We start from the raw sequence: 57406 nt of genomic DNA on the forward strand, positions 1-57406 counted from the left end.
TCAGGTGCCAAAAACTGGGGCCTGCACGCTAGGGACACTAACTTGCTGATTGTTGGAAAGCGTTTTCTTTGCTTTTGTTTCTTTTTCGCCGTTGTGTTGGAAAAAATGAAGTGCCGCCACGCACAGTGGCTAATAGTGATAAAGAGAAAATCCGACTCACGCAGACCGCGAAGGCCGAAAGCAGCAACCCGGCATCAACCCCGACCGAGTGCGAACGAAACCACCGTAAGATAAAGTCAGCGGCCCTTTTAATCAATTTCGCAACAAATTCTAAGTCATGAAACCAATGTTTTGCGGGCAAACAACTACCTCCCGACGACGCTGCATCGCGGCCGGCGTGATCAGGTCAAGCAGATAGGTATCGTCCGAACGCACTGATCGCGCGAGCTCCGGGTAACCGAAGAACTCAAGGTAAAGCGGCGTTTGCTGGATGAGCATGTCGAAACCGGGTTCCGCTACCAAGCCCCGCGCGCGGGCCGCACGCAACAGCGGCGTGGGCTGGTTCTTCATCAGGATGTCGCACACGACCGCATGCTCGCGAATCGCGCCGACATCGACAGGAATCGGATCGCTCTCCTTCAAACCGAGCGGCGATGCATTGACGATCACGTCGTAACCCTGCGGGTCGTTGGTTGGCACATCGCTCGCGGCGATGCCGAAATCGCGCCTCAGCACGCGAGCGAGATGCTGCGCCTTGGAGAAGTCCGGGTCGAAGAGCGCGAGCTCGGCAACACCCGCCCCCGCCAGCGCAGTCGCCACCGCCGACGCAGCGCCGCCTGCGCCCAGCATGAGGATCCTCTTGCCCGCGTAAGCCAGTCCTGCGCGATCCAGCGAGCGGATAAAACCCGCGCCGTCGAACAAATCTCCTTCGAGCTCGCCGCCCGCATTACGCCTGACGGCATTGATCGCATTCGCGGCCAGCGCAGCCGCTGAACAGCGGTCCACGGTTGCCGCAGCAGCCGCTTTGTGCGGGATGGACAGCGACACGCCACCTACGGTCGGCGAGGCGAGAAGACTACGCAGCGTTGCCGTGAGATGTGCCGCCGTGACTCGCAAAGGCACCATCACGGCATCGACTTCATGCCGCGAAAACACCTCGTTGAAGACCTCCGGCGCACGCACCTGATCCACTGGATCAGCGATGCAATAAAACACCCGGGTCGTACCGGTGATTCTCATGATGTCTCCATTCGCTCACTAAGCCAGTGGAATAAAGGATAAGGATTGGCCCGGTTGATACGAAGGAATGTTTCCGGCAAGTGAGCGATAATCGCTCACACATCATCATTGATCGCACGAAATGAGGGTTATTGCTTATGACCAAACGACCGCCTTTGGACAAGCGCGACTGGATCGCGGGGCTTGAGAAAGGGCTCGCGGTGCTTGAGGCCTTCGACAGCGAACATGCCCGGATGACACCGACGCAAGCCGCTGCCCGCACGGGCATGACGCGGACGGCGGCGCGTCGGCATCTGCTGACGCTTGAGAGTCTTGGTTATGTCGAGAGCGATGGCAAGTTGTTCGGACTGACACCGCGCGTGCTGCGGGTGGGCTGGTCGTATTTCGATTCCGCGCGGTTGCCGAAACTGGTTCAGCCGTATTTGCAGCAACTGAGCGCGACGCTCAACGAGTCGGTTTATATCAGCGTGCTTGATGAATGGGAGCTGGTTTTTATCGCGCGCAATGGGACTTCGCGAGTCATGACGACGGGGTTCGTGCTGGGCGCCCGGGTGCCAGCGCCGCTTACGTCGCCCGGGGTCGTCTTGCTCGCGTACAAGCCCGACGAAGAAGCGGTTCATGAGTGGTTGAACACGACTGTATTGACACCGTTCACCCCTCATACGTTGACGAACAAAGTACGTCTGCAAGAGAAGATCCGACAAGCCCGGGCCGATGGTTTCGCGGTCATCGAACAGCAGTTGCAAGTGGGCGTGCGGGGTATTGCGGTGCCGATGAAGGACCGGCATGGCGAGGTCGTCGCGGCGCTCAGCACGAACATGCCGATGGGCAAGGAAACGACGGAAGCGGCTATTAATCGGGTCGTGCATCACTTGCAGGAAACTGCATTGGCCATGCTGAATGTGCTTTAGGACTGGCGTTTTCGGCATGCGCCGCGGTAGCCTCCCAAGGGTTCCTCCAGCGGCCAGGCGACGTTAATCCCGGATGGTTTTCACGCGCGTCGATGCCAGCACCATCGAAAGCCTGACACACGCGACAAAGCGCCAAACTACGTATCGTCTGCGCGTCTTTTCATAACCTCTGCAGGTTTCGTGACACCGCTCTTGCCTTTAGACGCATTCTTGGTTTGTACGTTGCCTCGCCTGTCATTCACGCCACCATGAACCTCCGACACTTGCACGCGTTTGTCGTCCTCGCGGAAGAACTCAACTTCAGCCGCGCAGCGGAGCGGCTGCATGTTGCGCAGCCCGCCTTGAGCCAGCAGATCCGCGCATTGGAGGAACGGCTTGGCACGCAACTCGTGGACCGTGGGAGCCGCCCTCTGCGACTCACCGAGGCCGGCAGCTATCTTTGCATCGAGGCCCGCCAGATTCTCGCCTCTTTCGATCAGGCCGCGCTTGGCACCCGCGAGATCGGTCTTGGCATGCGTGGCTGGCTCGGTATCGGTTTCACCCGCTCAGCGATGTATAGCGTGCTGCCCCCCGCGCTCAAGTCGTTTCATCGGGCTTACCCCAAGGTCGAACTGAAGCTCTTCGAAATGCTCACCGAAGAGCAAGCCGATGCGCTGCACGAGACGCGCATTCACATCGGCATCGGGCGGCAGGTTCCGGCCATAGTAGGCTGTACCACGCTGCCGCTGCTGCGCGAACGCGTGATGGCCGTTCTCCCGCCTGACCACCCGCTCGCAGGCGAGAAGAAGATACGCATCACGCAGCTTGCCGACACGCCCCTCGTGCTTTACCCGAAGCATCCGAATGCGCAATTCTCGCGCTTCGTCGAATCGTTGTATCGCAATGCAGGCATTACGCCGCACATCGCGCACCAGGCTTATGAGATCCAGACGGCCATCGCGTTGGTTGCTGCGGGATTGGGCGTGACGTTCGTTGGCGAATCAGTGGCGCGGCACGGGCGCTCGGACGTGGTGTACCGCCGCCTGAGCGGACCGTTGGCGTCGCAGACCACGACGCTTGCGGCAAGCTTTCGCAGCGACGACAGTTCGCCCCATCTGCAAGCCTTCCTTACGTGTTTGTCACCCATCGCGAAAGACTTGCCGCCAGATACCCTGGAACTATAAGAAAATTATTATAAAAAGATAAAAAGACGGTCTTGGACGTACGACATGCCGGTTCGTAACATGACTCATCCAGAACGAGTCGCGTGCAGGTGCAAGTCATGCCAGATGGGTTCTGGCTTTTTTACCGCGTTCATCCTCCGCGCTGACATTCAACGGTAAGTCCCGGCCATCCGGCACCGGGATTAGGGTTTTCTACTACTGCCGACTTTCGGTTCGCTGCCGGGGCATCGCTTATCCGGCCCTTGGTTCGCCATATTCCCGTCGCTCTCTGGATGCAACTGGCAGCAACCCTTAGCGATGCTTACAAATTCCTGAATAACGCAGCATGCCCGCCCGCATATCCCATTGAAAACCGGCCATGCCGATGGCAGCCTGCGAGCGGGCGATGAGCGGGCATTCGATTCATCCTGCAAAGCAAGACAAGCCGGAACGACGTCCGACCTACGGACGCTTTACAAGAGGAGACATTGATGATCGATCCAATCGAAACCGCGACCATGCGCCGAGTCTACGGCCGCCTCATGCCGTTGCTCTTCGCCATGATGTTCTTCAACTATCTTGATCGAATAAACATCGGGTTTGCCGCGCTCGACATGAACAAGCAGCTTGGCTTCAGCCCAGCCGTGTTCGGCTTCGCCGGAAGCATTTTCTTCTTCGGCTACATGTTGCTCGAAGTGCCCAGCAACCTGCTCCTTCATCGCGTTGGCGCGCGGCGCTGGATCGCGCGCATCCTGCTGACCTGGGGAGCCGTTGCCGCCGCGACAGCCTTCGTGTTCAACGAGTCGAGCTTCTATGTGTTGCGCTTCCTGCTGGGTGTCATGGAGGCGGGTTTTCTTCCAGGCGTGGCGGTGTATCTGACGAAGTGGTTCCCGGTGCGCTACCGGGCGCGGGCGGTGGGTGGCTACATCATTGCCGGATCGTTCTCCGCGGTACTCGGCGGTCCCATTTCGACCGCGCTCATGACCTACGCGAATGGACCGCTCGGCCTGCAGGGTTGGCAGTGGATGTTCATCCTGGAGGGCGTCCCGGCGATGCTCCTGGGCGTGCTCACGCTGCGCCTGATGACAGAGCGTCCCGCCGACGCCGCGTGGCTGACCGATGCACAAAAGGCATGGCTCGAGACTACCCTGACGAAGGAACGCGAGGCCCTTGGCGCCGACAAGCATTTTTCGATGTTGCGCGTGGCCAGCGACATCCGCGTATGGAGCCTCGCGTGTTTGTTCGGCTGCGCGCTCGTGGGCATCTACGGCCTGTTCTTGTGGTTGCCGCAGATCGTCAAGAGCCTGGGCAACCTGAGCAACCTCGAAGTGGGTTTCCTGTCCGCCGCCCCGCCGCTCCTGGGTGTTCTCGGCACGCTGCTGATCAGCCGCAGTTCCGACCGGACCGGCGACCGGAAGAAACATCTCGCATTCGTGTACGGGATGAGCGCACTCGCTATCGCGGGCAGCGCTTATGCGCCGAACCCGGTGATCGCGTATGCGCTCCTGTGCGTGACCGGGCTTTTCATCTACGCGGGCAATCCGCTTTTCTGGAGCCTCGCTTCCTCGTTCAGAACCGGCGCTGCCGGTGCCGCGACGATCGCTCTCATCAACACCGTCGCCCAGTTCGGTGGCCTGGTCGGTCCCTGGAGCATCGGGCTCGTCCGCAATGCCACGGGCAACTTCAAGCTCGCGCTCCTGACTATCGCCGCCTTCCTGGTGGTGGCAACCATCATTGCGCTGGTCATGCGCGTCACCCCCTCGGAAGAGGAGATCGACGCGCTGCCGGCCGGTGACTCCCACGCCGGAAACTTTCACTGAGCCCTGATCTGGAACCCTGCAATGATTATCGATTGCCACGGTCACTACACGACCTCCCCGCGCGAGCATGAAGCCTGGCGCGCCGCCCAGATAGCGGCGCTGAAAGACGGCACATCCCCTCCGCCGCGTCCCGTCATCACGGACGAGCAGATCCGCGACAGCGTCGAATCGGGGCAGTTGCGCATTCAACGCGAGCGCGGCACCGATCTCACGATCTTCTCGCCACGCGCCGCCGGCATGGGCCATCACCTGGCCACCGCCAACGCAAACGCGCATTGGTCACAGGAGAGCAATGACCTGATCCATCGCGTATGCCAGATGTTTCCGCGCAACTTCGCGGGTGTCTGCCAGTTGCCGCAAGCGCCCGGCGTGGCGCCCGCCAACTGCATTCCCGAGTTGCGCCGTTGTGTCGAAGAGCTCGGTTTCATCGGCTGCAATCTCAATCCGGACCCATCGGGTGGCTACTGGACCGGACCGCCGCTGACCGATCGCTCCTGGTACCCCTTGTATGAAACGATGGTGGAACTCGACGTACCGGCCATGATTCACGTGTCCTCGTCGTGCAACCCCAATTTCCACGCGACCGGCGCGCATTACATCAATGGCGATACCTCGGCGTTCATGCAATTGCTGACCGCGGACTTGTTCGCCGACTTCCCGGACTTGCGTTTCATCATTCCCCACGGCGGCGGTGCCGTTCCTTATCACTGGGGGCGGTATCGCGGGCTCGCTCAGGACATGAAGCGACCCCTGCTGAAAGATCACCTGCTCAAGAACGTGTTCTTCGATACCTGCGTATACCACCAGCCCGGCGCCGACTTGCTGGCGAAAGTGATCCCTGTGGAGAACATCCTGTTTGCATCGGAGACCATCGGCGCGGTCCAGGGAATCGATCCCGAAAGCGGTCACTACTACGACGATACCCGCCGCTATATCGACGCCATTTCCTGGCTCACGCCGGCCGATCGCCAGCGCATCTACGAAGACAATGCGCGCGCCGTGTACGGGCGTTTGTCGAACCAGCTTAATCGTCAGTTTTCCTGAAGGAGATCATTGTCATGAATCAACCTGGATGGCGCCGTCATGCGTCCGCTCGCCAAGCAAGCCCCGAGATTCTGGAAACACTGCGTGGCCTCGCCGTCTCGCTGCTCAGCGACAACATGGCGCGTGTCAGCGGCACGGTGGGGCTCCTGCCTTATCACAAGCCCAAGCCCATGGCCGGGACGGCGGTGACCGTGCGTACCCGTCCCGGTGACAACCTCGCCATTCATCGCGCATTCGATTTTTGCCGGCCCGGCGACGTGCTGGTGATCGACGGCGGTGGTGATGTCACGCAAGCGCTGATGGGTGAAATCATGGCGACCTTTGCCGAAAGCCTTGGCGTGCAGGGCCTGGTAATCGACGGTGCCATTCGCGACGTGGGCGCGATTCGCGCACACGATTTCCCGGTCTATGCGCGCGCTGCGACACATCGCGGTCCTTACAAGAACGGTCCGGGCGAGGTCAATGTGCCGGTCACGGTCGGCGGCATGGTGGTGCATCCCGGCGACATCGTCGTAGGCGACGAAGACGGTGTCCTGGCGATAGCGCCCGAGGATGTGGCGGGGGTAATAGAAGGCGCGAAGCTGCAGGCGAACAAGGAAGCGGCGGCGTTGCGGTCCATTGCAGAAGGTCGCTTCGATCGTGAATGGATCGGTCCGCAGGAAAAGAAAATGATGGACGGCTAACCGATCTTGCCCTTTTCCCCGCCGCACGCTCAATGCGCTTCCGGCGGCAAGGTCTGGAGAAAATCGGCGAGATAACTTTTCCACACCTCGGGATGCTCGATCGTCTGGTTGCCGTAAGAACTCTCGCTCTCCGGCATCTCGACAAAGCGCCCCCGCGGCACTCGCGGAACCAGGCGTTGCATGATGCCTAGATCGATCGGGTTCAGCAAGTCGTCGGAGAAATTGAGGGCGAAAAGCGGTGCCTTGATCTGTCCGAGCGCGGCTTCAGGGTTGTAGTCCCACGACGATTCGAACCAGTACATCACGTCGTTCGCATCGTATTGGCGACCACTGTAGACGGCCACGTCATAGGACCATCGGGCCGTGCCGGGCGTAGGCGACAACGCTTGCATGCGTGCCGGGTTCCTCGTGATCAGCGTAAAGACCGGCATGGTGCGCAACCATTGAATGGGCTCACGTGTATAGTTGCCGTCGTTCCACTCAGGGTCGCGCCGGATAGCGTCGATGATCATTTGCCGCCAGAAGCCGTTGCGCCCGCTGAGCGCAACCGGCTGGCTTGCGATCGGCATAAGGCCGTCCATCATGTCCGGATACCGCTCGCCCCACACCCACGTCTGCATGCCGCCCATCGACGTCCCGAGCACAAGGCGCAGATGGTCGATGCCCAATCCTTGCGTGACTAGCAGGTACTGCGCTTGAACGATATCGTTGTAGCCGTACTGGGGAAACTTCGCGCGCAGTCCGTCGCTGGGTTTGCTCGATCCCCCGCGTCCGAGCCCGTCCGGAATGATGATGAAATATCGGCTGGCATCGAGCGGCTGACCGGGGCCAAACAGCTCGCGGCGCATGGCGGCCGTGAGGAATGCACGGCCGGTGTCGGTGGCGGCGTGCAGCAGCAAGACGACGTTGGTGAAGTGTCCTTTACCGTCACAATGGGGAATACCGAGCGTGAGGTAATGGAGCGTAACCTGGGGCAGCGAGGAACCGTCTTCGAAGTGGAAGCCGGTTGCAACGAAGTCGCCGGATTGTTCGTATAACGGCGGCTGTTGTGCGCCGGCGGAAGGAACGAACCACGCCAATACGAACGCAAGCAGGAGGGAGCGCATTGTCTCCTCGCAAGTTGAGGTCTGATCTTTTAGTTTAGGCCGTTCCTCAGCGGCTATTTCATATTTCGGTACGAACGCGCCCTCAAGCGCGCCCTACCCCGCTGCGCAACCGCCGCAACGTCTCCGATGGCAATTCGCCAAACTGCTCCCGATAATCGTTGGAGAAATGACCGAAGTGCCAGAAACCCCAGCGGGTTGCCGCGTCGGTGACCGAGCCGGCGTGAAGCAGGTCCTTGCGAACGCGATCGAGCCGCACCGCACGCAGATACGACGCCGGATTCGTGCCAAGGATTTCGTCGAATGCGTACTGGACCGTGCGCCGGCTGACACCCAGCCGCAAACACAGTTCAGCGACCGACAGCGGACAATCCGCCGACGCCTCCACCAGTTCGCGAACAGTGCCCACCAGCTTCCAGTTGCGTGACGGTCCGGACCGTGTATCCGCTTCGCCGACATCGAGCAGCAACTCGGATAGCCCCATGATCACAGACCGCTCAAAACTTGCGCACACGCCTGCGTCGGCGAGCATCGAGGGTGTGGACGTGACCGTGTCCAGCACCCTCGCCAGCGTATTCCTGAACGCCTGCAACCGGCCGGGATCTGCATTGAGCACACCGGGTTCGTTACCGAGTGCCTGCTGGACCCGGTCCATTGCAAGGCGAAGCAGAGGGTCGGTCAGCTCGAGCGGCGCGATCTCGAGATTCACGACCACGTGTTTATCGGGCGACAGAAACTCGAATCCGCCTGGCCCGGAGAAGACATGCAGGCCGTCGAGATGACTCACCTGCCCGCATAACAGCGCGTGCCCTTCGAGTTGAAACGGAATGCCGACGGCGATCCTCGACGGGTCGACGCAACCGCGCTGATACACCATCCGGTTCATGCGTTCGACGAGTATGCGCACCGCGCCCGCACGCACGGAACTGACCGATCCGTCGAAAACGCCCCGCGAGATCTGGCAGTAGGTCTGGTTCCAGCTTTCGAGCAGCCGGGCCTGCTCGTCAATGCTCCGGCAGCAATGAATATCGACGGCCGGACGCACCGGAAGGACCGCTTGCATAAAAACTCCTTGGCGGACGGTAGCGTCAAAAAAGTGTAAACGACCAAAATTCCCCGACGGTCATTCTGACCATTCCAGCCGCTGTCCGAGCGCCACGGTAAGCGCTGCGCGTGTGGACGCCCATCGCTGAAAACCCTGCCCGGCCGGCTCCTTGGTCTTGGCACGACGCGATTTGCGGTTTTTTCGGGCGCTATTCCAGTCCATTGCCAATTTCGGATAGTGCGCAAATTGTGTCGGGCCTAGCCTAAAAAAAGGATAAATAACGAGAGGTCAGGAATGGGCAAGTCCGAGTCTGTTGGCGGAAAACTCGCGGGCAAGATCGCGATCGTGTCGGGCGGGGCCACCGGGTGCGGTGGCGCGGCCTCGCTGCTGTTCGCCAAGGAAGGCGCGCAGGTAGCAGTCGTCGATATCAACGCCGACGCCGGAATGCAAGTCGTCGCGCAGATCCGCGAGAACGGCGGCGTGGCTGAGTTCTTCAAGACGGATGTCGCGAAGACCGACCAGGTGAACGCCGCGGTGACGCGGATCGCCGAGCGCTTCGGCACGATCGACGTGCTGTTCAATCATGCGGGCAGCATCGTCGTCAAACCGTTCCTCCATACCACCGACGACGACTACCAGTGGCTCATGGACGTCAACGTCAAGAGCATGTTCACGATGACACGCGCCGTGCTCCCGCACATGCTCGCCGGCGGTGGCGGATCAATTGTCTGCACGGCGTCGATCTCGTCGACGGCGGCCACCCCGCTCGAAGTGCTTTATTGCACGACCAAGGGCGCGTGCGCGATGTTTGCGCGGGCCATTGCCGTTGAGTATCGCGAGCGTGGTATCCGCTGCAATGCGGTGTGCCCGGGTTTCATCGATACCCCGCACGGACAGCGTGAAATCGCCGCGCTCGCGCAATACGGTTTCGATGCAAGCGAAGCGGCGCTCTCGCTTCAGCAGGGCCGTCTTTGCGCGCCCGAGGAAGTCGCCAAGGCGGCACTCTTTCTGGCCAGCGACGACGCGAGTTTCATCAACGGCGCGCATCTCTACGTCGATAACTGCTTTACGGCCGCGTGAGTTAGCCACCCCGGATCGCGACTTCTTTCATCCAACGTCTACCCAGCAGCTTCAGCCACAAGGATCGACCATCATGGACATCAATACGGTAGTTCCACCGCCAGAAAGCGCGGATAGCGACGTCTCATTGCTGCACAAAATGGGGTATGCGCAGGAGCTCTCCCGCCGCATGGGGGCGTTCTCGAATTTCGCCGTATCGTTCTCGCTCATCTGCATCCTGTCCGGCGGAATCACGTCGTTCCAGCTCGGGCTGAGCGCGGCCGGCGGCGCATCAATCGGACTGGGCTGGCCGCTCGGCTCCGTCTTCGCGCTGGTGGTCGCAGCCGCGATGGCGCAAATTGCCTCGTCTTATCCGACGGCCGGCGGGCTCTATCACTGGAGCTCGATCCTGGGTGGCAAAACCTGGGGCTGGCTCACCGCGTGGTTCAATCTATTGGGCCTCGTGTTCGTGGTCGCAGCCATCAACTTCGGCACATGGGACCCGTTCTTTCGCACCCTGATCGCACCGATGTTGGGCGTCAAGCCCGAGTCGCTCGGCTGGTGGCATCAGACCGTATTTCTTACTTTGATCACGGCGTCGCAGGCTTTCCTGAATCACCGTGGTATCCGGATCGCAAGCAAGATCACCGATGTCTCCGGCTATCTCATCTTCGTCGTGACCGTGATCCTGGTGGCGTCGCTGGTGATCTATTCGCCGGTCAAGGTGGACTTCTCGCGGCTCGTGACCTTCACGAATTTCACTGGCGTCGATGGCGGCCAATGGCCCGCGCAAACCATGGCGATGGCATTCCTCTCCGGCCTGTTGCTGACCGCTTATACGATCACCGGTTTCGATGCGTCCGCACACACGTCCGAGGAAACTCACGATGCAGCGCGCAACGTGCCGCGCGGGATCGTCAAGTCGGTGCTCTGGTCGACCTTGTTTGGTTATGTGCTGGTCTGCTCGTTCGTGCTTGTGATGCCGGACATTGGTGCAGCGATCAAGCAGGGTACGGGATTCTTCGAAGCGATCCTTGCGCCGATTCCGGGACCATTGCGGATCGTGATCGAGTTGCTGCTGTTTTTTATCAACTACGTTTGTGGCCTTGCCGCAATAACCTCGACATCGCGGATGATGTTCGCGTTTGCGCGCGATGGCGGTCTGCCGGGATCGAAGTTCCTGCGCAAGGTCAATGCGCACCGGACGCCGGGGATTGCGATCTGGGTATCGGCGGTGCTGGCCATTGTCATTACCTTATACGGCGATGCATTCTCGGTATTGAGCGCGGGCAGCGCGGTGTTCCTGTTCATCTCGTATGCCATGCCTGTGGCTGCAGGGATCTTTGCCGAAGGCAAGACGTGGACTGAAAAAGGGCCGTTTCAGTTGGGAATGTGGTCGAAGCCGTTTGCGGTTGCGGCGGTGATCGGCGCGTTGATTCTTGCTTATGTCGGCATACAACCGCCGAATCAGAAAGTGATCTATGTGATTCTCGGCTTGCTCGCGGTGCTGATGCTGATCTGGTACGGCGCAGGCGTACGCAAGAGTTTTGCCGGGCCGCCGATAGGCAATCTGTCGAAGGAACGGCGCGAGAAGATTGTTGGGCTTGAAGCGCAGTTGGAGGAGAACGTGGAGTAAGTGTTCGTTGGCGCCGGCGGACAAGATTCTGCCGGCGCAACCGAATCACCTTCCCCGTCGCCGCTCGAACGACTCGATAAACAAAGCATTGTCCCCCGTGCTGCCAACGCTGACTCGCATGCACGTTTCATAACCAGCCTCGCGCCACGGCTTCACGATCACCCCATCCTCCAGCATCCGCCCAGCAAGCTTCGCGGCGTCCTCGCGGCAATCGAAGAACAGAAAATTCGCGCACGAACGCGCCGGATTTATTCCGAGCCGGATCAACGCAGTGCGCATCCACTCGCGCCCCGCACGAGCAGTCTCCACACTAGCCGCGACATGCGCCTGATCGTTAAACGCCACGGCCGCCGCCTGCTGTGCGATCTGGTTGATGTTGAACGGCGTGCGCACGCGATTCATCAGACCAGCTAGTTCCGGTGCCGATGCAACGCCATATCCCACCCGCAACGCCGCCAGCCCATAGGCTTTCGAAAAGGTGCGCAGCAACAACCACGGCAAGTCTGACTCACGCAGTATCGCGAGACTGTCCGGGTAACCGTCTTTATCGGCGGCGTATTCGAAATAGGCCTCATCCCACAACACAAGCGTCCTGGGCGACACCGCGTTCAACAGCCGACGCATCTCAGAAGCGTCCATCGCACAGCCAACCGGATTACTCGGATTACTAATGATCAACATCCGCGTTCGCGGTGAAACGGCGGCGATCAGCGCATCGACATCAAATTCGAAGTCAGCGCGCATCGGTACCGTAACGACCTCCGCGCCCACACTCTGCGGATAAATGATGTGCAAACCGAACGACGGGATCACGGTGATCACTTCATCGCCGGGAGCGAGAAACGTGTGCGCCGCAATGGCGAGCAAATCTTCAGAGCCGTTGCCGAACAACATCTGCTCGGGATCGACCGCGAGCCGTTCCGCAATCAGCGAACGCAACGCGCCGCATGACGGATCGGGATAAAGCGCAAGCGTGCCAGCCGTAGTGAACTCGGCAAGGTGCGCAAGCACGGCCGCGCTCGCACCTCGTGGATTTTCATTGCTGCCGAGCTTCGCGACATGCGGAACGCCATAGCGCGCCCGCACGAACTCCCCCGATAAGCCCGCGTTGTACGCAGGCAGGCCGCGCACTTCAGCACGCAGGTTTTCTATAAAAGCAGTCACGCTCATTGAGTTCCTTGTTCGTTGCGAGCGCTTCCGTCAACCACGGCAGGCAGCACCTTGCCGGGGTTGAGAATGCCGTGCGGATCGAGAGCATGTTTGATCGCCTGCATGCAGGCGAGTTCAGCGGGGCTGCGCGAGTAGCCCAGGAACGGTTGTTTAAGCACGCCAATGCCGTGTTCCGCCGATATCGATCCGCTGTAGTCACGAACCATGCCGTACAGCGCGAGGTCGACCTCTTCCACCGTCACGCCGGGAATCGAACGTGCATCGAGCGTGACATGCAGATTCGAGTCGCCGATATGGCCGAAGTACAAACCGTAATGCGTCGGCCAGCGTGCAGCGAAGTCCTTGCGGCAAGCATCGACGAAATGGCCGATCTCGCCTATCGGCAAGCTCACATCGAAATTGATCGGCTCGAGCTTGACCGGCAACTCGGCCGTCGCCTCGCGAATCGCCCACAGCGCCTGGGTCTCCGCCTGCGACTGCGCAACAACCGCATCAAGCACCACGCCCGCGTCAAGCTGTACATTGAGTGCCGATGCAAAACGCTCGCCGTGATCGTCGGAGAAACCGGCCTGTTCGATCAGCGCATAGAGCGGATAGGCCTGACCGAGCGGCGATTGCCGCGAGCGTGTCAGCGAAACACCGAAGTCGTAGAACTCCGGCCACATGATTTCGAACGCGCCGATTTCATCGCCGAAGGTCGATTGCAGCGAGCGCAGCAACGCGACCGCGCCGTCGTAATCGTTCAGCGCACACAGCGCGGTATTGCGTGCGGCGCGGCGTGGTTTCAGACGTAATACCGCGCGCGTGATGACCCCGAGCGTTCCCTCCGAACCGATGAACAGGTTGCGCAAGTCGTAACCCGTGTTGTTCTTGACCATCTTGTTCATCGAGCTCAGCACGCTGCCGTCGGCGAGCACGGCTTCGAGCCCAAGCACCTGGTCGCGGGCCGTACCGGACTGCAGCACGCGCACGCCGCCGGCGTTCGTGGCGAGATTGCCGCCGATCTGGCACGAGCCGCGCGCGCCGAGATCGAGTGCGAATTCGAAGCCCGCTCCCTGTGCGGCTTCCTGCACGGTTTGCAATGTCGTGCCGGCAAGCACGGTCATGGTCGCCGCCGCACGATCGATTTCTTCGATGCCGACAAGCCGTTCAAGCGACAAGCAGATATCAGCGCCGGACGGAATCGCACCACCCGCAAGCCCGGTCATGCCGCCCTGCGGGACAACGCTCTGACGCGCTTCATTACACAGGCGCAACACGGTGGCGACTTCGTCGGTCGAACGCGGCAGTACGACCGTCAAGGGTGCAACCGGCGAACGGCCACTCCAGTCACCGAGATAACGTGGTTCGATAGCGTCGCCGCAACGGACTGACTCCGCGCCGAGTGCATCTATAAGCGTTTGCACAATGGCTTTCACAGTGTGCTCAGCCATTCGCGTGTTTCTTTCTGTAACCCATCGAGTCGTTGATCCGCCCGAGAATGTAGTCACCTGCTGCCACCGGCTCATACAGCGGCTGCGCACCGGCAAGACCGAGATCGCGCGGATCCACGCTTGCGCCGTAGGTCGGATCGTAGAAGGTCGCGATCGAATAACGTTCCTGCCCGGAGCGATTGATCACGCGATGCAGCGTCGAGCGGAAACGATCATTCGACCAGCGGGCAAGCAAGTCGCCGACATTCACGACCAGCGTTCCCGGAATAGGCGGCGCGTCGATCCAGCTATCGGTCGCAAGCTCCTTCACCTGCAGACCGCCCACGTTGTCCTGCCACAGCAGCGTGATGCACCCGTAGTCCGTATGCGGTGCGACGCCGAATTGATCGGCATCCGACTTGGGCGCTTGCGGCGGGTAATACACCATCTGCGTGCGCTGCATACGCTTCGTGTATTTGCTCACGAAAAACGTTTCATCGATTTCCAGGCTCACCGCTACCGCACGCAACAGATCCGCACCGCACGCGCCGATCGCTTCGTAGTAGCTATACAGCGCCGGTTGCAGCGACGGCATGAAGTCGGGCCAATTGTTCGGACCGCGCAACGCCTCGCCCGCGAGCACGCTGGGATCGTCTTCCGGCAGCTCCAGTCCGATGCTGAAAAATTCCTTGTAGTCAGGCTTGGTGGCCTGATACATGACGGCGTCGCCGAGCGCATTAAAACCGCGATGCCGATGATTCACCGCGGCACGCCGCTTCACCTCCGGCGGATAAGCAAAGAATTCACGCGCAGCTTTCACCGCGCCTTCGAGCACATCAGTCGGCACGCCGTGATGGCTGACATAGAAGAATCCGATGCTCGTGCAGGCGTCGCGGATCGCGGCCGCGGCTTCGCGCAGTCCAACGGGATCCAACGCACGAACGGCCGCCAGGTCGACGACGGGGATGTGAGAAGTCGAGGTCATCCAGGTTGCTCCGAAGTTCCATAACCGTCTATACCGCAAGGCCCGAACGAGCCTCCACGCGATTCGACGGGCAACATGCCGGACCGGTGCAAGACGCGCGGCCGACAATCAAAATGGTTTCACTGCGCGCCGCCATGCTGTACATACACGGGACCCGCCACGACCGGAAATCCAGCGTCCCAACTCAGCCGCAATCGTCTGCGGACAGGCCATGAACGCCTGCCGAAATCCAGCTCAAGTGTCTGTATATACCGCCAATTAGGCGAATGCAACCCGGCGTTTTCGCGAACACCATCAGCCTTGAAATTTAGCGGCGCGAAGTATTTTTGACACGCTTGGCAACCCAAATTGACGGTATATACTGAAGCGCACCACATGCAGGTCGGCGCACCGGTGCGCACCTTTGCCCAAGCCGGGTGCACTTTTAATCAGGGGAGTCCAACAATGAATTTTTTCTCGAAGTGGAAGGGTCGTCTGCTCGTGGCCGCGCTGGTCGCGACAGCGGTTTCAGCTCACGCCGAAGACCAGCTCGCGAAGGTCAAGAAAGCGGGTGAACTGGTAGTCGGAACCGAGATGCAGTTCGCACCGTTCGACTTCCTGGAAAACGGCCAGCAACAAGGTTTCAACAAAGACTTCTTCGCCGAGCTCTCGAAAGACCTGGGCGTAACGGTGCGCTCCATCGACTTGCCGTGGCCGAGCGTGCTGCCCGGACTCGAAGCCGGCAAGTTCGACATTGTCAGCGGCCCGGTCACGATCACCAAGGCACGCATGGAGCGTTATGACTTCACGCTGCCTATTGCAGACGGCACGGTTGCGCTGCTCAAGCGCGCCAACGACGCGAGCATCAAGACCAACGCCGACGTCGCCGGCAAGGCAGTCGGAGGCGGCAAGGGTTCCGCGCAGCTCGACCAGTTGAAGCAGTACGTTGCCACGCTGCCGGGCAAGACAAGTGTGCGTGAGTACATCGACAACAACCAGGCCTATGCGGACCTCGCTGCCGGCCGGATTGTCGCCGTGGGCAATTCGCTGCCGAACATTGCGTATGTGGCCCGTCAGCGTCCCGATACGTTCGCCGTCGTGCAGCCGCCGTTCGGCACCAAGGTGTATTTCGGTTACCTCGGCCGCAAAGACGCGGACAGCAAGCCGCTCATCGACGCGATCAATCAGGCGATCGTCAAGATGCATGGCGATGGCCGTCTCGCCGCGCTGCAGAAGAAGTGGTTCGGCGTGACGATGGACACACCCACCACCATGCCGACGCCCAACTATTGAACCATTGATGCCCTGCAAGGCGCTCCGGCGCCTTGCTCCGTGCCGGACAGCCCATGTTCAGCCTTCATGCCTTGCTGGATGCTCTTCCCTACCTGATCAAGGCCGCGCAAGCCACGGTCCTGATTTCGCTCGTCGGGCTGGTGGTCGGTTTTGTTGTCGCGATCGCGGTATGCAGCGCGCGGCTCTCGAAGAACCCCTTCGTCTCGAAGCTGGGGGGCGCGTATGTCGGCTTCTTTCGCGGCGTGCCGCTGCTCGTGCAGCTTCTGCTTACCTACTATTTCCTGCCGTTCATCGGCATCAACGTGCCGCCGCTCGTGGCTGCTGCGGCCGCGGTATCGCTATGCGAAGCCGCTTATCTCGCCGAGATCCTGCGCGGCGGGTTTATCGGCATTCCGCATGGGCAGCTCGAAGCAGCGCAATTGCTCGGTTTGTCGCGGCTGCATGCCGTGTTGCGTATTCAAGTGCCTCAGGCGTTGCGCATGACAACACCGTCGCTCGTCAATGAAATGGTGATGCTGGTGAAAGCGTCGTCGCTGATCTCGGTGGTCGGTGTCGCCGACATCACGCGCACCGCGCAGAATATTGCCGCCAGTACGTATCGGCCGCTGGAAGCGTATGTTGCCGCGGGGCTGGTGTACCTGGTCATCAACGGTGCGTTGTCGCTGGCCGGGCATCGCGCTGAACGCCGCATGGCGCGAGCATAGGCAGGCATAAGCATGGCCGTTCAATTCGACCCCACCGTTCTTACCGACTCCCTCCCCGCGCTCGCCGAAGGTTTTGCGACGACCATCGCCGTATGGATCGGCGGTGTGATGATCGGCATGGTGATTGGTTTCGCCATCGCGTTGCTGCAGATATTTTGTGGCACATGGGTGCGCCGCTTCTTGCGCGCGTACATCGAGATCTTCCGCGGGACGCCGTTTCTCGTGCAGCTTTTCGTGCTGTATTACGGCGGCCCGTCGCTTGGACTTTCGCTTGAGCCGCTGACGGCCGGCATCGTCGGCCTGGGGCTTTATGGCAGCGCTTATTTTGCTGAAGCGTTCCGCTCCGGCTTTACATCGGTGCCACGCGGTCACATAGAAGCCGCCGAGTGTCTCGGCTTCACGCGGCTGCAGGTCATCATGCGGGTACAGTTGCCGCAGATGCTGGTGATCATCGTGCCGGCGCTGACCAACCTGATTATTGTGCTGAGCAAGGAAACCGCGGTGCTGTCGGTCGTCACCGTGCCGGAACTGACGTTTGTGCTGACGGGTATCGGCTCGGAGCGTTTTGCGTTCGTCGAGACCCTGCTCGCGCTGTGCGTGTGTTATCTCGTGCTAGTGGAACTGGCGTCGCGAGCCGGACAGTGGGTCGAGGTTCGCGTAGGCCGCTTCCTCACGCGGTGAACGTGCCTTGGTCCCAATCAACCTGAGCGTGGAATCATGAAGAAACCGAATTCTGGCAACACGCCTTCACCGGCTGAATATCTTGTCGATGCCCGGCATGTCGGCAAGCATTTCGGTGCGCTGAAAGTCCTCGACGACGTCTCGCTCGCCGTGCGCAAGTCGGAAGTGACGTGCATCATCGGACCGTCGGGATCGGGGAAAAGCACCTTGCTGCGCTCGCTCGCGTTCCTCGAGGAATACAGCGAAGGCGAGATCTATATTGAAGGCGAATTGATCGGTTATGTCACCGACCGCAACGGCCAGCGCGTGCGTGCACCGCAAGCCGAGATCAACCGCGTTCGGCGAAATGTCGGCATGGTGTTCCAGCAGTTCAATCTGTGGCCGCACATGACGGCCGTTGAAAACGTGGCCGAGGCGCTGGTGCGCGTACGCAAACTCCCCAAGGCCGAAGCCCGCAAGCGGGCACTCGCCATGCTCGACAAGGTCGGCCTCGCCGACCGCGCGGACAATCATCCGGCTCGGCTGTCCGGCGGCCAGCAGCAACGTGTGGCGATCGCCCGCGCGCTGGCCATGGAACCGCACATCATGCTCTTCGACGAACCCACCTCCGCGCTCGATCCGGAGCTGGTCGGCGAAGTGCTGCAGGTCATGAAGAACCTCGCGAACGACGGCATGACGATGGTCATCGTCACGCATGAAATGGGTTTCGCCGCGCAGGTCGCCGATACGGTCGTGTTCATCGATCATGGCAAGATCGCTGCGCAAGGATCGCCCGAGGACGTGTTTCACAACGCACAGCAACCGAGGCTTCGACAGTTCCTGCAGAACTATCTCGACCGGAACGCGTTCTGGGCGCGTCGCGAGGAGCCGCCAGCGAGCGCGGTTCCGGCGGCCACCGAACCTGCGCGACTTAACGAAACCTGAGCGAGACATGAATACAAACGGTCTTTCGAACCCAGCATCTTCAGCCGCGCCGCTCGCGCGCTACGAGCGTGTGAAGGAACATATCCGCACACGTATCCTCTCCGGTGAGTGGCGGCCTGGCGATCGAATCCCCTCAGAGATGACGCTGGTCGGCGAACTCGGCGTGTCGCGCATGACGATCAACCGCGCGTTGCGTGAACTCACCGAGCAAGGCGTATTGACGCGTTTTTCAGGCGTAGGGACGTTTATCGCGGAAGAAAAACCGCAGTCCACGCTGCTGATGATCGCGCATATAGGCGACGAGATTCGCGCTCGCGGACATGAGTATAGTTATGCGATCGTGCTGGCCGCGCGCGAGGCGGCGGCCAGCGATGTCTCCGCGGCACTCGGCCTCGCGCCGGGAGCATCGGTGTTCCATGTCGTGTGTGTGCATCGCGAGAATGGCGTGCCGGTGCAGCTTGAAGACCGTTACGTGAATCCCGAAGTCGCGCCGCATTTTCTCGAGCAGGATTTCGCGACGGTGCGGCCATCGGAGTATCTGTTCAACACCGTGCCGGCGCACGAGGTCGAGCACGTGGTGGACGCGGTGCTGCCCTCGCGTGCGGATGCGCGACTGCTTGAGATCGGTCCGGACCAGCCTTGCCTGACGCTCGTGCGACGGACCTGGGCGAACCATGTCGCGGTGACGTTCGCGCGCTTCGTGCATCCTGGGACGCGGTATCGGCTGGGATGCCGGTTCGGCGGCGACAGCATGCAGCGGCAGAGTTGACCCCCACTGCAAAGCGCGCTTAAACCGCGCCTTCAGATTCGAAGTGCAGTGGGCAAAACCCCGCGATTGTCCCGTTCGTTACCTGCTTCGCGATCGCCACGATATCCGGAGCGAAGTAATGATCGAGCGCGTAATGTTCGACGTCTGCGCGAATCGATTGCATGACCGGCTGCAGACGCGGACTCGTCTGATGTGGTGCGCGCAGGTCTACGCCTTGAGCGGCAGCGAGCAATTCGATAGCGAGAATATGCGCCACGTTCTCCGCGATATACCCCAGCTTGCGAGCCGCGAACGTTGCCATCGAAACGTGATCTTCCTGATTCGCCGATGTCGGCAACGAATCGACGGACGCCGGATGCGCGTAGGTCTTGTTCTCTGATGCAAGCGCCGCAGCCGTCACGTGAGCAATCATGAAGCCCGAGTTCACGCCGCCATCGCGGACGAGAAACGGCGGCAAACCGGAGAGTGTTGCGTCGATCAGCAACGCGATCCGGCGCTCCGCCAGCGCACCAATTTCCGCGGCGGCAAGGGCGAGGTTATCGGCGGCGAACGCAACGGGTTCCGCGTGGAAGTTGCCGCCCGAAAGCACTTCGCCAGTGTCCGGGAAGATCAGCGGGTTATCCGATACCGCATTCGCTTCGATCAGCAAGACGCCGGCTGCATGACGCATCTGGTCGAGGCACGCGCCCATCACTTGCGGCTGGCATCGCAGGCTGTACGGGTCTTGCACCTTGTCACAACCAGCATGCGAGATGTTAATGCCCGAGCCTTCCAGCAAGGTGCGATAGGCAGCGGCCGCATCGATCTGTCCGGCGTGGCCGCGCAACGCATGGATGCGGGCGTCGAAGGGAACGACGGAACCCATCGCGGCATCGACTGAGAGCGCGCCCGATACCAGCGCCGTGCGGTACAGGTCTTCAATAGCGAACATGTTGTACAGCGCCAGCGCGGTGGAAGCCTGCGTGCCGTTGAGCAGCGCGAGACCTTCCTTGGCCTGCAACGTCAGGGGCTCGAGCCCGGCGACGCGCAAGCCTTCCAGCGCACTCGCGCGCTCACCGCGGATCGTCACTTCACCAATACCCAGCAACGCCGTCGACATATGCGCGAGCGGCGCGAGATCGCCCGATGCGCCAACAGAGCCTTTCACAGGGATTACCGGCAAGATGTCCGCGTTGAACAGCGTGATCATCGCGTCCATCACAACGCGTCGAATGCCCGAGTGGCCGCGCCCGAGACTCGACAGCTTCAGCGCCATCAGCAGACGCACGACCGGCGGCGCCATTGGCTCACCTACTCCCACCGCATGCGACAACACGAGATTGCGTTGCAGGAGTTCAAGCTGATCGGCGGGAATATGCGTGTTCGCCAGCCGCCCGAAACCCGTGTTGATGCCGTAGGCCGGCAGCCCCTTCGCGGCGATGTCCTCCACCGCTTTCGCGCAGGCATCGATGGCGGCGTGGCTCGCCGGGTCCAGTTCCAGCTGGACGCGTTCCCGCGCGATACGGCGCAGTTGGGGCAGTGTCAGTTTGCCGGGGGTGAGCTTGATCATCGGGTCGTCCTTTTTAGGCTTCGGCGCCATCTTGTCTATACAAGAGAATAACCCCGAGTCTAGGACAACAAAATCGGTATATACAAGAGGTTTTTTGGGGTGCGGATGGAGGAAGGTGCTGAAAGCGGTTTGCGATGGTCTTACCCGATAAGTACAAACGCTTTGAAAAAATCTAGCTAACAGGTGCAATATATTTGGGTTAACCCTTATTCGCCGACATTCCAGTAAAACCTGAAACCACAATCCAGCCCTGTCTATACCGCCTCACCCGCTTACCGCCCGCCACTCAGTGCCGTAGCCGCTGCCGCGGTACGTGTTTCCACGCCCAGCTTCTCGAAGATATGCTCAAGGTGCTTGTTCACCGTCCGGGGTTTCATCCCCAGAATTTCGCCGATATCCCGATTCGTCTTGCCTCGCGACAACCATAACAACACCTCCGCCTCGCGCTGCGTCAGCCCGAAACGCATTGCCAGACCTGCTGTGTCGCGGCCGTCGGCATGCTCCTCGAAAACCACGATCCACGTCCCGCGATTCGCCGCGCCCGCAATACGCGCGACCAACCGCTCGCCGCCCGGGAGAATCTCGACGGTCTGTGCCCGATCCTCGTCCGGAGCGGCGGAATAATCCAGCAGCCAGTTCGTCAGCGGCCCCGGTAGCCGCGTCAGTGGAGCCGCCGCCGTCATCGCCACGTTGCTGTCGCTGCCGTAGAAATGTGCCAGCCGTGAGGGTACCAGCGCGCTATGCCAGTGCACTTCGCCCTGGGCCGTCGCGATCACGGCCGCGCGCGAGTTCAGTTCGAGCACAATATCCGCATGACGTTGACTCGCTGCCCGGCGAACGTGCGCGGCGATCCGTGCGACGACTTCATCGGGGCGAATCGGCTTGGTCACATAATCGATGCCGCCAACCCTGAAACCCTGCACCACATGCTGCGTGTCGGCCAGCGCGGTCATGAAGATCACCGGAATGTGCTTGTAGAGATCGTTACTCTTGATCTGCTCACAGGTCTCGAAGCCGTCCATGCCAGGCATGATTGCATCGAGCAGAATGACGTCGGGGGTAAGGCGCGCGATGCGTTCGAGCGCCGAGGCGCCATCGAGTGCGACCAGCACCGCGTAGCCCGCGGTTACGAGCGCGCTCGAGAGCATGGCGAGGTTGTCCGGCGTGTCATCGACAATAAGCACCACTGGGCGTCCCAGTGGAATATCAGGCTGCATCGGGTGTCGCTCCATTGGGTGTCACCCCATCAACCGCGCGCAATTGCCGGTCAAGGTCGTCAAGCATGAAACGGCGTGCCGATTCACGCAGCGGCGCGAGGGTATCGGCGAGTTCGGGATGGTTTTGCCCGGCTTCATCGAGTTGCGCCACAAAACCTTCCATGTACCCAAGTTCAAGGAAGCGGCGAAGCTCATGGGCGAGCATCGCGGGTAGCGGCAGCATGGTTTGCGCGGGCGCTGCGACGGCGTCGGCATGGTCGGACGCATCGGTCAGCCACTCGAAGCCGAGCAAGGCTGCGACCTTGTCGAGCAGCAAGGGCAAGTGCAGCGGCTTCGCGAGGTAATCGTCGCAGCCGGCAGCAGCGCCCTTCTCCAGATCGCCCGCAAATGCGTTGGCTGACAAGATCAGAATGGGCGCTTCGCTCAGCCGATGCTCGCGAATAAGCTTGCTTGCTTCGAATCCGTCCATCGATGGCATCGCAACGTCCATCACGATCAGGTCGACGCTATGCGTGGCGAGAAGTTGTAGCGCCTGCGGTCCACTGCTCGCTTCGATCATGGTGAAACCGAGCGGTTCAAGCACGCTGGTGACAATGCGACGCTGGTCCGTGAGGTCGTCCGCTACAAGGATGGAACGGCGCGGTCCCGGATACCCCAGCACGTTGCTCGGACGCGTGACAAGCACGCGTGGATCGCGTACTTCCGGCAGGAACAGTTGCAAGACGAAACGCGTGCCGGACCCTACCCGGCTCTGCACGTCCAGACGGCCGCCCATCATTTCCGTCAACAAGCGGCAGATGGTTAGCCCAAGGCCGGTGCCGTGATCGTTGGGACGCGCCGCTTCGCCGCGTTCGAAAGGCAGGAAGATCGCTTCCAGTTGCTCGTCCGGAATGCCCGAACCGGTGTCTTCTATCTCGAACGTCGCGAGACCCCATGCATGACTCGTGCGCAATCTGACCGACCCATGCGATGTGAAGCGGACAGCATTGCCCAGCAGATTGATCAGGATCTGGCGGACGCGTTTTTCATCGGCGCGAACCACGTCCGGGATGCGGCCGCTTGTCTCCAGATGGAATGCCAGCCCCTTCTCCGCCGCTTGCGGTTCCATCATTGCGCCGAGCTGCGTCAAGAGGTCGGGCAGCGCCACCTCGGAGACATCGAGCTGCAACTTGCCGGCTTCGATGCGCGCGACGTCCAGGAGGCCATCCACCAGCGCCAGCAGATGCTCACCGCTGCGATAGATGGTCGCGAGCGCGTCGCGTTGTGGCGCATCGACAGCGCCTGAACCGCGCAGCAGCAACTGTGCGTAGCCGAGGATGCTGTTGAGCGGCGTTCGCAGTTCGTGGCTCAGGCCGGTCACGTAGCGGCTCTTGGCTCGATTGGCGGCATCGGCGGCGGCGCTGGCTTGCTGCAGGCGGGCATCGGTCAGACGGTGCGCCTCGATTTCCTGCATCAGCAGCAAGGTCTGCCGTTTCGATTCCTCTTGCGTCACCGCACGGCTTTCCTTGGCGAGCACGAGCCACCACACGCCAATGCAACCGACCAGCGCCAGCGCAAAAAATGCCTTGAGATAACCGCGCAGCAGCGTATCCAGCGCGCTCTCGTTGCTGGTCGCGAGGGTCATTGCGGTCTGGCTATACGAGAGATAAAGCATCGCGCCAAGCAGCGACAACGTGACGGTCAGATAGATCAGATAGCGCCCCACGCGCAGCGTCTGCGACGTGGGCGCAAGCGTTGGAAATGCCCGCTTCAATGCGACCGTCAATTGCGACGAGAAACGTGCGTGCGGCTTGCATGTATCGCCGCAACGCGAATCGAGCGAGCAGCACAGCGAACAGATAGCGCCCGCATAGGCCGGGCACGAGGCCATGTCCTCGCGCTCGAACTGGTTCTCGCAGATCACGCAGCGCAGCACCGAACCCGCTTCGAGATCAGCGCTGCCGCGAGCGAGATAAAAGCGTCCACGGGTCGCAAACGCGATCAACGGCGCACAGACGAACGCAACCGCCAACGCGATAAACGGCGCCAGCGCATGCGCGATTTCGCCGAGATAACCCGCTTGCGAGAGTGCCGCTGCAATCGACGCAACCAGCATCGCGCCGACGCCTACCGGGTTGACGTCGTAGAGATGAGCACGCTTGAACTCGACGTCCTTCGGGCTGTATCCGAGCGGCTTGTTGATCACGAGATCGCCGACAAGCGCGCCGATCCACGCAATCGCGACATTCGAATACAGCGCAAGCACCTTGCCGATCGCGCCGAACACACCGAGCTCGACCAACATCAACGCGATCAACACATTGAACACAAGCCAAACGACCCGGCCGGGATGGCTGTGCGTGAGCCGCGCAAAAAAATTCGACCACGCGAGCGAGCCCGCATACGCGTTCGTCACGTTGATCTTGACCTGCGAGACGATCACAAAAAGCGTGGTGGCGGCCAGCGCAAAGCCAGGGGAATCGAAGACATAGCGGAACGCGACGAGATACATCTGCGTCGGTTCGGTGGCATGCGATGGATCGATCTGGTTCTGCAACGCGAGGAACATCAGGAACGCGCCACCCAGCATTTTCAATGCGCCTGGCACGATCCATCCGGGACCGGCGGCCAGCATCGCGCACCACCAGCGCACCCGGTTCTTCGCCGTGCGCGGCGGCAGGAAACGCAAGAAGTCGACCTGCTCGCCGATCTGCACCACCAGCGCAAAAATCACCGTGCAGGCCGCGCCGAACGGCATCAGGCTGAATTCCCGCCCGCCTTGCGTATAGCCCGCGAAGGTCGCCCAGTCCGAGAACAAATGTGGCTCGCGGATCAGGATGGCGATATACGGAGCGATCAGCAACACGATCCACACGGGCTGCGTCCAGCTCTGCAAGCGGTTGATCAGCGTAATGCCAAACGTCACGAACGGCACGATCGCGAACGCGCTGATCAGGTACGCGACCGCGATCGGCATGTGGAAATACATCTCCAGCGCAAGCGACATGATGGCCGCTTCGAGCGCGAAGAAAATAAATGTAAAGCCCGCATAAATCAACGACGTGACCGTCGAACCGAGATAACCGAACCCCGCACCGCGCGTCAGCAGGTCCATGTCGACGCCGCAATTCGCCGCGTAATAGCTGATGGGCAAGCCGGTCAAAAAGATCAGCACCGAGGTCACCACTATCGCCCATACCGTGTTCGCAAAGCCATAGTTCAGGGCAAGCGATCCGCCGATAGCTTCCAGCGCGAGAAACGAAATTGCGCCCAACGCCGTGTTCGCGACCCGGAATTCACTCCACTTTCGAAACGACCTGGGCGTGAAACGTAGCGCGTAGTCCTCGAGCGTTTCGTCGGCGACCCAGGCGTTGTAGTCACGCCGGATCTTGACGATGCGTTGAGTACCGAGCGCGGGCGCAGCGGCGGGGGAATCGGATGGGTCCATGACTCTCGCGGATGCCGGTTGGGGCCGAATGGGCACAAAACGCGTCACGGCTGCTGAGGCGGAGGTCCTCCGCCGAAGCAAACATTGCACGCGTCGCGTCGTGAGTCTAGCGATCCATAAATACCCGCGCTGTACGTCAAAAGACGTATTTCGGCGCGCGTATCGGCCACTTAACTTCTGCCCCATGCCAGCGCAACGCCATAGCGCCGGAACCCTAGCCCACGCAGCCAACTACGAGCCTCCCAGGAGAATGTCCCATGCCTTTTGACGATCAGCACGACGCGCCCGACACAGCCGGTTCCTCCGACAGCCGGGAGGCGATCTCCCAACGCCGCCGCAAGCTGCTGCTAGGAATTGCTGCCGCGCCGGCGCTCGCCGCGCCCGCTTTCGCCTTCGGCCAGTCGATGTCGACCGCCCAGGTGAACACGACCAAGCTCGCCGTCACGGATACCGAAGTCACCGTCGGCCAGCTCCATTCCGCCACGGGCACCATGGCGATCTCCGAGACCGGTTCGATCCAGGCCGAGCGCCTTGCCATCGACCAGATCAACGCAGCGGGCGGCGTGCTCGGCCGCAAGATCAAGATTATTCAGGAAGATGGCGCGTCCGACTGGCCGACCTTCGCCGAGAAGTCGAAGAAGCTGCTGGAAAACGATCACGTGGCTTGCGTGTTCGGCTGCTGGACCTCGGCGTCGCGCAAAGCCGTACTGCCGATCTTCGAGCGTGACAACGGCCTGCTGTACTACCCGACCTTCTACGAAGGGCTGGAGCAATCGAAGAACGTTTTCTATACCGGCCAGGAAGCGACCCAGCAAATTTTGTGGGGGCTGAACTGGGCATCCGAGACGAAGAAAGCCAAGTCGTTTTTCCTGATCGGCTCGGACTACATCTGGCCGCGCACCTCGAACAAGATTGCGCGCAAACATATTGAAGAACACCTGCACCTGAAGGTGGTCGGCGAAGAGTACTATCCGCTCGGTCAGACGAATTTCAACTCGCTTATCAACAAGATCAAGATCGCGAAGCCCGATTGCATCTACGCGATCATCGTCGGCGGTTCGAACGTCGCGTTCTACAAACAATTGAAAGCAGCCGGCATTACCGCCGACAAACAATTCCTGCTGACCATCTCGGTGACCGAGGACGAGGTGCTTGGCATCGGCGGGGAAAACTTCGCGGGCTTCTATTCCGCGATGAAGTATTTCGAGTCGCTCGATAACGCCAACAACAAGGCGTTCGTATCCGCGTTCAAGGCGAAGTACGGGCCGAAATCCGTGATCGGCGACGTCACGCAGGCGGCCTATCTCGGGCCCTGGTTATGGAAGGCCGGGGTCGAGAAAGCAGGCAGCTTCGATGTCGACAAGGTCGCGGCGGCCTCCGCCGGCATCGAGTTGAAAACAGCGCCCGAAGGTTACGTGAAGATCCACCCGAACCATCACTTGTGGAGCCGGACGCGCATTGGCATGGCGCAAGCCGATGGGCAGTTCAAGGTGGTCGCGGAGTCGCCGGATCTGATCGAACCGAATCCGTTCCCGAAGGGTTATCAGTAATCCGTCAGCCCTCTGCGTGGTGCGCGAACGTGTGCCACGCCCGGCACTTTGCTTGAAGGAACCCGCCATGTCGGCCACCGATATTCTGAACATTACGCTGATGCAAGGCTTCGCCGGCCTGAGCCTCTTTAGCGTGTTGCTGTTGATGGGCCTCGGCCTCGCGGTGATTTTTGGACAGATGGGCGTCATCAACATGGCGCACGGCGAGTTCATGACCATCGGGGCGTACACGGTGTACGTCTTCTCGAAGTGGGCCGAGTCGATGGGCGTTGTCGCCACGAATATGTTCCTGCCGATGGCCATCGTCGCCGCATTCGCGATTGCATTCGTGTTCGGCTGGATCGTTGAATGGCTGCTGATCCGCCACTTATACCGGCGCCAGCTGGACACGCTGCTCGCTACCTGGGGCCTGAGCCTCGCGATGCAGCAGATGTTCCGCTCGACCTTCGGTCCGAAGGAGGTCAGCCCGACGCTGCCTGACTGGCTGATGGGATCGTGGTCGCCCGCGCCAGGTCTCGACATCCCGATCAACGGGCTGTTCGTGATGTGCCTCGCTATCGTGCTCACGGCAGGTGTGCTGGCAGCCATGTATCGCTCACGCTGGGGTCTGCGGGTGCGTGCAACCGTCAATAACCGGACGATGGCCAACGCCGCCGGCATCGATACAAAGCGCACTGACCGGCTCACCTTTGCGATCGGCTGCGGCATGGCGGGTGTGGCGGGCGCGGCGTTCACGACCATCGGTTCGACCGGACCCACGAGCGGGTCGCTGTATATCGTCGACTCGTTCCTCGTTGTCACGTTCGGCGGCGCGGCCAGCTTGCTCGGCACCGTCGCTTCGGCCTTCGGCATTGCGCAAACCCAGTCGATCAGCGAGTTCTTTCTTACCGGCTCGTCGGCGCGCGTGATTACGTTGCTGACCGTCGTGCTGATCCTGATGGCGCGTCCGCAGGGACTCTTTGCGTCGAAGGTGCGGCGTGTCTGAGCCTGCTGAATCCGTCCCCCTCTCACCGGAGTTCGCCATGAACCGCGTTACCGATTCGCCGCCCGCTCCCGCTCCATCGCGAATGGCAGCGCTGCGCGACTGGCTCGCTTACAGAGGCTTCGGCAGCTTCGTGCTGCTTGCGCTTGTATTACTGGTGGTCATGCCGTTGATGCTCGACGTGTTCCGTCTCAACCTGGTAGGCAAGTACCTGACCTATGCATTCGTCGCCATCGGCCTCGTCATGGCCTGGGGTTATGCGGGTGTGCTGAGTCTCGGCCAAGGGGTGTTCTTCGGGCTCGGCGGCTACTGCATGGCGATGTTTCTCAAGCTCGAAGCATCGGACCCGGTCAGCACGAAAATCCAGTCGACGCCCGGCATCCCCGACTTCATGGACTGGAACCAGCTTAAAGCGTTGCCGTGGTTCTGGAAGCCCTTCGAGCACTTGCCTTTCGCGATCGCGGCGGTGCTGATTATCCCGACGGCGCTCGCCTTCGTGATCGGCTTTGCGATGTTCAAGCGGCGCGTAGGCGGTGTCTACTTCGCGATCATCACGCAAGCTATCGCGCTGATTCTCTCGGTGCTGATCATCGGCCAGCAGGGGTATACGGGCGGCGTGAACGGCATCACCGACCTGAAGACGATGCTCGGCTGGGACATCCGTCCCGACTCCGCGAAGATCGTCCTGTACTTCGTCAATGCCGTGCTCCTGCTGCTCGCCATCCTGTTCTGCCGGCTGGTGCAGACAAGCAAACTCGGCACGCTACTGCTCGCGATGCGCGACAAGGAAGACCGCGTGCGGTTCTCCGGCTACGACGTCGCCATGTTCAAGGTCTTCGCGTTCTGCCTCGCTGCGCTGCTCTCGGCTATCGGCGGCGCGATGTTCACGCTGCAGGTCGGGTTCATGTCGCCGTCGTTCGTCGGCATCGTGCCGTCGGTCGAGATGGTGATCTATGCGGCCGTCGGTGGGCGCATGTCGCTGGTGGGTGCTGTGTACGGCACCCTGCTCGTGAACTTTGGCCGGACGTATTTCTCCGAGAGCTTTCCGAACCTGTGGCTGCTGTTGATGGCGGCACTTTACATAGGCGTGGTGATGGCGTTCCCCGATGGTCTTGCGGGCTTGTACGAGGCGCATGTGAAGCCGCGTATCGCTTCAGTCTTGCGCCGTGTCGGCCGGAATGGCCGCAGCCGTTCCACCCTCGGGAGCCCGTGATGAGCAATACCGACTTCCTGCTGGCGGTCGAAGACCTGAGTGTGTCTTTCGACGGTTTTAAAGCCATCGATGCCCTCAATCTCTACGTGGACCGCGGCGAATTGCGCGTCGTGATCGGACCCAACGGCGCGGGCAAGACCACCCTGCTCGACCTGATCTGCGGACGCACAGCGGCAAGCAGCGGTTCGATCAAGTTCAAGAACGTAGAGATGACGTCGATGGCCGAGTTTCGCATCGTGCGGGCGGGTATCGGGCGCAAGTTCCAGACGCCGTCCATCTATGAAAACCTGAGCGTGTTCCAGAATCTGGAGGTGTCGTTTCCGCGTGGACGTGGTGTGTTTGGGGCACTGGCGTTCCGCTGTACAGCCGATGTTCGCGAGCGAGTGCAGGAGGTAGCCGAGGAGATCGGGCTCGCTGCGTTGCTGCCGACCGAAGCCGGCCTGTTGTCGCACGGGCAGAAGCAGTGGCTTGAGATCGGCATGCTGCTGATGCAGGATCCTGAGCTGTTGATGCTCGATGAACCCATCGCTGGAATGAGTGTGCGTGAGCGTGAGATCACTGCCGAGTTGCTGACGAAGATCTGCCAGAACCGGTCGATGATCGTCATCGAACACGACATGGAGTTCGTCGCACGGATCGCGCACAAGGTCACCGTGATGCATCAGGGGAAGATCCTCGCCGAAGGTCCGATGGAACAGGTGCAGAACGACCCGCGCGTGATCGATGTGTATCTGGGACATTGAGGAGACAACGACCATGTTGCACGTTAAAGACGTATTCGTTAGCTACGGACAAAGCGAGGCGCTGCACGGGGTCTCGTTCGAAGCTGCCCGCAACGAGATCGTGGCGATCATGGGCCGCAACGGCATGGGCAAGACCACGCTCTTCAAGGCGCTGATGGGCGTGCTGCCCGTAAAAGGTGGCGCGATAGAACTGGACGGCGCGGATGTTTCGAAGGATGAAAGCTTTCGGCGTGTGGCCAAAGGACTTGCTTACGTGCCTCAGGGACGGCAGATATTTTCATCGCTGAGCGTGGAGGAGAATATTCGCACCGGCATGGAGCAGGTTAGATCGCGAAGGATTCCGGACGAAATATATGCCCTCTTTCCGGTGCTCTACGAAATGCGCAATCGCAAGGGCGGCAACCTGTCCGGCGGGCAACAACAGCAGCTTGCCATCGCCCGGGCGCTCGTCAGCGAGCCCAAGGTCCTGCTGCTCGACGAACCCACCGAAGGTATTCAACCTTCGGTCATCAAGGACATCGCACGAGCGCTGCACGAGATCCGCAAGCTGCGCGAGATCACCATCGTTGTGTCCGAGCAGGTCCTGAGTTTTGCTATGGACGTGGCGGACCGGCTCTTCGTGATCGAAAGCGGTCGGCTGGTCCATGAAAGCCCACGCGACGCCACCGATACCGCCCGCATCCGGCAATTCCTGTCCGTTTGACGCGGGTTTGACGAGCAGGCCATTTGTTCGCCGGTGCAGCCGGTACTTATAAAGGAGAGTTACATGCCCGATACGCTTATCAAGGTCGACCTGAACCAGTCCGCTTTCGACAACGAGCAGGTTCACAACCGCTGGCATCCGGACATTCCGATGGCATGCTGGGTCAAACCCGGCGACGACTTCGTGCTCGAGACCTACGACTGGACCGGCGGTTTCATCAAGAACAACGATTCCGCCGATGACGTGCGCGACATCGACTTGTCCATCGTCCATTTTCTCTCTGGACCCGTAGGCGTTCACGGTGCCGAGGCAGGCGATCTGCTGGTGGTGGACCTCCTCGACATCGGCACCAAGGCGGACAGCCAGTGGGGGTTCAATGGCTTTTTCTCAAAGCAGAACGGCGGCGGTTTTCTCACCGAGCATTTCCCGCATGCGCAGAAAAGTATCTGGGATTTTCACGGACTTTTCACCGACTCACGTCACATTCCCGGCGTCAGTTTTGCGGGGCTGATCCATCCGGGTTTGATCGGTTGCCTGCCGGACCCGGAGCTACTTGAAACCTGGAACGATCGCGAGATTGGTTTTATCGCGACGCAACCTGACCGGGTCCCGCCGCTGGCAAATGCGCCGTTCGCGCCGACCGCGCACATGGGCAAGCTGCAAGGCGCCGCGCGCGATACCGCGGCTGCGACCGGTGCGCGTACCGTGCCGCCGCGCGAGCACGGCGGCAATTGCGACATCAAGGATCTATCGCGTGGCTCGAAGATCTACTTCCCGGTGTACGTGGATGGCGCGGGCCTCTCGGTAGGCGACCTGCATTTCAGCCAGGGAGATGGTGAAATCACGTTCTGCGGCGCGATTGAAATGGCCGGCTGGGTGCACATGAAAGTGGACCTGATCAAAGGCGGCATGGCGAAATACGGCATCAAGAATCCGATCTTCAAGCCGAGTCCGATCACGCCCCACTACAACGACTACCTGATCTTCGAAGGCATTTCCGTCGATGAAGCCGGCCAGCAGCATTACCTCGATGTACACGTGGCGTATCGGCAGGCGTGCCTGAATGCGATCGAATACATGACCAAGTTCGGCTACTCGCGCGCGCAGGCTTATTCGATACTCGGCACGGCGCCGGTGCAGGGGCATATCAGCGGAGTTGTCGATATCCCGAATGCCTGTGCAACCCTATGGCTGCCGACGCAAATCTTCGACTTCGATATCAGCCCGAATGCTGCCGGACCGATCAAGCATGTCAAGGGAGGAATAGACCTGCCGTTGTCGCTGGATCTCTAGCCGATCATTTTGAATGCGGTCCCGGCTTGCGGGGGCAATCCGGGAATCGCGAAAACGAGGACATGACATGCCGACGTATGAATACGAATGTGCTTTCTGCGGTCCCTTCGACGCAAGGCGTGCCATGGCCGAGCGCGACACGCCCGCAAGCTGCCCCTCGTGCGAAACCTTTTCAGCCCGGGTCATACGCAGCGCGCCGCAGTTGTCCTCGCTTGGCCAGACAACGCGATCAGCACATGCAGTAAACGAACGCTCGTCCCATGAACCCGTTCGCTCGTCTGCTCACGGTGCGGGGTGTGGTTGCTGCTCGGGCAAGATCAAACTGCCGCGCTCGGCCGAGGCGCAAGCGGCACCGCGTACAGCCGGTGGCCGGCCGTGGATGATCAGCCACTAGGCACGCAAAGCGGCCATCAGATACCCGCTTTATGCGCGGTGAAAATCAATCGCAGACCGAGCAAGGTAATAGCGCCCGCTGCAACACGATCGATCCATTTCTTTGCGCGCAGATAAACCTCACGCGGACGGCGGCTTGAAAAGCACAACGCGACAACGGTGTACCACCCTGCTTCTATTGCGAAGATCATGGGCGGCAAGAGCAGATAACACCAGAGCGGCGGATGCTGCGGCAACAGGGCAGCGAAGATACTGCCGTACCAGATGGCCGTCTTGGGATTGCTCAGTTGCGTAGTGAGACCGATCCAGAACGACTTACGCAAGTTGTGGTTTTGCGCGTCACGCCCGTCGTCCACGACCAACGGGCTGGATGCTCCGCGCCAGATCTTCGAGGCGATGTAGATCAGGTAGAGCCCGCCGGCAACTTTCAGCCCGACATAGAGCCATTCAACGGCCGACAGCAGCGTATAAAGCCCGGCAAGCGCAATCCCGCTGAAGAAGACTCCGCCAACGCCCATGCCCAGTGCGGTCGCGAGTCCATCGGACCGGGACAAACCGATTGCGTTGCGCGCAACCAGCACGAAGCTCGGACCGGGACTTATCGCGCCCACTAATAGCGCGGCAAGAATGGCTGCAACGGCGGCTAAGGCGGTCATCGGCGTTCTCCTGGAAGTCGTGGTGAAGGGTGCGATTTCTAGAAAATAACACGAGCGGACGGGGGCGTGTGTTTAGACCCGTCCTGCTGCGCTCGAGCCTCCTAGGCCCTCAGACTTCCTGCAATAGCATCCTGCAGGATCGTCAACGCGCTATCTATCTCTGTCTCGCTGATAGTCAACGGCGGCGCGAGCCTGAACACCCCGCCGAAGCCCGGCAATTGCACAATGTTCATATGCAGCCCGAGTTCGAGGCAGCGCTGCGTGATCGCGCCGGAAAGCTCAGGCGCGGCCGATTTTGTTTCCCTGTCGCCGACAATTTCTATCCCGAGCATCAGGCCTCGTCCACGCACGTCGCCGATGCAATCGAAACGGCTTTGCAGCGATTTGAGCCCTTCATACAGCCTTGCGCCGACGACCGTGGCGCGCCTGACCAAATTATCCCTCTCGACAATATCGATGACCTTGAGCCCGACGGCAGCGGGCATCGGATCGGAAACGTGGGTCGTGTAGAACAGGAAACCGCGCTCATGGCAACGCGCCTCGATCTCAAGCGTCGTCAGTACGGCGGCCAGCGGTATGCCTGCGCCAAGCGTCTTCGATAACGTCAGGATGTCGGGCACCACTCCGTCGCGTTCGCACGCGAACATCGTGCCGGTGCGCCCAAGGCCCGTTTGCGCTTCGTCGACGATCAGCATCATGCCGCGCGCCGCGCACTTGGCATGCAGCGCGCGCATATAGCCCAGCGGCAGTTCGATCAGCCCGCCCGAGCTCAGGATCGGTTCGGCGATAAACGCAGCTAGATTCCCCGTGGACTGCCGGTCAAGCAGGTCGAACGCGTAATCGAGTTCGGCGGCCCAGTCGTAGGCGCCGTTGTGTTCGAATCGCGGCCGGTATGGATACGGCGCTGGGATCGCGAACGATCCGACGGCCGCGGGACCGTAACCCTTGCGCCCGGCGCTATAAGTCGCCGAGGCCGCACCTCCGGTCATGCCATGCCACGACTGCGCGAAACTGACGACCTCGTATTTTCCGGTAGCGAGTTTTGCCATCCTGAGTGCAGCCTCGTTAGCCTCGGCGCCGGTGCTTAGGAGCAGTGAGCGCTCAAGGCCCTTGGGCGCGATGCCGGCAAGACGCGTCGCCAGTTCCACAACCGGGCGCGACAGCATGCCGCTGAACAGGTGCGTGAGATTACGCGCGCTCTCTGCAATAACCTCGGCTATTTCCGGATGCGCGTGGCCCAGTACCGCGCTCATTTGCCCCGACGTGAAATCGAGAATTGCGCGACCCGTCGAATCATAGACATAGCTGCCGCTCGCGCGTTCTATGATCACTGGCGAAAACGAGCCGCCGTAACGGATCAAATGGCGTTGAGCGTCTGACCAGAACTGCGAGTCTGATTGAGCCGGCATGGATGAGCCTCACGAAAGTTGGATATGGTGGGTTGGCATCGCGCCTTCGGCGTCCAGCGCGAAGACGAGCGCTTGCGCACTTGCCGCGGCGTGACGTCTCGCCGCGCGCCAGCTTTCGTTGTCGAACGCGACCTGAAGATTTCCGGTGTCGTCGCCAGCACGACGAGCCTCATGATCCATTTTTGCCTGCGCAACGGTTGAACAAGGGCTCCAGCCTATCAGGTGGTACGACGCCCAAGCGCTTTTTCCCGTCTCGCCTTTCGCCCACGGCGACCATGATAATCCGACATAAAACGCTCATCTTCGGGCGAGCGTCCCGCGCCGGGGCCGGCGGTAGTCGGGCTTATTGCGCGCTGACCGGCATAAGGTTTCCGCCAGACAATTTGTAGATGGTCACCGGCGCGTCGATCCAGTCCCCCTGATCGTCGAACTTGACCGGGCCCAGAATGCTCGCGGACAGTGCTTGAGAAATTTAAACGCGCACCGTAGCGCTATTGCCCGTAGTCACTGTCCCTACCGAGCGTACGAAGATCCCTCTTCATCGAGTATCGCCTTCAACTCAGCCAGGTGCTGATCGGCGAAACCCGCGTAATCCTCCGTCCATTGCCGCGCCGTTTTCTGCGCGACGCGCGCCGAGGCAATACGCAACGGCTTTCCCGTCATTTGCGCGGTGACATACGTCTCGCACGCCCGCTCGAAATAATAGAGATCGTCAAATGCCTGCGCGACCGTCGCCGACGCCACAAGGACGCCATGCTGCCCCATGAGCATCACCGGCTTGCCATCCAGCGCCTGACTCACCCGCTGCGCCTCATCGCCGAGACCCATGCCGTCGAAGCCCGTATCGATCACCACGCGCTCAAAAAAGCGCATGCAGTTCTGATCGAGTGGCGGCAGCACCGGGTCTTGCAGGCAGGAGAGCACCGTCGCATATTTCGAATGGACGTGCAGGATGCAACGCGCGTATGGATGCTGCTTATGAATCTCCGAATGAAGCGCCCATGCGGTGATATCGGGCGCGTCCGGCCGGTCGATTGTCTGCGCGTCGTTGGCGTCCACCAGCAGCAGATCACTCGCCTTGACGCGAGAAAAGTGCTTGCCACTAGGGTTAATCAGGAATTTCGTTCCATCGTCCGAGACCGCGACGCTGAAGTGATTGGCAATCGATTCGTGCATGCCGAGTCGCGCAGCCCAGCGAAAGGCGCACGCAAGATCGACGCGTTGCTGACGGTGTTCAAGCATGACAGCATCTCTTTTGCTGGCCATTAAAACCAGCCCATGGCTTTGGGTCCGAAGTTGAAATCGCTTTGCCGGTTGCCGGATCAATGACATCGCGGCGGCTGCCGCTGGCTGCCTCGGTCCGTTCGCCATCGATGTAGAGGAAATTTGCGTCCATGAAGTCTCCTTGAAGGGGCGGCGCTCGCGTCATCGGATGCATGAAACGCCGGCATTCGAAGCGGACTATAAGCTCGCCATTTTCCGACTACCTGATCGAAAGCGACGTAACGGAGACGCAAACGATCAGGCTCATCGAACTTAGACCGGTGATTCTCTCGACGATTAAATACGCCATCATCATGTCGCCTTTCATCAAGTCGATGAATATTTGCGGCCCTACAGTTTGATCTAACGGCGAGCGCCAACAGCGCTACATGCTGCCCCGTCCCCCATAAACCGACAGGAACCCCGCGCATGGAAACCATTCGTGTTGTGAAGAAAGAAGACATTGTTGCACCCGATAACTGGCTCGCCCAGTTGCCGGATGAAGCGCTAACCTTACCCTCGCGCTATTTCTTCGACGACACGATCTTCCGCTCGGAGCGCGACCGGATTTTCATCTCGGCCTGGCATGTGATCGGCCACAAGAGCGAACTCAGCACGCCCGGCCAGTTCGTCATGACCGATATCTTCGATCAAAGCATCATTGCGACCTGCGGCAAAGATGGCGTCGTTCACGCGTTCCACAATGTCTGCCAGCATCGCGGCAACCGGCTGGTCGAAGAACGGCGTGGCGTGCAAAAAGGTGTGTTCCGCTGCGCTTATCACTCGTGGTGTTACGGACTCGACGGCAATCTTCGCCACGCGCCGCGCAGCGAGCGCATCAAGAATTTCAGCGCGGGGAGCTACGACATCCCGACCGTGCGCGTAGAGGAACTGGGTGGTTTCTATTACTTTAACCTCGACCCGAACGCGCCATCCTTGAACGATCTGTTCCCCGGCGCCGACGCGGAAATGAAGCGCGTGTTCCCGAAGCTCGACGACTATAAGCTGCTCGAGGAAAAGGACGTGATCGTCCCGGCGAACTGGAAGGTCATCATGGACAACTCCATCGAGGGTTATCACTTTTCACTCTCGGGTCCGTGCCATGTCGACCTTGCCGACCTGATCGACTTCGAAGGCTACAAGCTCACGCAGCGCGACAAGTGGTGGACGTACGCCGCACCGGCGAACAAGGACGCGACCAGTGCATACGGCGTGCCGTTAAGTGCGGATAAAAATCCAGACGAGTGTTTCTTCAACATCGGCATCTGGCCGCACAACACGTTCTATACGTTCCCCTTTTCCGAGTTCCTCGCGACCTTCCTGATCGTCCCGCTGGAGCCCGAGAAAACGCTGCTGCGCTTCGGTTATTACACCACGCACGACACTGTCCCCGAATTGACGAAGGCCTGTATAGACTGGATGAACACTGACCTCGGACCCGAAGATATCAAGCTGAATATCTCGGTGCAAAAGGGCCTGCACTCGGTCGGATATAACCAGGGCCGTTATGTCATCGACGCAGATCGCAGCAATGAAAGCGAGCATCTGGTGCATCACTTTCACACGCTGGTTCACAACGGCATTCACGGCGAATGAGCGGACTGTCCCCGTTATTTCGAGGAATGAAATGAGAGCGAAGCCATCGATGTCGACGGAAAGCATTCGCCGTAGCTACGACTATGTGATCGTCGGCGCGGGCTCGGCAGGGTGCGTGCTGGCTAATCGCCTCAGTGCCGATCCACAGGTACGGGTGCTACTGCTTGAAGCCGGTCCTGTGAACCGCAACTGGTCGATCGACATGCCCTCGGCGATGGGTATTGTGGTCGGCGGGGACCGCTATAACTGGCAGTATCAGTCGGAGCCGGAACCGTTCCTGAACCAACGCCGCATAGGTACGCCGCGAGGCCGCGTGCTCGGCGGCTCATCGTCGATCAACGGCATGGTGTATATCCGCGGTCATGCGCGCGACTACGATGCGTGGGCTGAACAAGGCTGCACCGGCTGGAGTTATCGCGATGTACTGCCCTACTTCATCCGCTCGGAAACACATCAACTCGGCGCCGATGCGTATCACGGCGACGGCGGTCATCTCCGTGTGACTGCCGGCAATACGGATACGGTGTTGACGCGTTCGTTCATCGAAGCCGGCGTTGAAGCAGGTTACGGCCATACCGACGACCCCAACGGTTACCGGCAAGAAGGTTTTGGACGTATTGACCGGACCACATGGAAAGGCGAGCGCTGGAGCACGGCGCGGGGTTATCTCGCCGAAGCGCTGACCCGCAGCAACGTGACAGTCGTGACCGGTGCGCTCGCCTTGCGTGTACTCCTGAGCGGCAACCGTGCGGTCGGCATCGAGTACGCGTGCAATGGCGAGACCATCACCGTGCATGCCGAAACCGAGGTCCTGATATGCGGCGGCGCGATCAACACGCCGCAACTGCTGCAGCTGTCAGGTGTAGGTCCCGCCGACGAACTGCGTCGTGCCGGCGTCAGGCCGCTTCATGATCTGCCCGGTGTCGGGCGGCGTTTATCCGATCACCCCGACACGGTGGTCCAGTACCTGTGCAAGAAGCCAGTGTCCATCTATCCGTGGACCGTTGCACCGCGCAAGTGGTGGGTCGGCGCGCAGTGGTTCATGAACCGCTCGGGGTTCGCCGCCAGCAATCACTTCGAAGCGGGGGCGTTTATCCGTTCACGTGCCGGGGTCGAGCATCCTGATCTGCAACTGACCTTCATGCCGCTCGCGGTTCAACCCGGCAGCGTCGCGAGCGTGCCGGCGCATGCGTTCCAGGTGCATATCGATTTGATGCGGCCGACCAGCCTCGGCTCGGTAACGCTCGCGTCGAATGACCCGAGCCATGCGCCGAAGATCATCTTCAACTATCTGCAAACCAACCGTGATCTTGCCGACATGCATGCGGGCGCAAGGCTCGTGCGCGAGATCATCGGGCAGAATGCGTTCCGCGATCTGGTCGGAAAAGAGCTGACGCCGGGGCCGGCCGCGAACGACGACGTCTCCCTCGACGCCTGGGCGCGGCAAGTCACCGAGACCGGTTATCACGCGGCAGGCACGTGCAAGATGGGTCCCGCCAGCGATGCGGAAGCGGTCGTCGGACCGGACCTGCGTGTGCACGGCCTCGACAAGCTGCGCGTGATCGATGCGTCCATCATGCCGGTCATCGTCAGCGGCAATACCAATGCACCAACGGTGATGATCGGAGAGAAAGGCAGCGATCTCGTGCTGGGTCGTGCGCCCTTGACACCGTCGACGGCAGCGGTCTGGGCCGCGTCCGACTGGCGTACGCAGCAGCGTTGAGCGGAGGGACGTCATGTCGAACTTTAACGAACCGATGGGCAGGATCGATGCGATCGTCATCGAAACATCCATGCTCACCACAGATATCAAAGACATCCGCCTCGCTGCTGCGGACGGCGCGATGCTGCCGCCGGCCAACCCCGGCGCACACATCGATCTATGGCTACCTGACGGTAACGTTCGCCAGTATTCGGTGATCGAACGTGCCGCCGATGGCTCCGCCTACCGCATCGCCGTTCTACGCGAGGCGTCGTCGCGGGGCGGCTCGGCTTATGTTGTGGATCGGCTTTGCGTGGGAGAACGCATCCATGTATCGGGGCCGCGAAACAACTTCGCGCTGAACGAAAACCACGACGAGACCGTCCTGATAGCGGGCGGAATCGGCATCACACCCATCCTTCCGATGGCCATGCGACTCGCTAAGGCCGGAAGGCGATTCAGCTTTAACTATCTCGGCCGGGGCCGTCAGCGAACCGCCTTGCTTGATGTTATCGATGCCAGTGCGCTCAAGGACATCGCCCGGATCCACTTCAGCGACGAGCACGGCGAAGCCGATTTACGCGGACTGATCGGAGCGCCGCGTCCGGGCGCTCATGTTTATGTCTGCGGCCCCGGCAGGTTGATCGACGGTGTGCTTGAGGCAGCCAGCGACTGGCCACGCGACACCATCCATTTCGAGCGATTCACAGCGCCCGCGCCGGTTACGACACCGTCCGAACCCGCATCGTTTGAAATCGAATTGGCCAGGAGCGGAAAGGTAATCACCGTGAAAGCGGATCAGTCGATCATGCAGGCATTGCGTCAGGAATGCGTGCGCATCGACTCGGTATGTCGTGAAGGAATCTGTGGAACCTGCGCAGTGCCGCTTCTGGCCGGTGAAGCCGAGCATCGGGATGTGGTCCAGACCGATACGGAAAAAAATCAAAATACGGTAATTTACGTCTGCGTATCAAGAGCGCGATCTGCACGGCTCGTGCTCGACCTTTAGCCTGACAACACACGATGCGTAATTTCGTCAGGCCAGTAAAAGACTCGGGAGCCCCATGAGCACGCTGAGCAAATCCGCTTTTGAAATGACCTCGGCCGGAGATCTTCGATCGCCGCGGCGCGTGGGCATCCTCGTCTTGCCGCAGTTCTCGAACCTCAGCCTCGCGCTCGTGATCGAACCGATGGCCATCGCGAACTGGCTCAGCCAGCGCACGCTTTACGAATGGACGGTGCTGTCCATCGACGGCGAACCGGTGCAGGCGACCAACGGCATGATCGCTCCCGCACGGCCCGTGTCGGGCGAAACCGGCGAGTTCTCAACCATCTTTGTCATCGCGAGTTTCGAGCCCAAGAAGCACGCGAAGAACCGCAAGGTCAAAGCCTGGCTTCGACGCGAAAGTGTGTTCGGCGCGCAGATTGGCGGGATCGAAACAGGGACTGAAATGCTCGCGGCCGCGTCACTTCTCGACGGTCGCCCAGCCGCTGTGCATTGGGACAATCTCGAAGGATTTCAGGAGGCATATCCCAACGTCGAGGCGACCACGCAGCTCTATACCATTGAGCCCAGGCTGATTACTTGCGCAGGCGGCAGCGGCATTATCGACATGATGCTGGAGTGGATCGGCCAGCATGCAGGGACGGAACTGGCGGCAGAGATATCGCAACATCTGTTGCACGCACGCATTCGGGGAACCAGTGAAGTGCAACTTGCACGCACCGGCCTCGATGCCGCACCGATGAACGAACAGGTGAGCCACGCCATTCGATTGATGCAGGAATCCGTCGCCGCGCCGGTCTCGTGTGAAGATCTGGCGGCCGCGGTCGGGCTGTCTAAAAGACAACTTGAGCGGCAGTTCAAGCATTATACCGCGACCGCCCCGCTTCGTTATTACGTCAGCTTGCGGCTGGCGACCGCGCATAAACTGTTGCAGCAAACCGAACTCAGCGTCTCGCAAGTCGCGGCCGCAACCGGCTTCGACTCGCTCGAACATTTCTCGCGTGTCTATAAGACAAAGTTCGGTTGTCCGCCGAGCCGAGACCGGTCGCAGTCATGGGAGGCGCCGGTGATGCGGCAACGCGTGTCGTCGCCCACACCAACGCGGCGGCCGGATGAAACACTGGCGCCGCGTTGAACGCATGAGCCCGTTACTGCGTGGCCAGATACGACTTCACGGCAGGCAACGCGTCCTTGCCGTCGAACGTCCTGACGCCCGCGAGCCATTGCGTAAGCACACTCGGATTGTGTTTTAGCCACTCCTTCGCCGCAACGTTGGGCTCTTTCTTGTCGGTGGTGATCGACTGCATGACCTGGTTCTCGATGCCCGGCGTGAACTTCAGGTTCGTCACCACTTGCCCGGCATTGGGACAACGAGTCAGGTAATCGGGCGGCACCATGGTGTAGACCTTCGCTTCACCATAGTTAGGACCGAACACGTCGTCGCCGCCCGTGAGATAGGTCATCTTCAACTGGATGTTCATCGGATGCGGGTCCCAGCCGAGAAAGACAACCCACTCCTTGTTCCTGACCGCGCGGTTCACCTCGACCAGCATGCCCGCCTCGCTCGATTCGACCAGCTTGAAATCCTTCAGGTTGAATTGATTGCCGTCGATCATCTTCTTCACCAGCGCATTGCCGTCGTTACCTGGTTCGATGCCGTAGATCCTGTGCTGCAACTTATCCCCGAATTTGGCGATATCGGCGAAGGACTTGAGGCCCGCATCGTATTCGTAGGTCGGTACGGCAAGCGTATATTTCGCGCCGGTCAGATTCGGCGTGGTAAGGACCTTCACGGTACCCGCCTTGACGAACGGCTCGGCGACAGGATCCATTGAAGGCTGCCAGTCTCCCAGGAACACGTCGATCTGTTTTGACTTGATGCCGGTGAGCGCGATGGGAATCGATGCCACCGTCTTCACCGGCTTGTAGCCGAGCCCGTCGAACACGGTCGATGCGAGTGCCGTGGTCGCGGCGATATCTGTCCAGCCGATGTCCGCGAAATGGACAGTCCGGCACGCTTCCGGGTCTTGCGCGCGGGCGGTCATGCAGCAACAGGCAGTCAACGTCAGACAGGCGAGGCGTGCGGGGGATTTCATCGTTTCTTCTCCAGGAAAATCGATTTTCGGGTGACAGGCGGGCAGGCTTCGAGAGCCGGTTTGCACAAGCGCGACCAATTCAATTTACTGAGTCATAAATCGCACACTTGATATTTTGCGACACTTGCGGCGCGGGTTTTGTCAGCAGTGGATCAGCGCACCGGGCCGCGTCGCCGGAATGTAAGCGGGTGTCGCTTTCGTGTGGGCGATCGAGGGTTCACCTATTCACAATGACAGCACGTCAACCGCAACCGAGGATCGTCCGGCATGAACCAGTCAGAGAAAACGTCCGCTGCATTCGAAGATCTTTCATCGACCATTCCGTCCGTCGACCTGACGGATCGTCATGCTACGGCGCTGGTCGTCGTCGACGTTCAATACAGCGATGCTGCGCCTGACCGCGGTTGGGTGAAGGCATGTGAAGCGGTAGAGCCCGGTTCGATGCGTTATTACCTGGAGCGCCTGGAACAGACCACCATCCCCGCCATCCGCCAATTACTCGATGCATTCCGCGCGGCCGGGATGCCGGTCGTGCATATTTCGACGGGTTCGGCTTACCGCGACATGCGCGATTGCCCGCCGCGTTTTCGCGACTGGACCCACAGGCTGGAACGGGCAGCGGGTATCGATGACATGTGGTGGACCGGAAACCCCGACAACGCGTTTCGTAAGGAAGTCGCGCCGCTGGAGGGTGAGACTGTTATCCGGAAGACCACTCAGGGCGCGTTTAATGGCAGCGAGATCCAGAACGTGCTGGACCGTGCGGGAATCAGGAATCTGGTGTTCGCGGGCGTGGTGACAAGCTGCTGCGTGGAGACGACGGCGAGGGATGCTGCGGACCGTGGTTTCGGTTGCATGCTGGTGTCGGATGCATGCGCGGATTGCATTCCAGCTATGCACGACGCCGCCATGATGAACTTCGGGCTCTATTTCGGGCAGGTGGCGCAGAGCGCGGAGGAAGTGGTGCAGGCGATCGGGGTGGAGGAAAGACGTAAAAATCACGACGTATATACACGTTGAAACATTTCTCCATCTCGTATACACTTGTTGATACATATACGAGGTTCAAATCATGCCAAAGTCCGCGACACTCACGATCCAGCAGTGGGGCAACAGCCTTGCCGTGCGCATCCCCGCTGCCGTCGCTCGTTCGGCCCACTTCGAGGTGGGACAGGAAGTTGAAGTGACGACTGAAGAAGTCGGCGTATCTGTCAAACCGGTCGGGCGGCGCAAGCTGACGTTGGCGGAAAAACTGGAGCAATTCGATCCAGCGAAACACGGCGGCGAGGCAATGGAAACCCACCTCATTGGCGCGGAGGTGTTTTGATGGTGCGCGCCTCATGGCTACCCGACCGGCGCGACATCATATGGATTGACTGCAACCCGCAGCTCGGTCGTGAGATGAAGGATTTCCATCCTATGCTGGTGCTTTCCCCAAAGGCGTTCAACGAACGAACGGGTATCGTAATCGGCTTGCCCATGACGACGGCGGCATTCAACGAAACCAACCCTTTCGCAATCAAGTTTCAAGGTCCGAAGAATGTGGCAAGCTACGTATTAGCCCACCAGCCAAGGTCATTCGACTGGCGTGCGCGAGGAGCCAAAGCTCACCCCTGGAAGCATGTCTCTGATGACGTATTTTCAGCAGCCTGCGAACAACTGAATCAGATCATCACAATCTGCGCCTGACGAACAACCATCGTTCATCAACCGGATCAACGCGACGATACAAGGGTCACCCCCCACTGCTACCACGGCGTCGACTTCGCAAGATGTGCCCGATACCGGCTGATCAACACTGAACGCACTCCCGGATAACGCTCACCCGTCTCATCGGCGGCAGCAATCCTGTCCGTACGAAAGCTGCGGAAATCCTGGCGTTTTTCACACCACGCGCCAAGAATCCGGACGTTGTCGAGAAAGCCCAGAACGACCGGCCAGACCACACGATCCGACGGCTCGCCTTGAGCATCCAGATAAGCAATCCGCAGTTTGCACTGGCCGCGAATGGCAGCTCGCAGGCTGGTGAGCGGCACGGCATTGACAGGAAATTCCTGCACCGGAGGACCGGACGACACGGTCGGGGCGCGCATTGCATCCTTGCCCGATGCATTCAGTACGGCATCGATCTTGGCTAAGGCCTGAGCGGCGGCCTTGCGCAAAACATCGTCGCCGCGCTGGTCGACGTAACGCAGGCCCAGGACCACAGCGTCGATCTCATCTTCGCTCAACATCAATGGCGGCAGGAATAGTCCCGGCTTGAGCACATACCCTATTCCCGCCTCGCCGTGAATCGGCGCGCCCTGATCGATCAGCGTTGCGATGTCCCTGTAGAGCGTGCGCTCGGACACGCCCAGCTCCGACGCGAGCTCGTAAGCCGTGACCGGCACGCGCCGCGAGCGAAGCATCTCCAGCAAGGTTAGAAGACGAGTGGTTCTGGACACCTGGGCTCCTGAGTGGAACTGACAGGGCTACCGTATCACGAACTTCACCCGGCAAATTACAGCGCATCGATGCCCGAAGCGACAAATCACTTACCGCGCCGCCGCTCCGTTCAGCGTCACCTGCCTGACCGCGCTCGATTGCAAATTCCACTTGGCGGCGATCGCGCCATACGTGCCATTCGCGACCAGCTTATTCATCGCACCGAGCACGGCGTCGCGCAACTTCGGGTTCGACTTCGCGAACGCCATGCCTTCAGGCGATGTCGCGAACGGCTCGCCAATCGGCTTGTAGGTATTTGGTTCGAGCTTCATTGCGTACGGCAGCGTCTCGCTGCCCTGCACGCCCGCCGCAATCCGCGCCTGCTTCAGTTGCATGCGTGCCGCGGATGTATCCTCGGTCCCGGACACCGTAATGGCCGGCTTGCCTGCCGCCTCGCAGTTCTTCGCGCTCCACGCAGCCGTATCGGCCGGGAACGATGTGCTGCGGCTCGTGCCGACCGACTTGCCGCAGAGATCCGTCGCCTGCTTGATCTCGTTCGCGCGCGACGCGAGGATATAAAACTGCGCGCCCGAATTCAGGTAGTCAATAAAATCGGCGGTATCGCGACGTGTGGGGAGATCGCTCATTCCGCTCAGGATCATGTCGACGCGGCCTGTCGTCAGCGACGGCAGCAACTGCTCGAACGCCGACTCCTGCCAGTCCAGTTTCACGCCCAGTTCCTTCGCAATCGCGTTGCCGAGATCGATATCGAAGCCGACCAGATCGCCGCTTTCCGGGTCCTTGTATTCCATCGGCGGATAGATCGAGTTGACCGCAACCTTGATCACCTTTGACTTGGCGATGGCGTCAGGCAGCGCTTGCGCCTGAGCGCCGCTCGCTACAAGAAATGTCGACAGGCAGATTGCCATCAGACCGGACACGGCACTCAGCGATTTTAGCTTGTTCATTGAACACACACCCTTATAAAGGTCGAAGCCATGGAATTTTCAAAGCAAGGAATGTTGGCGAATGTTGGCGAATGTCGGTTAACGCAGCACGGGCTTCGCATCGGCATCGCCGCTGAGCCAGGGCATCAGCGTGCGCACGTCGGCGAGATTGTCCAGATCCAGCACAGCGGTTTCAAGCGCGTTCATCGGCGCTTCGGCGATCGTCATGCCGGCCAGCACGCGATATTTGGCGGCAAGGTCTGCATCCGATACCGGATTGCGCGGATCGCCGAGCGGCACCAGGACTTGTTGCGAGCAGGGCTCGGAATCGGCCATTGAAAGCGTGATGACGGGCTCGTCCAGATCGGACATCGCGGGGTCGACTTCGAGCGTGACGCGCTCCATCACGGCTGCGATGCGTGGATCTTGCCGCTGGGTCTCGAGATAAGCGCCGATACCCGCATGACCATGCACGAGTACCGCGGCGATCGCGTGCGGCATGCTCATCTGTGCAGAAGCGAGCTTGTCCAGGTCGCGCCCGCCGCACATGTTGTTCACGAATGCGCTCAGCCTGACGTGGACGCCGAGTAGCTTGTCGAGATCGAGGTCCGGCTGACGGCCGCGAAGCTGCAGCGTCGCATCCACGGCTGCGTGCGTGCTGCGGCACGATGCGTGCGGCTTGATCGAGCACCGCATGATCTTCCATGTCACGCCCAGGTCCGCGAGCAACGCTTCCGGTTGCTGCGTGTCCGGCGCGAACGCATTGAAGAAGCCGCCCCATACGTTTTCGAACACTTGCGTCGGACCGCTAACGTCTTGTTGGGCAAGCAGCGCTGCGAGCAATCCGCCTTCCGCCGCGCGACCCGTATGCATGCGTTTGGTCTGCGACGCATCGTGGATAAAACCCCACAACCCGCCGCTGAAACTTCCCGCGTGGCCGAGCGCTGCAGCCGTATGTGCTGCGTCGAGTCCAAGCAATCGCGCGCTGGCAGCCGCTGCGCCGAACACACCGCAAGTCATGGTCGAATGCCAGCCGCGACCGTTGTGAGGCGAATAACCGCCGCACGCTTCCAGCACACGACGGCCGACGTCGTAACCCAATACGACTGCCGCCAGGAACTCGCGGCCCGACACCGGCCGCTCCGTGCGGGCGAGCGCGGCGAATGCCGCGGGAAGAACCACAGCTCCGGAATGATCGCAGCCGCCTGAGTCGTCGAGTTCAAGTGCATGTGCCGCAACGCCGTTCACGAAGGCCGCATCGCGTGCGCCGAAGGTCTGCTCCGTGCCCCATGCCAGTACGTTGCCGTGACTGCCCGCACTCATGACCGCGCGTGCGCTGCGCGATTCCAGCGCGGTCGCGCCGGCCAAAGCTGCACCGAGTGTATCGAGGATATGGCGCTTCGCTCTATGCACGACTGCGGCAGGAATCGCATCGCAGGAAGTGTTAGCCACGAACCCGGCCAGTCGCTCCGATAACGTCAAATCGCGCGCGTTCATTGCGCCTCCTGCCGATGCCGTGCATACACTTCCACCGGATGGCCGGGCTCGTTGCCATCGACGTTCTGCTGCCACCACGCAGCCATCTCGGCGCCGGTTGCAAACCAGATATCGTCGCGCGTACGCATGTCGGCGAGCAATTCGCGCAGTACATCGATACGCCCCGCCGTGCCGATAATCTCCGGATGCAGCCTCAGCACAAAACACAATCCGAAGCGGTGAAACGCCGCAAAATCATGCTTCCAGTTCGCCAGCACTTCGCGATACGAAGGGATGCGCGGCTGCCCGACTGGAACTGCCGGCGAGAGGTTATAAGCGAAGTAAGGTTCGTCTTCCAGTTCGTAGTGCAACGGCAGTTCGACGAGCGGCGGCATTGTGCGCACGGCGCCCGTATCCGGTAGATGGAAGTACGGCAGGTCGTCGCCGCGCCACGATGACGACCACGTCACACCTTCGTCCCGCAGGAAATCCGCGAAGCCGGGCGCCCAGTTTCCGGTGAAAGAGCGGAAGCCTTGCGCGCGTCGTCCGAGCACCTGTTCCAGCGCCGCTCGTCCGGTTCTGAACGCATCCTTCTGCGCATCGAGCGTTAGCGTATCGAAGTCCTCGCATCGATACCCGCTGTTGCCGATCTCATGCTTTTGCGCATCGATCCGTTTCACAAGTTCCGCGTGCGTCTCAGCGACCCGGCCCGGCACGAACCAGCTGGAACGCACATCGAATTCTTCCAGTGCATCGAGCACGCGATCTACGCCGCGCTTCGCACCATAGCGCCATACGGAAAGCGATTTCTCGCGCCCCGCAATGCGAGGTTCCTGCGTGAGGATGCCGTGTTCGTCGTTGAAGTCGACTGTGACAACAACCGCGCATCGCGCGTTTTTCGGCCAGCGTAAAGAGTTCATCTGCGAGCTTCCTGCGGAGTCGGTGAAGCATGGTTGTCGAGCCACCATTGCGCGACGTCACGGCACGTGGCAAACCACACGCCGCCCTGCGCGTGCATGTGATCGATCAGGCTTTCAAGCAGCGCGATCCTGCCTGGCTTGCCCGACACCTTCGGATGAAACAGCGTGGTCAGACAGAGTCCATCGCGATGTGAACCGTCGAACTCGCGCCGCCAGTTATCGAGCGTCGTGTCGTAGCTCGCGATGCGATCAAGGCTCGCCGGAAAATTCGGATTGCGGTGGTACGCAAGCGACGCGTAATCGTCCATTTCCCAACGGCCGGGGATCTCGACCATCGGCTCGGCGATGCCTTGTGCGTGCAGCAGATATGGACGGTCGTCGCCGCGCATGGAACTCGAATAACGCACGCCCGCTTCCATCAATACGCGGATTGTGTCCGGTCCCCAGTCGCCTGATGGCGTACGAAAACCGACCGGGCGGATGCCGAGATATTTATCGAAGATTTCCGCTGAACGCTCCATCACGGTGCGTTGTGCATCGCGATCAAGCGTCCAGAACGCTTCGTGCCGATACCCGTGGTAACCGATCTCATGACCACCTTCGACGATCGCCGCGCACTGCTTCGGCCAGTTTTCGACGACCCACGCCGGCACGAAGAACGTTGCCGGGACCTTGCGGTCGGCGAGCATGTCGAGCAGGCGCCCTAGCGCGCGCCACGGGCCGTAGCTGCCGAGCGTGAAGTACGAGGGGTTGTTCCAGATCGAGCCGTCGAGCATTGCGTCGCCGGTCGGGCCGTCGAGGTCGAAGGCCAGCGCGACGCACGAGCGATTGCCCTCAGGCCAGCGCGGTACATCCGGATTCATATCAGTTGCTGGCATCGATCTGCGCCTTTTGAACCGCGTGTTCCTGCAGTCCCCACTTAACGAGGATCTTCTGATATGTGCCATCGGCGATAAGCTGGTTGAGCGCGGTCGTCAGCCCTGCGTTCAACGCAGCATTGCCCTTCGCCATGCCGATGCCGTTGTACTGCGACAGGAACGGCTTGCCGATGGGCACATACGCGTTCTGCTCCACCGAGTTCTGATACGGCAGTGTTTCACCGCCCTGCACCGCAGCGTCGATACGGCCCTGGCGCAACTGCACGCGGGCATCCGACGAGCCGTTGGTGCCGCTTACGTTGATCGGCTTCTTGCCCGCCTTCACGCAATACTCATTGCTCCAGGTCGTGATGTCGTCGGGCCACGACGTGCGGCGGCTCGCGCCCACCGTCTTGCCGCACAGCGCGTCCATGCTGGCGAACTCACCGGCGCGCGCCTTGACGGTGTAAAACTGCGGGCCACCCGTAACGTAGTCGAGAAAGTTCACCGCCTCGCGCCGTGAAGGCAGGTCAGTCATGCCCGACAGAATCACGTCGACACGATGCGTAGTCAGTGCGCTCATCATCTGGTCGAAGCCGGTCTCTTCCCACTGCAACTTGACGCCAAGCTTCGCGGCAATCGCTTCGCCGAGATCGACATCGAAACCCATCAGCTTGTCAGTGGCCGGGTCCTTATATTCGAACGGCGGATAGTTCGGCACAATGGCTGCTACCAGCGTCGTCTTGCCGATCGACGGTGCGGTCTCGGCGTGCGCCAGCGGCATGGTCAACACCATCGCGCCGGTGACGAGTGCGGCAAGCCGCGTCAGGTGAGGAGAAACGTTCATGGAAACTCGCTAAAAATAAAAGTCAGACCGGGTTCCAGTCGTGCTGGGACCTCGAATAAAAAATCACGACAGCACCGCGGATATGAAGTCCTGCGTGCGCCGATGCTGCGGATTCGACAGCACCTGTTCCGGTGTGCCGCTCTCCACCACTTGCCCCTGATCCATGAACACGATGCGATTAGCCACTTCTCGTGCGAACCCGAGTTCGTGCGTGACGACGATCATCGTCATGCCGGTCTTGGCGAGATCGCGCATGACGGCGAGCACTTCGCCAACCAGTTCAGGGTCTAGCGCGGAGGTGGGTTCATCGAAGAGCATCAGTTGCGGATGCATGGCCAATGCGCGTGCAATCGCGACACGCTGCTGTTGACCGCCCGACAACTCCACCGGGAACGCATCGCACTTGTGACCTAAGCCAACGCGTTCCAGCAACGTACGCGCTTCTTCGACAGCCTCCGAACGACGTCGCCTGAGCACCTGCACCGGCCCTTCGATCACATTCTCCAGCGCGGTCTTGTGCGGGAACAGGTTGAAGCGCTGGAACACCATGCCGGTCGCCAGCCGCTGACGCGCCGCCTGCTTCTCCGACAGCGCATACAGCTTGTTGCCCACGCGCCTGTAACCCACTCGTTCGCCGTTGACCCACAATGCGCCGTCGTTGATCTCTTCGAGCTGGTTGATGCAGCGCAGGAAGGTGCTCTTGCCTGAACCCGACGGTCCGATCACGCACAGCACTTCGCCTTTGGGCACATCGAGCGTGATGCCTTGCAGCGCCTTGAAATCGCCGTAGGACTTGCGTACGTCGACGGCACGAACGATTGAGCTCATGTAGAGCGTTTCCTTTTGAGTCACCAGGTTCATTGCCGGCCCGATGCACGACCTGCGCCGCGTGCGTAAAACCGCTCCACGCGCGACTGCATGAACGACAGCACCGTCACCACCGCGAGATACCAGATGCCCGCGACCATCAGCAGTTCAATCACGCGAGCGTTGGCGTAGTAGATGTTCTCCGCGTTGTGCAACATCTCCGCATACTGGATCACGCTCGCGAGCGAGGTCAGCTTGACCATGCCTACCAGTTCATTGCCGATAGGCGGCACGATCACGCGCATGGCCTGAGGAAGGATCACGCGGCGCAGCGCCTGCAGCCTCGGCATGCCGATGGACTTGGCCGCTTCGTACTGGCCCGTATCGACGGAGAGCAGACCTGCCCGCACCACTTCCGATGTGTACGCCCCTTGATTGATGCCAAGCCCGAGCAGCGCCGCAAGGAACGGCGTCATGATGTCGACAGTGCGGAACTCGAAGAGGCCGGGGACGCCTATCGACGGAAACACAAGCGCGAGGTTGAACCACAGCAGCAGTTGCAGGATCACCGGCGTGCCGCGAAACAGCCACACGTAGGCTTGCGCGACCGTCTGCAGCACCGGATTGATCGAGAGCCGCATGATCGCGGTGATGACGCCCAGCGCGACGCCTAGCGCCATTGCAAGCACGGTCATCACGATGGTATTGACGAGGCCGGTAAGGATCGACTTGGCCGTCAGGAAGCGAGCCACATAAGTCCATTCGATCTGCCCATGCGCAAACGCGAGCCCGATATAAACAATCATCGCGAGAATCACGGCTGACGCAATATATCGTCCCCAATGCCGCCGACGCACGTATTCCAGTTGCGTCGAGTCGACATCGATTGCATCGCCCGATGTCATCTCTTTTGAAACGCTCAGCATGTCGGTCCGCCGTATGAAGTGGCCCACGCCAGTTGCTGATCGAGGGCCGTCCGCAGACGCGTGACCTGCTCGGCCACACGCGCCGGCGCAGTGCCGCCGAAACCGCTGCGTGCCGCCACGGCGGCGTCGAGCGTCACGTGGTCGAGCACGGCGGGTTCAAGCCGCGCGTCGACCTTGGCCAGCGTCGCGACGGATACGTCGGTGAGTTCGATGCCCTGCTCCTCGCAGGCTTGCACCAAGGCGCCCGTGATCTCGTGCGCTTCGCTGAACGGCACGCCGCGCAGCGCCAGCCAATCGGCGACTTCGGTGGCAAGCGTAAAGCCGAGCGGTGCCTGACGACGCATTTCGTCCACGTTCACGCGCATCGTGCGGATCATACCGGCCATGGCGGGCAGCACGAGTTCGAGGGTATCGATGCTATCGAACGCGGCGATCTTGTCTTCCGCGAGATCGCGGTTATAAGCCAAAGGCAAAGACTTCAGCGTGGCGAGCAAGCCGCTCAGGTTGCCGATCAAGCGCCCCGCCTTGCCGCGCGTCAGCTCTGCGATATCCGAGTTTTTCTTCTGCGGCATGATCGAGCTGCCGGTCGCATAACCATCGTCGAGCACAACCCAGCCGAACTGGCGCGAGGTCCAGAGAATGACTTCCTCCGAGAGCCGCGACAGGTTCACCGACAGCATGCTCGTCACGAACACGAACTCGGCGACATGGTCGCGCGAAGCAACGGCATCGATGGAGTTCTCACACGGACCGTCATAACCGAGTTCCGCCGCCGACAACTCCGGCCGCCGGCATATCGCCGATCCCGCGAGCGCCGCCGCGCCCAGCGGTGAACGCGCGCTGCGACGATCCCAGTCCACCAAACGATCGATGTCGCGATAGATCGACTGCGCGTGCGCCAGCAAGTGATGCGCGAACACGATCGGCTGCGCCGGCTGCAAATGCGTAAAACCCGCGGTCACACTGCGGACGTGCGCGTTAGCTTGTTCGATTAATGCATTCTGCAAATCGATGACCGCTTGCGTCAGCGTGCGCGCTTTGTCGCGCAGAAAGAGGCGCAGGTCGTTCGCTGCCTGATCGTTGCGCGAACGGCCGGCGCGCAATTTGCCGCCGGTCGCGCCCAGGCGTTGCGTCAGTTCGCGCTCGAGGAACGTATGTACATCTTCATCGTCGAGCGTCGGACCCACTTCGCCTGCCAGGAACTGCGCTTCCAGCCGGTCCATCTCGCTGAGCAGTTGCTGCAGTTCGTCCGCTGTCAGGATTTCCGCGCGCCGCAGCTCCTGCGCATGGGCGCGAGAGCCCGCGAGGTCGTAGGGCGCAAGCCGGAAAAAGCTCGGGTCCGAGCGCGACAGCGCGGTCAATGCGGCGGAAGGCCCCGTCTTGAAGCGTCCACCCCACAGCCGGTCTGAATGTTGGGTCATGCAAAAACTCCCTGGAAGTGGATGGGTTGTCGATCGCTTGGCGCAGTGCTCGCCAAAGGTCTCTTGCGCTGTCGAGCAGGCAAAAAACCTTAACTTTCAAGGCGATTTTATGAACGCCAATTTTTAAGCGACAAACGGTAAAATCTCATGGTTACCATGCACAACTTGCATAAATGAAAATCGAACGCTATCCGCCGTTCAACGTGCTGCAGTCGCTGCTGGTCGTGGCTCGCTGCGGCAATTTCACGGCGGCATCACAGCAGTTGTTCCTCAGCCAGAGCGCGGTGAGCCGGCATATCCAGCAGATCGAGGAGTATTTCGGCTGCGCGTTATTCGTGCGGCACACGCGGATGGTGGTGCCCACGGCGGAGTGCCAGCGGCTCGTGCCGATCGTAGAAGAGTTGCTCGCAACCGCGCGCCGGTCGATGCACATCATCAGCACGGGCGGCCAGACCATCACGCTGCGGGTTACGCCGACGCTGGCCGCACGCTGGTTGCTGCCGCGCCTTCCCGATTTCTATGCAGACGTGCCCGGGACGCAGCTGAACATCGACACCGCGTGGTTCCTGCCGACCAATTTCGGCGAAGGTACGCTCGACGCGGCGATCCTGTTCGGCACCGGCCGCTGGGAAGGACTTGAGGCGACCTGCCTGATGCGCGAGCGACTGACGCCCGTGTGTTCGCCGCAGACAGCGCGTGGCGCGCATCCGCTGGTCGAACCCGCCGATCTGAAACATCACACGCTGCTGCATTCCAGCTTCGGCCGGCGCGGCTGGATGTTATGGCTTCAGCAGGAAAGCGATGAACTGGCGTCGCATACGTATCGCGAACAGGTATTCGACACGCTCGACCTCGCGTTCGGTGCGGCGGTGCGAGGTCATGGCGTGGCGCTGGGGGACTTGAATCTGGTGGAGGAGAACCTGACGAGCGGCGCGCTCGTGGCGCCGTTCGAACGGGTGCTCGAAACGGGCTCGGGATACTACTTGGTGCATCCCCCGCGCAATGAGTATCGCGAGAAACTGAAGCCGCTGCTTGCGTGGCTGCAGGGAATCGCGACGGGTTAAGTCACGATAGCGGGTGAGGCAAGCCGAAACAGCTCAGCCGCACCAGCCGCTTCTCAGCGCCCCAGAAACCCGTCGACCGCCTTCAGCACCAGCCCGAAAAATTCATCGGCGTGAGCGGAATTCAACCATCGGACCACCACTGCCATCTTCCGCTCAGGTTCGATCCACGTGAACGAACTGCCCGCGCCGACCGCGAAATAGCTGGACGCCGGCACGCTCGGAAACACGCGGCCCTCGTGATTGAGCCACACGAGATAACCGTAATACGGTGCAAGGGCACAAGGTGTTCGCATACGCGCAAGCCACGCCCTCGAGATGATCTGATGCCCGTCTGCTTTCCCGTCGTTGACGAAGAGACTAGCCACCTTAAGCTGATCGTTTGCGCTGATCGACAGCCCGCCGCCCCAATGCGTTCCGCCCGGTACCGACTGCATGCGCTGCCCGTTGATATCGACCCACGCGTTGTCATACCCGACCCATTGCCAATTTTCACTGGCGCCGAGCGGCTGCATGATCGCCTCGCGAAACACCTCCGGTAACGGCCGTCCGAACAGATGCAGCAGCGCCAGCGAAAACTGGTTGATGCGGACATCGTTATATTCCCAGTACGTGCCGGGTGCCTGCACGCGCCGCAGATCGCCCTTCTTTCCATCGGGTGCACGACCGAACGTCACGGCGCGAAAATGATCGGCCTGGTCCGATAGCCCAAAACACTCACCGCTCCATTCACTTGTCTGCTGAAGCAGATGCGCCCAGGTGACGCGCGCATTGTGTTCATCGTCGAAACCGATGCCCGGTACCCGTTTATGCACCGGTTCGTTCACATCGGGCAGCAGGCCACGGTCAAACGCCACGCCCGCCAGCAGAGCGAGGTAGGTCTTGGCAACGCTGAAGGTCAGGTCCGCGCGATCCGGTTCGCCCCACGACGTGAGCATCCGGCCGTCAACGGAGATCGCACCGGACACCGGACCACGATCGTGCACGGGACCCAGCAGGCGGTTCCAGGGTGGCGGGTCATTCACATGCACACCCCACGCGCCATCGACATTACGGTCCCAGAGTGATTCGTGATCTATCGCGAACTGTATGGCTTGCTGCAAATCCTTCATATCGGTCATATCCAGAGAATTCATCCAGCGGTTTAATGCACTTTGAGGCGCGTGCGCGCCCACAGCAGCGTGAAGAGACTGATGATGGCCGCGAGCATCAGATAGAAGCCGGGCGCAAGGTTATTGCCGGTGACCGCGATCAGCGAAGCCACCGCAAGCGGCGTGAAACCGCCGAAGATCGTGGTGCCGAGGTTGTAGCCGACCGCCATGCCGGTGGTACGCGTACGGACCGGAAACAGGTCCGACATCAGCGCGGGAATGGGCGCGAAATAGATGGCCTTGAGTATCGCGACCCAGATGACGGCAGCCAGCAGCGTCAGCAGCGAGGGATGCGCATTCATGAACATGAATGCCGGATAGATGGTCACGAAGAAGAGCGAACCCGCACCGAGCATGATGCGCGTCCGGCCCACTTTGTCGGACCAGTGGCCAACCATCGGCGTCAGCACCATGACGATAAAACCTGCCGCCAGCGTCGCGATGAACCCGTAGGAAGGCGCAAGCCCAAGCTGCCTCGATGCATACGTCGGCATGTAGAGCAGCATGTAGTTCGCGGTCGTCGTCAGCACGAGCGATCCGATGGACACCAGCAGCCGTTCCTTCTGCGTAGCCAGCACTTCGCGGATGGGCGAAGCGGACCGTTCCGTGCGCTCGAACTCCGGCGTTTCATCGACGTGACGGCGTATGTACAACCCCACCGGGCCGATCAGCAGGCCGAACAGGAACGGAATACGCCAGCCCCAGCCTTCGAGTTGCGCCGGCGTGAGCGTGCTGGTCAGCACCGCGCCGAACGCCGACGCCACCAGCACGCTCGCTCCCTGGCTCGCGAACTGCCAGCTCGCCATGAACCCGCTGCGGGCGGGCGCATGCTCGGTCAGGAAAGCCGTCGAACTGCCGAACTCGCCGCCTGCCGAGAACCCCTGCAACAACCGCGACGCGAAGATGCCGATAGGCGCGAGCACGCCAATCGCCGCGTAGCTCGGCATCAGCGCGACCATGCCGGTCCCGAGCGTCATCATGGCTATGGATAGTGTCAGCGATGCCTTGCGCCCCCTGCGGTCGCTGTATGACCCCAGCACGAATGCACCCACCGGACGCGCGAGATACGAGAGCGCGAAGGTGCCGAGCGTCAGCAGCAGCGACACCGTTTTATCGGTGGTCGGGAAGAACAGTTTCGATAACGTCGACGCGAAATAGCCATAGACAACGAGATCGTAGAATTCGAGCGCATTGCCGATCGATGTCGCGACGATCAGCTTGTAGATGCTGGCATGCCGCCTTGCTTCGGGAATGAGGGTGGTGGCGGAATCCGTGCTCATCGCGCAGCCCTCCGTGTGATGGCGTGATCGTCGTGTTCGTTGTATTCGCCCAGATCCCAAAACAACCCGGCCATGATCCGCAAGCCCTCGCGCACGACAGTTCCGAGCAAATGCTCATTGGGCGCGTGCTGCGAACAGCCGGGGTAGGAATGCGGCACCCATAACGTGGGCACGCCGAGGATGTCCGCGAAGACATCGTTGGGCAGCGTGCCGCCGAGATTCGGCAAGAGGACAGGCGCGCGGCCAGTCGTCTGTTTAACCGAGCGCACGGCCCATTGAACCCAGGCATTGCCGGGGTCCACGCGCGTGGCCGGCGAGCCCCGATCCAGCTCGACGCGAACCATCCCGAAGCCTCGTTCATCCAGATGACGGCGCACGATCCGTTCGAGGTTTTTCCAGTCCGTTCCGACCACGAAGCGGATCTGCATATAGGCGAACGCGTGCGGCGGTATTGCATTGACCGGCTTCTCGGGGTTGCCGGTGCGGAACGCCAGCACCTCCAGGTTGTTCCAACCGAACACGCGTTCAGCCGGTGTCAGGCCGGGTTCGCCGTAATCGGTGTCGACTTCCGGTTCGCCCGGATTGCCGCCCACGGTAATGCCGTCCAGCGCGCGCCGCACCGCTTGCGGCACTTCCGGTGGCCGCAGGCCTTCAACGAGGATGCGCCCGCTGGCATCGACCATCGATGCAATTGCGCTCGCCAGCACCACGCCAGGATTGCGCAACAAGCCGCCCCAGTTGCCCGAATGATGGCCGCCCTCGCGCAGGTTTACATCGAGCTTGAAGTTCACGACGCCGCGCGAACCGAGAAAGACGGTCGGGTGTGCTGCGCCAAGACGCGGGCCATCGGAGGCGATCAGGACATCGGCGCTCAGTTCGTCGCGCAGCGCCTCGCATACGGCATGCAGACCGGGCGAACCCACCTCCTCGCCGGTTTCAACCAACAGCTTCA

General features: G+C 60.8%; 54 protein-coding genes (1 of these 54 cut by a window edge). 28 read left to right on the plus strand and 26 right to left on the minus strand.

Annotation, left to right across the window (positions count from 1 at the left end; all coding sequences use genetic code 11):
• Window positions 1-270: 270 nt before the first annotated feature.
• Window positions 271-1179 (minus strand): shikimate dehydrogenase, encoded by a 909-nt coding sequence (locus M0D69_RS28275; RefSeq protein ID WP_301785163.1) that lies wholly within the window; start codon window positions 1177-1179, stop codon window positions 271-273.
• Between the two features lie 137 nt (window positions 1180-1316).
• On the opposite strand from M0D69_RS28275, the gene M0D69_RS28280 reads away from it, so the two are divergent.
• The 5 genes from M0D69_RS28280 to M0D69_RS28300 all read left to right on the plus strand — a co-directional run bounded on the left by M0D69_RS28280 (window position 1317) and on the right by M0D69_RS28300 (window position 6779).
• Window positions 1317-2090, plus strand: a complete 774-nt coding sequence (locus M0D69_RS28280; protein ID WP_122179237.1) for an IclR family transcriptional regulator C-terminal domain-containing protein — start codon at window positions 1317-1319, stop codon at window positions 2088-2090.
• Between the two features lie 248 nt (window positions 2091-2338).
• Window positions 2339-3253, plus strand: coding sequence for a LysR family transcriptional regulator (locus M0D69_RS28285; protein WP_301785164.1), 915 nt, complete (start codon window positions 2339-2341; stop codon window positions 3251-3253).
• Between the two features lie 470 nt (window positions 3254-3723).
• Window positions 3724-5052, plus strand: coding sequence for an MFS transporter (locus M0D69_RS28290; protein WP_301785165.1), 1329 nt, complete (start codon window positions 3724-3726; stop codon window positions 5050-5052).
• A 21-nt stretch (window positions 5053-5073) separates the two neighbouring features.
• Window positions 5074-6096, plus strand: coding sequence for an amidohydrolase family protein (locus M0D69_RS28295; protein ID WP_301785166.1), 1023 nt, complete (start codon window positions 5074-5076; stop codon window positions 6094-6096).
• 14 nt (window positions 6097-6110) lie between these two features.
• On the plus strand, window positions 6111-6779 hold the full coding sequence (locus M0D69_RS28300; RefSeq protein WP_301785167.1) for an RraA family protein: 669 nt from the start codon (window positions 6111-6113) through the stop codon (window positions 6777-6779).
• Between the two features lie 29 nt (window positions 6780-6808).
• Here M0D69_RS28300 and M0D69_RS28305 read toward each other — a convergent pair whose 3' ends face one another.
• Window positions 6809-7885, minus strand: coding sequence for an alpha/beta fold hydrolase (locus tag M0D69_RS28305; protein WP_301785168.1), 1077 nt, complete (start codon window positions 7883-7885; stop codon window positions 6809-6811).
• An 82-nt stretch (window positions 7886-7967) separates the two neighbouring features.
• The gene (locus M0D69_RS28310; RefSeq protein ID WP_301785169.1) at window positions 7968-8945 is read right to left on the minus strand and encodes a helix-turn-helix domain-containing protein; all 978 of its coding nucleotides are present in this window, start codon (window positions 8943-8945) and stop codon (window positions 7968-7970) included.
• Window positions 8946-9221: 276 nt separating this feature from the next.
• On the opposite strand from M0D69_RS28310, the gene M0D69_RS28315 reads away from it, so the two are divergent.
• On the plus strand, window positions 9222-10007 hold the full coding sequence (locus M0D69_RS28315) for an SDR family NAD(P)-dependent oxidoreductase (RefSeq protein WP_301785170.1): 786 nt from the start codon (window positions 9222-9224) through the stop codon (window positions 10005-10007).
• Between the two features lie 73 nt (window positions 10008-10080).
• The gene (locus tag M0D69_RS28320; protein WP_301785171.1) at window positions 10081-11622 is read left to right on the plus strand and encodes an amino acid permease; all 1542 of its coding nucleotides are present in this window, start codon (window positions 10081-10083) and stop codon (window positions 11620-11622) included.
• A gap of 45 nt (window positions 11623-11667) precedes the next feature.
• Here the strand turns inward: M0D69_RS28320 and hisC are convergent, their stop codons facing one another.
• From hisC to M0D69_RS28335, 3 genes are read right to left on the minus strand one after another with little or no spacing between them, the layout of a single operon-like run.
• A complete protein-coding gene (gene hisC, locus M0D69_RS28325) occupies window positions 11668-12792 on the minus strand; it encodes a histidinol-phosphate transaminase (protein WP_301785172.1) in 1125 nt (374 codons plus the stop codon).
• A complete protein-coding gene (locus M0D69_RS28330; protein WP_301785173.1) occupies window positions 12789-14225 on the minus strand; it encodes an FAD-binding oxidoreductase in 1437 nt (478 codons plus the stop codon). The genes hisC and M0D69_RS28330 overlap by 4 nt, the downstream gene beginning before the upstream one ends.
• Window positions 14218-15189 (minus strand): isopenicillin N synthase family oxygenase, encoded by a 972-nt coding sequence (locus M0D69_RS28335; protein ID WP_301785174.1) that lies wholly within the window; start codon window positions 15187-15189, stop codon window positions 14218-14220. The genes M0D69_RS28330 and M0D69_RS28335 overlap by 8 nt, the downstream gene beginning before the upstream one ends.
• A 444-nt stretch (window positions 15190-15633) precedes the next feature.
• On the opposite strand from M0D69_RS28335, the gene M0D69_RS28340 reads away from it, so the two are divergent.
• From M0D69_RS28340 to hutC, 5 genes are read left to right on the plus strand one after another with little or no spacing between them, the layout of a single operon-like run.
• Window positions 15634-16461 (plus strand): transporter substrate-binding domain-containing protein, encoded by an 828-nt coding sequence (locus tag M0D69_RS28340; RefSeq protein WP_301785175.1) that lies wholly within the window; start codon window positions 15634-15636, stop codon window positions 16459-16461.
• A 53-nt stretch (window positions 16462-16514) separates the two neighbouring features.
• Window positions 16515-17165 carry an amino acid ABC transporter permease gene (locus M0D69_RS28345; RefSeq protein WP_301785176.1) on the plus strand — a complete coding sequence of 217 codons (651 nt, stop codon included), beginning with the start codon at window positions 16515-16517 and terminating at the stop codon, window positions 17163-17165.
• 12 nt (window positions 17166-17177) lie between these two features.
• Window positions 17178-17846, plus strand: coding sequence for an amino acid ABC transporter permease (locus tag M0D69_RS28350; protein WP_301785177.1), 669 nt, complete (start codon window positions 17178-17180; stop codon window positions 17844-17846).
• 36 nt (window positions 17847-17882) lie between these two features.
• The gene (locus M0D69_RS28355) at window positions 17883-18770 is read left to right on the plus strand and encodes an amino acid ABC transporter ATP-binding protein (protein ID WP_301785178.1); all 888 of its coding nucleotides are present in this window, start codon (window positions 17883-17885) and stop codon (window positions 18768-18770) included.
• A gap of 7 nt (window positions 18771-18777) precedes the next feature.
• Window positions 18778-19539, plus strand: coding sequence for a histidine utilization repressor (hutC, locus tag M0D69_RS28360; RefSeq protein WP_122179250.1), 762 nt, complete (start codon window positions 18778-18780; stop codon window positions 19537-19539).
• Between the two features lie 19 nt (window positions 19540-19558).
• Here the strand turns inward: hutC and hutH are convergent, their stop codons facing one another.
• The 3 genes from hutH to M0D69_RS28375 form a co-directional block, all read right to left on the minus strand.
• Window positions 19559-21088 carry a histidine ammonia-lyase gene (hutH, locus tag M0D69_RS28365; RefSeq protein WP_301785179.1) on the minus strand — a complete coding sequence of 510 codons (1530 nt, stop codon included), beginning with the start codon at window positions 21086-21088 and terminating at the stop codon, window positions 19559-19561.
• A 272-nt stretch (window positions 21089-21360) separates the two neighbouring features.
• On the minus strand, window positions 21361-22305 hold the full coding sequence (locus tag M0D69_RS28370; RefSeq protein WP_301785180.1) for a response regulator transcription factor: 945 nt from the start codon (window positions 22303-22305) through the stop codon (window positions 21361-21363).
• Complete coding sequence (locus tag M0D69_RS28375; protein WP_301785181.1) at window positions 22295-25732, minus strand: ATP-binding protein; 3438 nt, start codon at window positions 25730-25732, stop codon at window positions 22295-22297. Before M0D69_RS28375 ends, M0D69_RS28370 begins: the two co-directional genes overlap by 11 nt.
• Window positions 25733-25989: 257 nt before the next feature.
• Between M0D69_RS28375 and urtA the strand changes: the two genes are divergently transcribed.
• From urtA to M0D69_RS28410, 7 genes are all read left to right on the plus strand, one after another.
• Complete coding sequence (urtA, locus tag M0D69_RS28380; RefSeq protein ID WP_301785182.1) at window positions 25990-27282, plus strand: urea ABC transporter substrate-binding protein; 1293 nt, start codon at window positions 25990-25992, stop codon at window positions 27280-27282.
• A gap of 67 nt (window positions 27283-27349) precedes the next feature.
• Window positions 27350-28267 (plus strand): urea ABC transporter permease subunit UrtB, encoded by a 918-nt coding sequence (gene urtB / locus M0D69_RS28385; RefSeq protein ID WP_301785183.1) that lies wholly within the window; start codon window positions 27350-27352, stop codon window positions 28265-28267.
• 82 nt (window positions 28268-28349) lie between these two features.
• Window positions 28350-29477 (plus strand): urea ABC transporter permease subunit UrtC, encoded by a 1128-nt coding sequence (gene urtC, locus M0D69_RS28390; RefSeq protein ID WP_301785217.1) that lies wholly within the window; start codon window positions 28350-28352, stop codon window positions 29475-29477.
• Window positions 29477-30220 (plus strand): urea ABC transporter ATP-binding protein UrtD, encoded by a 744-nt coding sequence (urtD, locus tag M0D69_RS28395; RefSeq protein WP_301785184.1) that lies wholly within the window; start codon window positions 29477-29479, stop codon window positions 30218-30220. Before urtC ends, urtD begins: the two co-directional genes overlap by 1 nt.
• Window positions 30221-30233: 13 nt before the next feature.
• Entirely contained in the window at window positions 30234-30923 is a 690-nt protein-coding gene (urtE, locus tag M0D69_RS28400; RefSeq protein WP_301785185.1) for an urea ABC transporter ATP-binding subunit UrtE, read from the plus strand.
• Window positions 30924-30986: 63 nt separating this feature from the next.
• Entirely contained in the window at window positions 30987-32216 is a 1230-nt protein-coding gene (gene fmdA / locus M0D69_RS28405) for a formamidase (protein WP_301785186.1), read from the plus strand.
• 67 nt (window positions 32217-32283) lie between these two features.
• Complete coding sequence (locus tag M0D69_RS28410) at window positions 32284-32610, plus strand: zinc ribbon domain-containing protein (protein ID WP_301785187.1); 327 nt, start codon at window positions 32284-32286, stop codon at window positions 32608-32610.
• A 16-nt stretch (window positions 32611-32626) separates the two neighbouring features.
• Here the strand turns inward: M0D69_RS28410 and M0D69_RS28415 are convergent, their stop codons facing one another.
• Entirely contained in the window at window positions 32627-33265 is a 639-nt protein-coding gene (locus M0D69_RS28415; RefSeq protein WP_301785188.1) for a LysE family translocator, read from the minus strand.
• Window positions 33266-33366: 101 nt separating this feature from the next.
• Window positions 33367-34674, minus strand: a complete 1308-nt coding sequence (locus M0D69_RS28420) for an aspartate aminotransferase family protein (RefSeq protein ID WP_301785189.1) — start codon at window positions 34672-34674, stop codon at window positions 33367-33369.
• A gap of 24 nt (window positions 34675-34698) precedes the next feature.
• Between M0D69_RS28420 and M0D69_RS28425 the strand changes: the two genes are divergently transcribed.
• Window positions 34699-34875 carry a hypothetical protein gene (locus M0D69_RS28425; protein WP_301785190.1) on the plus strand — a complete coding sequence of 59 codons (177 nt, stop codon included), beginning with the start codon at window positions 34699-34701 and terminating at the stop codon, window positions 34873-34875.
• Window positions 34876-35187: 312 nt separating this feature from the next.
• On the opposite strand, the gene M0D69_RS28430 is transcribed toward M0D69_RS28425, so the two are convergent.
• Window positions 35188-35916, minus strand: coding sequence for a class II aldolase and adducin N-terminal domain-containing protein (locus tag M0D69_RS28430; RefSeq protein ID WP_301785191.1), 729 nt, complete (start codon window positions 35914-35916; stop codon window positions 35188-35190).
• Entirely contained in the window at window positions 35909-36070 is a 162-nt protein-coding gene (locus tag M0D69_RS28435; protein ID WP_301785192.1) for a hypothetical protein, read from the minus strand. The genes M0D69_RS28430 and M0D69_RS28435 overlap by 8 nt, the downstream gene beginning before the upstream one ends.
• A gap of 296 nt (window positions 36071-36366) precedes the next feature.
• Between M0D69_RS28435 and M0D69_RS28440 the strand changes: the two genes are divergently transcribed.
• The 4 genes from M0D69_RS28440 to M0D69_RS28455 are packed head-to-tail and all read left to right on the plus strand — an operon-like array spanning window position 36367 to window position 41376.
• Entirely contained in the window at window positions 36367-37533 is a 1167-nt protein-coding gene (locus M0D69_RS28440; RefSeq protein WP_301785193.1) for an aromatic ring-hydroxylating dioxygenase subunit alpha, read from the plus strand.
• Between the two features lie 31 nt (window positions 37534-37564).
• Window positions 37565-39256, plus strand: coding sequence for a choline dehydrogenase (locus M0D69_RS28445; protein ID WP_301785194.1), 1692 nt, complete (start codon window positions 37565-37567; stop codon window positions 39254-39256).
• 13 nt (window positions 39257-39269) lie between these two features.
• Window positions 39270-40244 carry a PDR/VanB family oxidoreductase gene (locus tag M0D69_RS28450; protein WP_301785195.1) on the plus strand — a complete coding sequence of 325 codons (975 nt, stop codon included), beginning with the start codon at window positions 39270-39272 and terminating at the stop codon, window positions 40242-40244.
• 55 nt (window positions 40245-40299) lie between these two features.
• On the plus strand, window positions 40300-41376 hold the full coding sequence (locus tag M0D69_RS28455) for a GlxA family transcriptional regulator (protein WP_301785196.1): 1077 nt from the start codon (window positions 40300-40302) through the stop codon (window positions 41374-41376).
• A gap of 13 nt (window positions 41377-41389) precedes the next feature.
• On the opposite strand, the gene M0D69_RS28460 is transcribed toward M0D69_RS28455, so the two are convergent.
• The gene (locus M0D69_RS28460) at window positions 41390-42286 is read right to left on the minus strand and encodes a choline ABC transporter substrate-binding protein (RefSeq protein WP_301785218.1); all 897 of its coding nucleotides are present in this window, start codon (window positions 42284-42286) and stop codon (window positions 41390-41392) included.
• Between the two features lie 318 nt (window positions 42287-42604).
• Between M0D69_RS28460 and M0D69_RS28465 the strand changes: the two genes are divergently transcribed.
• From M0D69_RS28465 to M0D69_RS28475, 3 genes are read left to right on the plus strand one after another with little or no spacing between them, the layout of a single operon-like run.
• The gene (locus M0D69_RS28465; protein ID WP_301785197.1) at window positions 42605-43357 is read left to right on the plus strand and encodes a cysteine hydrolase family protein; all 753 of its coding nucleotides are present in this window, start codon (window positions 42605-42607) and stop codon (window positions 43355-43357) included.
• Window positions 43358-43409: 52 nt separating this feature from the next.
• Window positions 43410-43664, plus strand: a complete 255-nt coding sequence (locus M0D69_RS28470; RefSeq protein WP_301785198.1) for an AbrB/MazE/SpoVT family DNA-binding domain-containing protein — start codon at window positions 43410-43412, stop codon at window positions 43662-43664.
• Entirely contained in the window at window positions 43664-44026 is a 363-nt protein-coding gene (locus M0D69_RS28475; protein WP_301785199.1) for a type II toxin-antitoxin system PemK/MazF family toxin, read from the plus strand. Before M0D69_RS28470 ends, M0D69_RS28475 begins: the two co-directional genes overlap by 1 nt.
• 59 nt (window positions 44027-44085) lie before the next feature.
• Here M0D69_RS28475 and M0D69_RS28480 read toward each other — a convergent pair whose 3' ends face one another.
• The 9 genes from M0D69_RS28480 to argH all read right to left on the minus strand — a co-directional run bounded on the left by M0D69_RS28480 (window position 44086) and on the right by argH (window position 52962).
• Window positions 44086-44781, minus strand: coding sequence for a YafY family protein (locus M0D69_RS28480; protein ID WP_301785200.1), 696 nt, complete (start codon window positions 44779-44781; stop codon window positions 44086-44088).
• Window positions 44782-44871: 90 nt separating this feature from the next.
• Complete coding sequence (locus M0D69_RS28485; protein ID WP_301785201.1) at window positions 44872-45729, minus strand: ABC transporter substrate-binding protein; 858 nt, start codon at window positions 45727-45729, stop codon at window positions 44872-44874.
• A gap of 78 nt (window positions 45730-45807) precedes the next feature.
• Complete coding sequence (locus tag M0D69_RS28490) at window positions 45808-47205, minus strand: MmgE/PrpD family protein (protein WP_301785202.1); 1398 nt, start codon at window positions 47203-47205, stop codon at window positions 45808-45810.
• Window positions 47202-48104 (minus strand): polysaccharide deacetylase, encoded by a 903-nt coding sequence (locus M0D69_RS28495; RefSeq protein ID WP_301785203.1) that lies wholly within the window; start codon window positions 48102-48104, stop codon window positions 47202-47204. The genes M0D69_RS28490 and M0D69_RS28495 overlap by 4 nt, the downstream gene beginning before the upstream one ends.
• Window positions 48101-48982, minus strand: a complete 882-nt coding sequence (locus tag M0D69_RS28500; protein WP_301785204.1) for a polysaccharide deacetylase — start codon at window positions 48980-48982, stop codon at window positions 48101-48103. The genes M0D69_RS28495 and M0D69_RS28500 overlap by 4 nt, the downstream gene beginning before the upstream one ends.
• Window positions 48969-49808 (minus strand): ABC transporter substrate-binding protein, encoded by an 840-nt coding sequence (locus M0D69_RS28505; RefSeq protein ID WP_301785205.1) that lies wholly within the window; start codon window positions 49806-49808, stop codon window positions 48969-48971. The genes M0D69_RS28500 and M0D69_RS28505 overlap by 14 nt, the downstream gene beginning before the upstream one ends.
• 63 nt (window positions 49809-49871) lie before the next feature.
• Window positions 49872-50636 (minus strand): amino acid ABC transporter ATP-binding protein, encoded by a 765-nt coding sequence (locus tag M0D69_RS28510; protein WP_301785206.1) that lies wholly within the window; start codon window positions 50634-50636, stop codon window positions 49872-49874.
• Between the two features lie 29 nt (window positions 50637-50665).
• Entirely contained in the window at window positions 50666-51520 is an 855-nt protein-coding gene (locus tag M0D69_RS28515; RefSeq protein ID WP_301785219.1) for an amino acid ABC transporter permease, read from the minus strand.
• Between the two features lie 14 nt (window positions 51521-51534).
• Complete coding sequence (argH, locus tag M0D69_RS28520; protein ID WP_301785207.1) at window positions 51535-52962, minus strand: argininosuccinate lyase; 1428 nt, start codon at window positions 52960-52962, stop codon at window positions 51535-51537.
• Window positions 52963-53135: 173 nt separating this feature from the next.
• Between argH and M0D69_RS28525 the strand changes: the two genes are divergently transcribed.
• The gene (locus M0D69_RS28525; RefSeq protein WP_301785208.1) at window positions 53136-54026 is read left to right on the plus strand and encodes a LysR substrate-binding domain-containing protein; all 891 of its coding nucleotides are present in this window, start codon (window positions 53136-53138) and stop codon (window positions 54024-54026) included.
• Window positions 54027-54079: 53 nt separating this feature from the next.
• Here M0D69_RS28525 and M0D69_RS28530 read toward each other — a convergent pair whose 3' ends face one another.
• The 3 genes in view from M0D69_RS28530 to M0D69_RS28540 are tightly spaced (at most 32 nt apart) and all read right to left on the minus strand, a layout consistent with a single transcriptional unit that may run on beyond the window.
• The gene (locus M0D69_RS28530; RefSeq protein WP_301785220.1) at window positions 54080-55135 is read right to left on the minus strand and encodes a serine hydrolase; all 1056 of its coding nucleotides are present in this window, start codon (window positions 55133-55135) and stop codon (window positions 54080-54082) included.
• 32 nt (window positions 55136-55167) lie between these two features.
• Window positions 55168-56454: an MFS transporter gene (locus M0D69_RS28535; protein WP_301785209.1), complete on the minus strand. Its 1287-nt coding sequence runs from the start codon at window positions 56452-56454 to the stop codon at window positions 55168-55170.
• Window positions 56451-57406 carry the 3' portion of a M20 family metallopeptidase gene (locus M0D69_RS28540; RefSeq protein WP_301785210.1) on the minus strand. It continues 460 nt past the right edge of the window, so the window shows 956 of its 1416 coding nt (coding positions 461-1416); the start codon falls outside the window, past its right edge; it ends in the stop codon at window positions 56451-56453. The genes M0D69_RS28535 and M0D69_RS28540 overlap by 4 nt, the downstream gene beginning before the upstream one ends.

Origin of the sequence: Caballeronia sp. SEWSISQ10-4 2 (assembly GCF_030464885.1) — a bacterium.
Taxonomy (GTDB): domain Bacteria; phylum Pseudomonadota; class Gammaproteobacteria; order Burkholderiales; family Burkholderiaceae; genus Caballeronia.

Coding starts and splice junctions, on each gene's coding strand:
- M0D69_RS28275 (WP_301785163.1), bottom strand. CDS start 1,179: ATGAGAATCACCGGTACGACCCGGGTGTTTTATTGCATCGCTGATCCA.
- M0D69_RS28280 (WP_122179237.1), top strand. CDS start 1,317: ATGACCAAACGACCGCCTTTGGACAAGCGCGACTGGATCGCGGGGCTT.
- M0D69_RS28285 (WP_301785164.1), top strand. CDS start 2,339: ATGAACCTCCGACACTTGCACGCGTTTGTCGTCCTCGCGGAAGAACTC.
- M0D69_RS28290 (WP_301785165.1), top strand. CDS start 3,724: ATGATCGATCCAATCGAAACCGCGACCATGCGCCGAGTCTACGGCCGC.
- M0D69_RS28295 (WP_301785166.1), top strand. CDS start 5,074: ATGATTATCGATTGCCACGGTCACTACACGACCTCCCCGCGCGAGCAT.
- M0D69_RS28300 (WP_301785167.1), top strand. CDS start 6,111: ATGAATCAACCTGGATGGCGCCGTCATGCGTCCGCTCGCCAAGCAAGC.
- M0D69_RS28305 (WP_301785168.1), bottom strand. CDS start 7,885: ATGCGCTCCCTCCTGCTTGCGTTCGTATTGGCGTGGTTCGTTCCTTCC.
- M0D69_RS28310 (WP_301785169.1), bottom strand. CDS start 8,945: ATGCAAGCGGTCCTTCCGGTGCGTCCGGCCGTCGATATTCATTGCTGC.
- M0D69_RS28315 (WP_301785170.1), top strand. CDS start 9,222: ATGGGCAAGTCCGAGTCTGTTGGCGGAAAACTCGCGGGCAAGATCGCG.
- M0D69_RS28320 (WP_301785171.1), top strand. CDS start 10,081: ATGGACATCAATACGGTAGTTCCACCGCCAGAAAGCGCGGATAGCGAC.
- hisC (WP_301785172.1), bottom strand. CDS start 12,792: ATGAGCGTGACTGCTTTTATAGAAAACCTGCGTGCTGAAGTGCGCGGC.
- M0D69_RS28330 (WP_301785173.1), bottom strand. CDS start 14,225: ATGGCTGAGCACACTGTGAAAGCCATTGTGCAAACGCTTATAGATGCA.
- M0D69_RS28335 (WP_301785174.1), bottom strand. CDS start 15,189: ATGACCTCGACTTCTCACATCCCCGTCGTCGACCTGGCGGCCGTTCGT.
- M0D69_RS28340 (WP_301785175.1), top strand. CDS start 15,634: ATGAATTTTTTCTCGAAGTGGAAGGGTCGTCTGCTCGTGGCCGCGCTG.
- M0D69_RS28345 (WP_301785176.1), top strand. CDS start 16,515: ATGTTCAGCCTTCATGCCTTGCTGGATGCTCTTCCCTACCTGATCAAG.
- M0D69_RS28350 (WP_301785177.1), top strand. CDS start 17,178: ATGGCCGTTCAATTCGACCCCACCGTTCTTACCGACTCCCTCCCCGCG.
- M0D69_RS28355 (WP_301785178.1), top strand. CDS start 17,883: ATGAAGAAACCGAATTCTGGCAACACGCCTTCACCGGCTGAATATCTT.
- hutC (WP_122179250.1), top strand. CDS start 18,778: ATGAATACAAACGGTCTTTCGAACCCAGCATCTTCAGCCGCGCCGCTC.
- hutH (WP_301785179.1), bottom strand. CDS start 21,088: ATGATCAAGCTCACCCCCGGCAAACTGACACTGCCCCAACTGCGCCGT.
- M0D69_RS28370 (WP_301785180.1), bottom strand. CDS start 22,305: ATGCAGCCTGATATTCCACTGGGACGCCCAGTGGTGCTTATTGTCGAT.
- M0D69_RS28375 (WP_301785181.1), bottom strand. CDS start 25,732: ATGGACCCATCCGATTCCCCCGCCGCTGCGCCCGCGCTCGGTACTCAA.
- urtA (WP_301785182.1), top strand. CDS start 25,990: ATGCCTTTTGACGATCAGCACGACGCGCCCGACACAGCCGGTTCCTCC.
- urtB (WP_301785183.1), top strand. CDS start 27,350: ATGTCGGCCACCGATATTCTGAACATTACGCTGATGCAAGGCTTCGCC.
- urtC (WP_301785217.1), top strand. CDS start 28,350: ATGGCAGCGCTGCGCGACTGGCTCGCTTACAGAGGCTTCGGCAGCTTC.
- urtD (WP_301785184.1), top strand. CDS start 29,477: ATGAGCAATACCGACTTCCTGCTGGCGGTCGAAGACCTGAGTGTGTCT.
- urtE (WP_301785185.1), top strand. CDS start 30,234: ATGTTGCACGTTAAAGACGTATTCGTTAGCTACGGACAAAGCGAGGCG.
- fmdA (WP_301785186.1), top strand. CDS start 30,987: ATGCCCGATACGCTTATCAAGGTCGACCTGAACCAGTCCGCTTTCGAC.
- M0D69_RS28410 (WP_301785187.1), top strand. CDS start 32,284: ATGCCGACGTATGAATACGAATGTGCTTTCTGCGGTCCCTTCGACGCA.
- M0D69_RS28415 (WP_301785188.1), bottom strand. CDS start 33,265: ATGACCGCCTTAGCCGCCGTTGCAGCCATTCTTGCCGCGCTATTAGTG.
- M0D69_RS28420 (WP_301785189.1), bottom strand. CDS start 34,674: ATGCCGGCTCAATCAGACTCGCAGTTCTGGTCAGACGCTCAACGCCAT.
- M0D69_RS28425 (WP_301785190.1), top strand. CDS start 34,699: ATGGTGGGTTGGCATCGCGCCTTCGGCGTCCAGCGCGAAGACGAGCGC.
- M0D69_RS28430 (WP_301785191.1), bottom strand. CDS start 35,916: ATGCTTGAACACCGTCAGCAACGCGTCGATCTTGCGTGCGCCTTTCGC.
- M0D69_RS28435 (WP_301785192.1), bottom strand. CDS start 36,070: ATGGACGCAAATTTCCTCTACATCGATGGCGAACGGACCGAGGCAGCC.
- M0D69_RS28440 (WP_301785193.1), top strand. CDS start 36,367: ATGGAAACCATTCGTGTTGTGAAGAAAGAAGACATTGTTGCACCCGAT.
- M0D69_RS28445 (WP_301785194.1), top strand. CDS start 37,565: ATGAGAGCGAAGCCATCGATGTCGACGGAAAGCATTCGCCGTAGCTAC.
- M0D69_RS28450 (WP_301785195.1), top strand. CDS start 39,270: ATGTCGAACTTTAACGAACCGATGGGCAGGATCGATGCGATCGTCATC.
- M0D69_RS28455 (WP_301785196.1), top strand. CDS start 40,300: ATGAGCACGCTGAGCAAATCCGCTTTTGAAATGACCTCGGCCGGAGAT.
- M0D69_RS28460 (WP_301785218.1), bottom strand. CDS start 42,286: ATGACCGCCCGCGCGCAAGACCCGGAAGCGTGCCGGACTGTCCATTTC.
- M0D69_RS28465 (WP_301785197.1), top strand. CDS start 42,605: ATGAACCAGTCAGAGAAAACGTCCGCTGCATTCGAAGATCTTTCATCG.
- M0D69_RS28470 (WP_301785198.1), top strand. CDS start 43,410: ATGCCAAAGTCCGCGACACTCACGATCCAGCAGTGGGGCAACAGCCTT.
- M0D69_RS28475 (WP_301785199.1), top strand. CDS start 43,664: ATGGTGCGCGCCTCATGGCTACCCGACCGGCGCGACATCATATGGATT.
- M0D69_RS28485 (WP_301785201.1), bottom strand. CDS start 45,729: ATGAACAAGCTAAAATCGCTGAGTGCCGTGTCCGGTCTGATGGCAATC.
- M0D69_RS28490 (WP_301785202.1), bottom strand. CDS start 47,205: ATGAACGCGCGCGATTTGACGTTATCGGAGCGACTGGCCGGGTTCGTG.
- M0D69_RS28495 (WP_301785203.1), bottom strand. CDS start 48,104: ATGAACTCTTTACGCTGGCCGAAAAACGCGCGATGCGCGGTTGTTGTC.
- M0D69_RS28500 (WP_301785204.1), bottom strand. CDS start 48,982: ATGCCAGCAACTGATATGAATCCGGATGTACCGCGCTGGCCTGAGGGC.
- M0D69_RS28505 (WP_301785205.1), bottom strand. CDS start 49,808: ATGAACGTTTCTCCTCACCTGACGCGGCTTGCCGCACTCGTCACCGGC.
- M0D69_RS28510 (WP_301785206.1), bottom strand. CDS start 50,636: ATGAGCTCAATCGTTCGTGCCGTCGACGTACGCAAGTCCTACGGCGAT.
- M0D69_RS28515 (WP_301785219.1), bottom strand. CDS start 51,520: ATGACATCGGGCGATGCAATCGATGTCGACTCGACGCAACTGGAATAC.
- argH (WP_301785207.1), bottom strand. CDS start 52,962: ATGACCCAACATTCAGACCGGCTGTGGGGTGGACGCTTCAAGACGGGG.
- M0D69_RS28525 (WP_301785208.1), top strand. CDS start 53,136: ATGAAAATCGAACGCTATCCGCCGTTCAACGTGCTGCAGTCGCTGCTG.
- M0D69_RS28530 (WP_301785220.1), bottom strand. CDS start 55,135: ATGAAGGATTTGCAGCAAGCCATACAGTTCGCGATAGATCACGAATCA.
- M0D69_RS28535 (WP_301785209.1), bottom strand. CDS start 56,454: ATGAGCACGGATTCCGCCACCACCCTCATTCCCGAAGCAAGGCGGCAT.